15 protein-coding genes (2 of these 15 cut by a window edge) are annotated in these 57,671 nt (G+C 29.8%); all 15 read right to left on the bottom strand.

Translation table 11 applies throughout. The features are described from left to right. Positions 1 to 4,189, bottom strand: partial view of a non-ribosomal peptide synthetase gene (locus tag GBO31_RS09250; protein WP_219008053.1) — the 5' portion only. It extends 260 nt beyond the left edge of the window; only the first 4,189 of its 4,449 coding nucleotides appear in the window; the start codon lies at positions 4,187 to 4,189; its stop codon lies beyond the left edge, outside the window. A 74-nt stretch (positions 4,190 to 4,263) separates the two neighbouring features. Beyond that, a complete protein-coding gene (locus tag GBO31_RS09245; protein WP_219008052.1) occupies positions 4,264 to 5,898 on the bottom strand; it encodes a cyclic peptide export ABC transporter in 1,635 nt (544 codons plus the stop codon). Positions 5,899 to 5,987: 89 nt separating this feature from the next. Continuing rightward, the gene (locus GBO31_RS09240; protein ID WP_219008051.1) at positions 5,988 to 6,731 is read right to left on the bottom strand and encodes a thioesterase II family protein; all 744 of its coding nucleotides are present in this window, start codon (positions 6,729 to 6,731) and stop codon (positions 5,988 to 5,990) included. A gap of 11 nt (positions 6,732 to 6,742) precedes the next feature. After that, positions 6,743 to 7,684 (bottom strand): TauD/TfdA family dioxygenase, encoded by a 942-nt coding sequence (locus GBO31_RS09235; protein WP_219008050.1) that lies wholly within the window; start codon positions 7,682 to 7,684, stop codon positions 6,743 to 6,745. A gap of 171 nt (positions 7,685 to 7,855) precedes the next feature. Then, positions 7,856 to 10,264 (bottom strand): TonB-dependent receptor domain-containing protein, encoded by a 2,409-nt coding sequence (locus GBO31_RS09230; protein WP_219008049.1) that lies wholly within the window; start codon positions 10,262 to 10,264, stop codon positions 7,856 to 7,858. 375 nt (positions 10,265 to 10,639) lie between these two features. Further along, positions 10,640 to 15,292 (bottom strand): non-ribosomal peptide synthetase, encoded by a 4,653-nt coding sequence (locus GBO31_RS09225; protein ID WP_219008048.1) that lies wholly within the window; start codon positions 15,290 to 15,292, stop codon positions 10,640 to 10,642. A gap of 25 nt (positions 15,293 to 15,317) precedes the next feature. After that, the gene (locus GBO31_RS09220; protein ID WP_219008047.1) at positions 15,318 to 16,922 is read right to left on the bottom strand and encodes an MBL fold metallo-hydrolase; all 1,605 of its coding nucleotides are present in this window, start codon (positions 16,920 to 16,922) and stop codon (positions 15,318 to 15,320) included. A 298-nt stretch (positions 16,923 to 17,220) separates the two neighbouring features. Next, complete coding sequence (locus tag GBO31_RS09215) at positions 17,221 to 26,820, bottom strand: non-ribosomal peptide synthetase (protein WP_219008046.1); 9,600 nt, start codon at positions 26,818 to 26,820, stop codon at positions 17,221 to 17,223. 278 nt (positions 26,821 to 27,098) lie between these two features. Continuing rightward, the gene (locus GBO31_RS09210) at positions 27,099 to 35,033 is read right to left on the bottom strand and encodes a non-ribosomal peptide synthetase (protein WP_219008045.1); all 7,935 of its coding nucleotides are present in this window, start codon (positions 35,031 to 35,033) and stop codon (positions 27,099 to 27,101) included. Positions 35,034 to 35,275: 242 nt separating this feature from the next. After that, the gene (locus GBO31_RS09205; protein WP_219008044.1) at positions 35,276 to 41,509 is read right to left on the bottom strand and encodes a non-ribosomal peptide synthetase; all 6,234 of its coding nucleotides are present in this window, start codon (positions 41,507 to 41,509) and stop codon (positions 35,276 to 35,278) included. Between the two features lie 81 nt (positions 41,510 to 41,590). Further along, on the bottom strand, positions 41,591 to 42,583 hold the full coding sequence (locus GBO31_RS09200) for a TauD/TfdA family dioxygenase (RefSeq protein WP_219008043.1): 993 nt from the start codon (positions 42,581 to 42,583) through the stop codon (positions 41,591 to 41,593). 11 nt (positions 42,584 to 42,594) lie between these two features. Next, positions 42,595 to 44,172 carry a condensation domain-containing protein gene (locus GBO31_RS09195; RefSeq protein ID WP_219008042.1) on the bottom strand — a complete coding sequence of 526 codons (1,578 nt, stop codon included), beginning with the start codon at positions 44,170 to 44,172 and terminating at the stop codon, positions 42,595 to 42,597. 283 nt (positions 44,173 to 44,455) lie between these two features. After that, positions 44,456 to 48,901: a beta-ketoacyl synthase N-terminal-like domain-containing protein gene (locus GBO31_RS09190; RefSeq protein WP_219008041.1), complete on the bottom strand. Its 4,446-nt coding sequence runs from the start codon at positions 48,899 to 48,901 to the stop codon at positions 44,456 to 44,458. A gap of 4 nt (positions 48,902 to 48,905) precedes the next feature. Beyond that, positions 48,906 to 56,492 (bottom strand): non-ribosomal peptide synthetase, encoded by a 7,587-nt coding sequence (locus GBO31_RS09185; RefSeq protein ID WP_219008040.1) that lies wholly within the window; start codon positions 56,490 to 56,492, stop codon positions 48,906 to 48,908. A gap of 1 nt (position 56,493) precedes the next feature. Further along, a protein-coding gene (locus GBO31_RS09180) for an amino acid adenylation domain-containing protein (protein ID WP_343211297.1) crosses the window boundary here: on the bottom strand, positions 56,494 to 57,671 show its end. The gene runs 5,242 nt beyond the window's last position; the window shows 1,178 of its 6,420 coding nt (coding positions 5,243-6,420); its start codon lies beyond the right edge, outside the window; its stop codon occupies positions 56,494 to 56,496.

Genomic DNA, 57,671 nt, shown 5'->3' with positions numbered 1-57,671 from the left:
AGAAATCTTGATTTATTTCAATTTTCTCATAGTTAAACGTAGGATTTTGTAATACCAAAATTGCTTCTAATCTTAAAGAGCTGAGTATCTCTTCGGGAATATCTTGATGCTTATCAATTGCCAGCATATCCTCTTGTACATTTTGTAACATATCTGTAAACAATTGTTCAGGATCTATTTTTAAACGTAATGGCAATGTTTTTACAAACATTCCAATCTGAGAATGTAGATCTGAAAAAGGTCTCCCAGAATTTATAGTTCCTATACAAATATCACTAAGCCCTTCCATTTTATAAATTAGTATATTAAATGCTGTAGCTAATAGTGTATGCAGTGTAGTCTTTTGACTTAATGCTGTTTGATTTAACCTTTCAAGAAATGTCTTGTCCCAGTCGAAATGATAAAAACTTCCAGAATACTTTTCACTCAATTTTTCATCCTGATCATAAGAAACAAGACTTCTCCATTGATAATTATTTAGATACTGTTTCCAAAATTGATAGTTATCATTTTTGTTATTAAGCTCCATATTATGTTGCCAAACAGCATAATCTTTAAACTGAAGGCTTAGCTCTTCTTGTTGAAAGTTTATTTCTGAGGTTAAAGAAATATAATGCCCAATAACTTCTTTAATCAAAACTTCTAGCGACCATCCATCCATCATAATATGATGGGTTACAAATAATAATAGGCGATCTCCTGCTGATGTTTCAAACATTCCTAAACGTACTAGAGTTTCTTCTTTAAGATCAAACTCTTGATTGGCATATTCTTCTAGTTCTCTTTTTATATTGGAATTATCCACAAAAAAACGATCTATTTTAAATAGCGTTTCTTTATTTGATCTAATTATTTGATGAGGAGCTCCTTCAAATTCAACAAAATTTGTTCGTAGCATTTCATATTTATCAATAATTTTTCTGAATGCTTTTTCTAACAATACATGATCAAACTCACCATTTACTCTATAAGATCTAAACATATTATATGCGACTGACTTTTCACTTTGGAATGAAGCCAACCATATTGCATATTGTGGTAATGTAATTGGGTAATGAGATTTTACTGTTGTTCTTGGTATTGATTTTAACTCTTGGATCTCTTTTCTCTCTAAAAACGACGATAATGATGCTATTGTAGGATAATCAAAAATTGTTTTCAAAGAAATCTGGTATCCTAATTCTTTTTCTATTTTACCTATTAATCTAACTGCGTTTAATGAGTGTCCTCCAAGTCTGAAAAAATTATCTGTGATACCTATTTCACTTTTTGTTTCTAAAACCTCTTTATAATATTCGCAAAGCTTAATCTCTAAAAAGGATGTTGGTTTTTTATGTTTAGATGTATTAGATGAAACCTCTATATCTCTCGATGCTAATATTTTCCTGTCTACTTTTTTATTAGGTGTTAATGGAAAACTCTCTAATGGAATAAAAGTATAAGGAATCATATACTCTGGTAATTCTTTTTGTAAATGGGCTATTATATCATCTACATCAAGATTCTCTTGATTTAGAACAACATAAGCAACTAATGAAGATTCCTGGTTTTTTCTCTTTTTAGCAATAACAACTGATGATTTTATTGCTTCCAATTGGTTCAGTTTGGTTTCTATTTCACCCAGCTCAATACGATATCCTCTAATTTTTACTTGATGATCAATACGACCTAAAAACTCAATTTCTCCATCAGTATTCCACTTACCAATATCACCAGTATTATATATTTTTCCACTTTCGTCAAATGGATTATTTATAAATTTTTCTTTTGTTAATGTTTCGTTTTTAAAATATCCTTTTGCTAATCCATCACCTCCTATATAAATAGTCCCAGAAGTACCAATTGGCAACAACTTCTTGTATGCATCTAGTACATAAATGCATGTATTATGTATAGGCTTTCCAATATTGGAAGCATCCTTAGGTGATTCAATCTTCTTTATACTTGACCAAATTGTTGTCTCTGTTGGACCATACATGTTCCAAACCTCTGAGCAAGTATTTAATAAGCTTTCAGCTAAAGATTCACTTAACAAATCTCCTCCACATAATACTTTCACTCTATTATCTCCTTCCCAGTTCGCATTATAAAGCATTTGATAAAAACTAGGAGTCGCTTGTATTATAGTAGGGTTAACTTCTTTTAATTCTTGTTTTATAGCTAACGGATCAATCAACGTATCATTACTAACAACATATAATGTTGCCCCTGAAATCAACGGAGTAAAGAACTCTAATATCGAAATATCAAAAGACTGAGTGGTAACAGAAAACAGTAGGTCTTCATTAGTTATCCCAGGTTTTTGTTGGATACTCAATAAAAAATTCAATAGTGATTGATGTCCTATTTCAACTCCTTTAGGATTTCCAGTAGATCCCGAAGTATATATTATATAAGCCGTATCTGATGAATTCGGTCTGCTTAAAGAATACGTTTTATTAAGGGTACTATCGCTAAGTATCGTTTCAATATTAACAAACCTAACCTTTGTATCAATTACATCTTGCTGTTCAACATTCCCTATAATACATTTTACATCACTATGAGTAATTATGTATTTAAGTCGTTCTTTGGGGAAACTCGGATCTAAAGGAATATAAGCTCTTCCTGATTTAAAAATTCCCATTAAAACCGCCACTAAATCTGCTGAACGATTCATTAAAACCGCAATAGGAGATGTATCCTGGCATTCAATCTCTCTAGAAATATAGTCAGCAATTTGATTTGATACTATATTTAATTCCTCATAGGTATAAGTTTTAAACCTATCTTGAATTGCAATTGTATTTGGGCGTTTTGTTACTTGATTATCAAAATAGGATACTAGTGTTGCATCTCCATCATAGTTTGATACAGTTTGATTAAAAGCTCCTAATAATTGTTGTTCCTCTCTATTCGTTAAGTAATTGTATTCTGATAACTTTTTACTGCTACTCTTAATCACGTCATTCATAAGACACTCAAAATGTGCGACTAACTGACTAGCTGAATCCTCATCAAAATAATTTACATTATAATCAAAGTCTATTTTGACATCTTCCTGATCATCAAACTCTCGGATATAAACTGCTAAAGCAACTCTTTCAGATTGATGAGTTAACGGAATAACTCTAGTTTCTGTATTTTTAAAATGATCTGAATAATTCTGCTTTTCATAAGACAATGTAATATTAAAAAGTCTATCCTTATCTTGGAAAAGATCGAGTTCTTTTATCAACTTTCCTAGTGGATAACGCTGATGACGATAGTCTTGTCTTAATTGTTGTTTTATTTGACCTATTAAGTCTTCAAATGTATCCTCAAAATCAAGAGAAATACGCAAAGCGGAAACTCCCATAAAAAGCCCTACTGTTTTCTTAAAAACAGACTTACCTCTATTTAATACTGGAATTCCAATGGCAAAATCTTTATTTTGATGTTTCTTTCCAAAATAGAGATATAACAAAGCCAGGATAACATGAAAAGTTGAACTTTTATGTTCTTTAGCTATACCCAAAAGTTCATTATATACTGAACGTTTTATCATCAACTCTTTTCGTCTGCTCTTATTTAGATCAATAGTATCATCAAGCTTTTCAAATAGACGTTCAGGAAGATTTTGAAACTTACTTTTCCAAAAAAGTTCATCTTTTAAATATGCCTCCGAAAGACTATATTCTCTATCATCCTGAACAAAATCTTTATAGTTATAAGGATATGTTGTTATTACACGTCCGGATTCTATAAGTTCATTATAATTTTTGACTAGTCTTTGAAACATTAAGGATGTTCCCCAACCATCAGTAATAATATGATGATATACTGAAAACAGATAGTGATTTGTTTCATCTACTTTAACCAAAATGAATTTGTGTAATAATTCTTTAGAATTAAAATCGAAAGGTTCTACAAAAGTTGTTTGCATGAACGTTTCAGCCTTATCATTAGCATCTTCTTGATTAGAAAAATCAATAAAACCAAGAGTAGAATCATGTTCTGGTAAGGTTTTCATTTCAGCATTTCCTCCAGCATTGACGACAATACTCCTATATGCATCATGCTGCTCGATAAGCTTTATGTAAGCTTCATTCAGGGTTTTAAAATCTATATTACCCTTAATTACTATTTTGGCACCTATATTATAAATAGGTTGGTTAGGGTATAACAACTGCTCAAAATAGACATCTTGTTGTGGAAGTGTCAATTTCATGTCGATATTCTATAAATTAAAGAAATGTTTTCTCTTCTATAGAAGAGTTAATTAGAAAAGGAAAAGAATCCCTTCTAGGCCCACAAACTTTCGGTAAGTTCTACTTTATTATCTACCTCTACATCTTTTACAATCTTTCCGTAGTCAAATTTTATAATACGATCTGCAAGATGGAAATAAGCATCATCATGTGTAACAGCAATAATTGTTTTCCCTTCTGCTCTAAGTTTTGGAATCAATTCTTCGTAGAAATATTTTCTAAAATGTGGATCTTGATCAGCTGCCCATTCATCTAATATTAAAACCGGTTTCTTTTCAAGGAGTGCAAAAATCATTGACATTCGTTTACTTTGTCCTTTAGAAAATTTTCTTCTAGCTGATTCTTCTTTATCATCAGTAACTACCTGATCTAAACGCATGGTTTCCAACAATCCTCTATATTCATCATTCTCTTTAAGTTGATAATCATCATAATTATGAGAAAATATATGATTGTTTGTAAAAATTGCGGTCATAGAATCTTGTAAATCGTCCTTGATATTCAAATATTCATTATCATTTAAAATGATTTCCCCTTCAGTAGGTTTGTATAAACCTGTCAAAACATTAATGAATGTACTTTTACCAGATCCATTACCTCCTACAACGAATAAAACTTCTCCTTGATTAATTGTAAGATCTATTGGACCTAATGCGAATGTTTTTTCATCATTTTCATTTTCATAGTTAAACGATATATTTCTAAACTCCAGAGATTCAAACTTTTGATCTTCTTTTTGAACTAAACTCTTAACTTCATCATCGATTTGAAAATCTTTCATAAAGCTCTTGATTCTCCTATTAGCAACCATAAAACGCGTATACATTTGCTGTAAGTTTACCAGATTATTTATAGGTCCAGAAATGAATAAAATTACAACTACATAGGCAATGACATCTTCTCTTTCTAATAATCCTAAAGCTGGAAGTCCGAATAAAATAACTCCAATTACAACATACAATCCATATTGGCTAATCATATTAATGGATAGAAAAACATAATTAACTTTAAAATCTAAACCTTCAGCATCATCTCGGTTAGGTCCTAAGTATTTTCCCATTATGTTACTCCTTCTGGATAGGCTTAATTTCAATTCTTTAAATCCTAAAAGCAAATCATTCACGTACTTATAATAATGCTCATTATATTTTCTCAGTCTTTCTACTTGTCCGGACATAGAATTCATAACGACAAAATAACAAACCGCTACTAAAATAATCAGGCCTAATACAATTGCTGCAGATGTAGCTGATAGTGTGAACATATATATCACTCCTAATATCAACATTAATAGCGAGCTAACTGTATGCGTAACTGTATAAGGTAAATTGGAAAATATTCGTAAATCTTCCATGGCAGTATAAAAACGTTGTGTACCAAATTTTTCAAGAGTTATTAAAGGAGCTCTTAATATTTGATTAAACAAGTTTTTTTCATTTTTGTATAAAATTTTAAAAGCATATTTATTAAGTGCTTTCTGAAATATAACATTTAGCAAATATGTATATCCTACAGCGGATAAAAAGACTATAACCATATAATCTTTTAAAAATGCTTCATTCCCTGCAAGAACTTTATTTATTATATATATGATTCCAAAACTTAGAATCGTATTTGGTATAGCGTATAGCAATAAAAGAATAATATCTTTTGGTTTTAATTTTAACATATGTAAAGTTTTTAAGATTGTAGTAATAATCTTGTTATAATTATTAAACAAATGAGTTTTATGGATTTGTGATGTAAGTCTTGAAAAATTTAATACAGCACTCCTGTGTTTGTCAAACAGTTTTTAAATGTCTCCGTTACTTTTTGTGGATGGTCATATATAAAAAAATGATCTCCATTGAGTATATCATAATCGAAGTGTCCAATAGTGTATTCACTCCAATTGTCAATTTTATCTTGATGTTTCTCTTCAGATCCCATGAGGGCATGAATAGGCGTCTTAATTACTGTGTTTTTCTCATAGTCCAAGTTCGTTTCAACAACTTTAAAATCAGCTCTTAAAATAGGAATGAAAAATTCAAAAAGATCATCATTATTAATTACTTCTTTAGGCATACCTCCTAGTGAAATGACTTCTTGTTTAAATTCTTCATCATTCAAACAATAACGAATTTTTGAATCTTCATCCTCTAAATCATATGAAATACCTGGTCCTGAATTACCTGTTACAATTAGTTGTATAGGGTAATCACCTGTTTTTTCCATTTCAAAAGTTACACTTAACCCCAGAGTAGCCCCCATGCTATGCCCATAAATGATATAGGGTAAGTCTTTATTTCTTAAGCTTTTAATTTGTCGAACATAATCCTGTACACAGCTTTGTTTATTGTCTAAAAAATCTTGATCAAACCTTTTACCTCTTCCGGGTAATTCCAGAGGTAAAAAATCTACTAATTCTGAATTATATTTTTTAAAAAAATCAAAAGAATAAGAGCTTCCTCCAGCAAAATGAAGTAAAAACAACTGTACTTTCTTATTTATTGTAAAAATCATAATATAATAAACTAAGCAAGCATTGATACTAATATCTTTCTTTCTCCAACAAATGGAGTTCTACCATGAGCTGCTAGAATATTGTCTACCAGCATCAAATCACCTTTTTCCCATTGGAAAGTAATCATGTTCTTTTTAGCCACATCTCTTATTTCATCAAAGCATTCTAGTGGAATTTCTTCGCCATTGCCAAAAGTGGCATATTGCGGCATTTTCATAGGATCTCCTTCATATAGATCTAACATTGCTTCGGAAACCTCTTTTGGATGCTGACTAGGATGAAATTGATCTGCTTGATTAAACCAGACTTCATCTCCAGAAATAGGATGAGTTATTATTCCTTCTCTTTTTTGCAATAATCTCACACCTCCTTCTTCATTCCATAAATAATCTATGCCATTATTTTGACAAYAATTTTCAACATCTAGTTTATCTTCTGTTTCAAAAGCTTTTTGCCAAGAAGTTCCAAAACCAAAACCTCCATGCAAGTTTCTAATATACATTACACCATTTTTTCTGAATAGTTCTCTTGTACTTTCTGAAAGATCTGATAAAAGTAATCGGCTATCTGCAATGGCAGTACTTCCACCCGTTTCAGCAGGAGTTTCACAGCAAAAAAATAAAAAACTTGGCCAAGAACTACTGTACGAAAGTTCATTATGTAGAGAGATGAATTCTTCTGGCGGATATTCTGTTGATGTATATACTTTATTCTGTAATTTAGTTCTTGGTGAAGTTCCGTCTAGATAATCTAAAGAACTACCTGGAAATGAATTCACACATTCCTCTAACTTTTCAGAGTTATCTATCTCGAAAGATTTAAAAAGGATGGCTCCATTTTTAGATAATAACGTTTTTAGTTCCTCTGATTTCTTATTCAACAATTCTGGTAAACTTTTAATTTCACCAGCTTCTTTCTCCCAAACATATGGGAAAGGTGATTCAGATTTCATATCGTTTTTGATTTTTATTGAATTAAATAGTAATGTAATTTCGTATTCGAAATATTGATCGACTCAGAATTAATCTGTAGAAAAACCCAGTATATATAGTAGTTTGTGAATTACTAGTAACACAGGTTCGAAGTAAAAAACATCTTTTATATATGAGAATTAAGGAATTCTCTAATTCCCTGATCGCCCAAGTTCTTCCTTATTCCCTGATCGTTTTTTACCGCCTCTTATTTTAGTATTTCCAAAACTATAGGACATTGTAAACCTAACTGATCTTACACTATAATCTGCATTGATAACATTCCTAACACCATTCACAACCGATACCAGATTTTGTGGTCTTGAATCATTAAAGATGTCATTAAAAACAAGTGATAGTTTTAATTTGTTTTTCAAAAATGACTGATTTACTCCGACATTTAATCTGGAGGTTGCGTCTCTATCAATAAGCAATCTTTTGTGTGCAGAATTATAATAATAATTCAGTTGTAGTCTCGTATTTTTTCCTAATGTAAAACTGTTATTAGAGGAAAAGTAAAACTGAAAACCATCTAAAATTTCTGTATCAATATCTGCGATAGTTTCTCCACCAGCTCGAAGTAAATACATCGCTGTATTTGTTTTCCACCAAGAATTTATTTTTGAGTTAAATATTTCTCCAATACCATAATTATGGAATTTGAAAAAGTTTAGTGGTTCCCTTAACACTATATTATCTGTAGTGGTTGGATTATTTACATAATCATATCCATTACTGGCTGTGGTAAGAAAGATATTTGTACTAAACTTACTCTTATAGGAATATGTAAAATCAAAAGTATCTATAAAAGAAGGCCTTAAAAAAGGATTTCCTTGAGAAATTAAATTACCACTTTGATATCTATATGGGTTGAGTTCATTAAACTGTGGTCTATCAATTCTTTTACCATAATTAAAGTTCATAGAATTATCATCATTAATACGGTAATCGATATATAAAGAAGGAAACAATCTTGAATAATCAAATTCATTATTTTGACCACTAATAGATTTTCCATCGTTAAAAGTAGTTTCCAGTCTTAAACCAAATTGTACACTTAATTTATCTCCTATCTTTTTATTTCCATTCAAATAAAGCGCATAGGTTTGTTCTTCAAATGTAAATTGATCCCGTAAATCATCGTTTTCAATTTGATTGTCTACTGTTCCTCCAAAAGAAGTATAATCTGATTTAGAATCAATAATACTATATTTTGCTCCATAAGAAAGATTCATAAACGACATTGGATGTTCAACAGCGAGGTTAATACTTTTATTCTCAATACCTAATAATGAAAAATCCCTAATAAACATTTCTTGACCATCAATTATATTCATATTAGAATCAAGTTCATTGCTGATTGTTCTGTAATCTTTCTTAGAATCGAAGTCAAAATAGTCCAAATCCAAAGATACTTTTCTTCCTAGCGTATCTAACTTATAAATGACATGTGTATTAAGTGAATGGTTCTCATTATCGTTATCAAAATTCTGATCTCCAACAAAAATTGAGTTAATTGAGTTTGTATTATCAAAGTTTGTTGTTCTTATTTCTTTGTCTACAAGATCTGGATCATTAAATCTTCCTGAATACTGTACTCCTGCAGATAGTTTATCATTGAAGTCATAATCTACACTAAGTCGACCTGAAATATCATCATTTGTTTTTCTACCTACTGACTCCAATGATGTCTTAGAATCTGGATAGATAAAATCGAAATTTTCTAGTGCTTTAACAGCTCCTTTTCTTCCGTTAACATTAATTGTAAAGCTTAGTTTATCTTTGTTATACACAAAATTATTCGATAAGTTTCCAAAACTATATCTATTCTGATCATATGATAAAGAAGTTGAATTGTTCCAGGAATTACTCTTTGCCTTTTTTAGGATTATATTAATTAATCCACCATTTCCCTGAGCTTCATATTTTGCTGGAGGATTTTTTATGATTTCGATACTTTTAATTGAAGATCCTGGAATTGAATTAAGGTAGGCTACTAAATCTTCTCCTCCTAAATTGATGATTCGATCATCTACCATAACTCTTGATGATCCTCTACCCAACATACTAATAGCATTATCCTGAACTAAAACACCTGGTGCGGTATTTATTGCATCGATGGCATCTCCACTACTTGCTATTACATTATTTTCTATATTTAATACAATCTTATCTATTTTATATTCGATAAGTTTTTTTTCTGCATTAACAACTACCTCCTCAAGATATTGAGCATCTTCTTCTAGAATGATTGTTCCCAAATCAATATCATTATCTAACTGCTGTGTTGTTAAATCAATTACTTTTTCCTTTAATCCGATAAAATTTATAACTAAAGATTTCCCTTCATCAACATAGGAAATTACAAATTTACCATCATCATCAGTTACTACCCCATTAATGGTTTTGTTTTCTGAGTTTTTTAATTCTACACTGGCAAATATCACAGGTGTCTTTCCATCTATTACAATCCCCTTAATTTCAATTTGAGCCGTTGCTAACATGGGTATTAGCATTATTAAAAAAATTATTGTTTTAATTATTTTATTTGAATTAATCATTTTATTTGGTTTAATATTTTATTCTGAATTAATGATTTAACTTAAATTCGCTATCCGTAAAAGCATGCACTATTATGCCTTTATCCAAGCGAAAACTTATACTTCTGTGCTCAAATTTTTGACTAAGTAATTATTATAACAGACCACTGTGGATCTTATATTTATAAGTCCCTATCGTTTGTTTTCCCGAGCGAGTTTGAAGCTGTTTTTATTTGAAAAATGTGAGTTCTAGACGATGATTTTTAATCATTTGTGTAAGAAAAGTTAGAACGGATTGATATCTATTCTTTGACGATTATTTTATTTCCTATTCTAGACTCTCATGAAAGTAATTTTGAAGAATTTATTATAAACTATATCATGCAAGATGATTACTTAAAACGTATGAGCTTGTTCTAGTTTCTTATTCTTTAAACCTAACATATTCAAAGAATTTCGTAGATCAATTTTATCATTGAACATCTCTTTATCTACTCGTATTTCAATCAATATTTCTTCTTTGAAGACTATACATTTCATATGAAGATGAGCCATTCTATCTGATTTATCGTAAGAAATTTTATGGTCACTAGATTTTTTTAGTATTTGATCCTCTTTCAATTGAAAATTAAGGACGGAAGCATTATACTCATTAATTTTAATTCCAGATTCGTTAAAAAAATCTTCGACGATCATCTCGTATGGGACTATCTGATGTGGATAAAGCTCTATATAGTTCTGATACAACTTATTAATAAACAAATCAAAGTCATCACTACTGTGAGATCTAAATGGCATTGGAAGCATACTATTCATCACTCCAATAAACTTATTAGCTTCGAAATATTCTAAATATGCATCTCTAGAAGTAGTTAAGATGTTTTGGAACTTAACCGAATTATCAGGTAAATACCCTAATAAATAATGATGAAAACCTATAAACAATGAAAATATAGAGTGATTCCTATCAGCTGCGTATTTTTTAAGCTCTTGAACCTCATCTCCTTTTAATACTAGTTGTTGACAAACGGTATCATAGCCATTCAATATTGTATCATCCGATTTAGCAACCTGATCCTTTAAAGAAATTACATTTCTGAGTTTATTTTTCCAAAATTCTCTACTCGCATTTCCATGTTTAGAACTCAAAAAATCCGCTTGCCATCTTGAATAGTTAAAATTGTTAATATGGTTTATTTGTGGTTCTTTATTATGCTGGAAAAAATCTTCCAATTCCTGTCTTAATATTTGATTAGAATACATATCGGTTATTGCGTGACTTATATCAATTACAACACCAATGTTTTCTTTTTGATCATCAAGATCTACAATAAACACTCTTATCAATTCTCCTGTATAAAAATCGAATGGATACAAATAAGATGAAGTATCCAACAATTGTTCTTGACTTATTTGCTTAAACAATATTTTAACAACATCACTATCCACAAACTCTTGATAGATAAGATTGTTAGATGTATAAAATCTTGTACAAAGTGATTGATAATTAGAAATGAAAGATCTAAATGCTTTTTCTAAGTTCTCTTTATTCTCTTTAGGAATTGAATATGGACCAAAAACACCGTGAGAATTATGATTTTTCAAAGCTAGTTTCTGGCTTTCAGAAACTAAAGTTTCACGTATGCTCTCTACTTTTTCAAATTCAAGTTCACTAACATATTTTTGATTTGAAATAGTTGTTGCTTCTGAATTATCTTCAATGAAAATACATATATCCCTAATAGTACGATATTTAAATATATCTTTTACTTTATGTTCCAGACCAGCTTTCGTACTATTCATTACAATTTTCATGGCTTTCAAGGAATTTCCTCCTAGGCTAAAGAAATCATCAGTAATGCCTATTGTATTTATTTCTAAAATCTCTTGCCATATTTTTACCAAATTTTGCTCAACTTCGGTTCGCGGGGCAACAAATAAATTTTCATCAATAATTTGATCATACTTTTCATTCAATAATTTGAATTTATCTACTTTGCCATTCAATGTTAGAGGAAGTTTCTTTAACTCAAAAAACTTATTAGGAATCATATAATTAGGTAAAAAACCTTCTAAATAAGATCTCAAATCTGAGACAATGATAGCTCCATTTGTTACCAAATATGCTTCTAAAACTTTTTCATTTGGTTTTAGATCATTAATGATAACAGCTACAGAGTTAATATCTAAATATTCGTTTATTCTGGTTTCTATCTCTCCTAATTCAATTCTATAACCGTTTAATTTTTGTTGATTATCTTTTCTACCTATAAACTGTATATTATCATCATCCAAAAAATAACCTAAATCCCCAGTTCTATATAGTTTACCATTATGACCAAAAGGATTGTCAATAAACTTTTGCGATGTCAGTTCTTCTCTATTTAGATACCCACGTGCAACTCCATTACCTCCTACACAGATTTCGCCAATTGCTCCTTTTATTTGCTGTTGTAAGTTTTCAGATAAAATAAATATGTTCGTATTATGTATTGGTTTTCCGATATTAATTTCGTCCTTAGAAGTTACCTCAAACACACTACAACCGACTGTGGACTCCGTTGGACCATATTCATTAATTATTTTAATTTTTGGTCTTTTCTCTTGTAGCGCACTGATATGTATAGGTAATAATTCTTCACCTCCAACTATTGCTAGTTCCAGCGAAGAAAAATCCACTTCCAATTCATTTAATACTAAAATGTGTGCAGGTGTTAATTTTATACACGAAATAGAGTTTTCTAAATACCATTTTAGGTTTTCATCGACATCATTAAATGGAGAGATATGTAATGTACCTCCAGAAATTAGAGGTAAGAACAAACTAGTAATAGTTAAATCAAAAGACAATGATGTAAATAACCCAAAGTCATAATTCTTCAATTCATTATTAAGCAGATAATAATCTCTAGCCCAGATAAGGTAATGAGATAGTGATTTATGTTCAATCATTACTCCTTTTGGTTTTCCTGTGCTTCCAGATGTATATATGATATAAGCTAACTCTTCATACAAATTTTCATTTTCGAATTGTATTTCTTTGGTAATATCATAATCAAACTCTACATCAATTGCCATGATAGCATCATCATAAAAATCTAAATCAAACATATACTCAGAAATGGTAATTATTAGATTTAGATTAGAATCTTCTACCATATGTTCTTTTCGTTCTAAAGGATATTTAGCATCGATCGGTATATAGGTTCCTCCAGCTTTTAGTACTCCCAGGATTGAAAAGACTGACCAAATACTATTATCCATCAAAATACCAACTAAACTCCCTTTCTGGATATTATAACTGTCCCTAAGATTAATTGCTAATTGATCAACAATATTTTTTAGTTCTTGGTAATTAAACTCTTTCTGACCATTACTTAAAGCAATTTTTTGTGGATGTTGTAATACCTGTTCTTCAAATAATTCAATTACTGTTAGATTTTCGGAATAAGGTGTCATTTCCACCTTATTTTTAATTATGTCAACTTGATTAGAGTTATCAGTAGAAAAATCTATTTCTTCTATTTTCTTTTCAGGAGAATTTAATAAATTATTTAATAACACTTTATAATTAGAAATCAAATCTATCATTGCCTCCTTCTCATAGATGTCAGTATTAAATTTCAGATTTAAAGAGAGATAATCTCCTTTTTCTTCAAAATGAAATTCAAGATCGTACTTTACGGTTTGCTCTCCAATTTCTTTAATAGTAGATGCTTCTTTTTCACTAAACTGGAAGGTTTTAATTTCTTTATTGGTGTTGTGAAAATCCAATAAAACATTAAATAGTGGATTTCCACTAAGATCATAATCCAATTCTAAATCTTCTAATATTGCATCAAAAGGATACGACTGATGCTCATAGGCTTCCAATACATTATCTTTTACCTTTTGGAGAAAAACATGAAAAGATTCCTTTTCATCTATAATATTTCTGTTTGCTAAAGTATTTAGATAAAACCCTATTTGATCGACTAACTCGTGATTGTCTCTCTCTGCTATTGGCGTTCCAATTATTATATCTCTTTCGAGCGTGTACTTATAGAATAACACATTTAAACTCGCCAAAACTCCCATAAAAATACTACTTCCCTCTTCTCTGGTGACTTCTTTTAAAAGAGATACTACTTTAGCTGGAATTAAAGTTTGTAAACTATAACCATTATATGTTTTTGTTCTGGGACGTATTTTCTTACCAGGTAATTGTAAATATGGAATGTTTACAGATAACCTATCGATCCAATACTTTCTTTCTTTTTCAAATCTATCTAAATTTAGGTTTTCAAATTCCCAGCTAGCATAATCTTTGTATTGAATTTTAAGTTCAGTTAGATTTGGTTCGACCGAACCTATGAAAGATTGGTAATACTCTAAAACATCTCGAACCAATATGTTTTGTGACCATCCATCACTAATGATATGATGAAGATTAGCGTATAAGACATATTTATTTTCTTCTAAGTGAAATAAACAAACTCTTAATAAAGAACCATTTTCTAAATCAAAAGGAACAAATTTATCTTTCCTTACATATTCATCTAACATTAATTGAGCTTGTTCCTCATTTCTAAAGTCAAAATAGTCAATATTAAAATTTAGTTCATTCTTATCTAATACCCATTGTCTGATCTCTCCATTTTCATTTTCTCTAAATACTGTTCTCAGTATTTCGTGTCTTTCTATTGTACTTTCTATAGATTTAAATAAACAATCTAAATCATACTCCCCAACTAAACCATTGATTGATGGCATATTATAAACTTGCGATACTCCTTCGATTTGACAAGTTAGCCATAACCTTTTTTGTGCAGATGAAAGTGGATAGTTTTCTAATTTTTCAGAGACAGGTATCAGCTGTTGATTTTTCGTATTTTCTAATGACTTTAAATACGCAATTATTTCCCTTTTATTAGATTTTAGTTTTAAAAGTAACTCTTGTGGGATTTTCTTCTGAAAAGAAACAATTTCAATATTTTTATCTCCATTTAGCGCTAACTCAATACCCTCTTCTTTCAAGCTAACTATCAAGCTCTTAACCTCAGTATGCATAATACAATCATTTTATTTTTAAGTACTAATATTCAATTGTTTTTTCTCCAAATAATCGTTCAGCTTCAATATCATTTTTATTACATTTATCCACTAGTCTATTTGATTCTACAATTGGTCTAGACTCATCTGTATATTTAATTGAACTTATAAACTCTAGCCAAGGTTCTAATCCCATTGCATAAACAAAAACATTTTTGGGATTAAAAACATCTATTAGCGCATTTCCTTGATCATAATCACAACCAGCTAATCTTCTAGATTGATCCATATCTCTATCCATTTTTTTCGATAACAATGGACCATAGAGCCAAGACAATGGTGCTCCATCGCATTCCATTCCAAGGAATATCACATCCACATCTCCCATTATGTTGTGAACTTTAGTATAGAGTTCTGGCTGTATGTTACAAGAATCTGCAGCAAATAAAATTTTCAATTTGTTATGAAGTTCTACATGAAAACAGAGTTTAGTTCTAACATCTAGATCAGAGTGTTCTCCTAGGAAAGGTAATCCAGTAATCATACATCCTTTCATGTTAATAGACTCCATATCATCTAGTTCTATCACATTATCAAAACCAATGTTATTTAGCATTAATTTTAAATTTGGATCTTGCAGATTACCTTTACCTCCGCTAGGTACTACAATATTTTTAACTATATGTCTCAATTGCAAAAGTGTCTCTAGCAATACATGATCTTGATGATTATGAGTAATTAGAACATAATCTATCTGCTCAGGTAAATCATTTACAGTATATCTATTAACTTCAGTTTCGTATCCATCATAACTAATAACTGGATCCACCAATATTGATATTTCACTCGTTTCTACTAATACACATGCGTGACCAAAATACCTGGTTCTTATACCATTGCCGTTATACTTTATATAGTTTGGAGGAGGTTCATTGGTGAAAAAACTCTCGAATAACTCTTTTTGATCTGATTTTATACCTAATTTGGATGTAATTTCTTCTAAATTACCTGGTTCTCTTTTCATTTTAAATAATTCATCTATAATGTCTTCTTTAAAAGGAATATCCAGATGAATTAAGCTTGGATCATCTAATCTAGGGGTACTTAAAACAAAAGGTCTGTCATTATCTGCATTTATTAACTGTAGTGAAATAGACTGTGAAGATTCATCGTAATATTCACTTTTATATAATAACGCTTCAAAAAACCTATAATTAGGTTGATTATTAAGATCATAATACAATTCAACATAACCTTTTAGTTTTTCAGGAATTTTATTATACAAGGTCTGCATAGAATAGCCTTTTGCTTCCTCTTGTAATAAACTATTTAGTTCATGAATAGAATCATCGAACTCGAGCATATTAGCCCTTTTCTCAACAGTTTCATTATATAGATTTTCTATCTCAGGTACTTTATCACTCCCATAGTTTATAAAAGGTCCTCCTAGCATTTCAGGTTTTTTTACTGCAGCAATATGAATTTTAGAATTCTTAATAAACGATTCCATAATCTTCAAATGCCTATTCTTAATATTCATAGCACTTGTCGCAGGAGATACCAAATGAGGCCAAGCATACCATCTATCAATTAAAGCTTCTAAGGCTACATTTAATTTTAAATAATGTTCCTTTTTATTATTTTTCATTTTTTAAATATTAGTTTGGATTATATTGAAATTCTTTAGTTTCTAAGCGAGTAGCGAGTTATCCATTTTGTGTGCAATTCATTTGATTTATTCTATCCTTAAAGGCTAATGCATTGCATAGGATTATAATATTTTGTTTACTATTAATTCCCTCTTATTTCTTGCTATTCCATCTAAAGAAGTAATTCTTGATATGTTTTTAGAGATATTCTTATCCCAATAGGAATGAACACTTCGTAGCTAAACTTTGAAGTTTTTTATATTTTAAAAGAGTAATCGCTATTAATCTAGGTATTCTTTAAATAATCGTCGAATCAACTATTTCCCGAGATTCAACTTGTTCTTCTGAAGGCAAAATTTGTGAAATTTCAGAAGATAGATTTTTAATAGTAGGTGTTTTAAATAAAGCTCCAAAATTGATTTTTACGTTAAACTCCTTTTGAAGTTTTGACATAATTTTAATCCCTTTGATGCTATTACCTCCAAGTTCGAAAAAGTTATCATTTATACCTATTCTTTCTCTTTGTAGTACTTCTTCCCAAATAGCAACTAATTCATACTCTATCTTATTTCTAGGAGCTACATATTCTACACTTGATGATATTCCATATTCCTCGGGACTTGGTAATTTTTTCTTGTCTATTTTTCCATTTGAAGTAATTGGAAATTCATCTATCTGAACAAAGTAAGAAGGGAACATATAATCAGGTAAAACCTCCTTTAGCTCATTTCGTAAATATTCAGAACTTAATTTATCGCTTCCTATGAAATATGCTATCAATTCCCTGTCACCTTTTTCTTTTTCTCTGACAACAATTACATTAGATTCTATCTTATCTAATTTAGATAGTGCATTCTCAATTTCTCCTAATTCTATTCTATGTCCTCTTATTTTTAYTTGATTATCTTTCCTTCCTATAAACTCGATAAAACCTCCTGGTAACCATTTACCTATATCTCCAGTTCTATACAAACGCTCCTCTTCTTTAAACGGATGTTTTATAAATTTCTCTTTGGTAAGATCTGGTCGATTAAAATATCCTCTTGCTAATCCATCACCTCCTACATAAATTTCTCCTGCAACTCCCACTGGAACCTCTTGTAAATTTTCATCTAGAATATAAGTAGTGCTATTTGCAATAGGACCTCCAATTGGAATGGTAACATCTGAATTTTGTACGGTATCTATATGATAAAACGTTGAAAAAGTTGTATTTTCAGTTGGACCATAAACATGATGAAGATTAACTTCGGGGAAATACTTTTTAAACTCTTTAACATGACTTACGGAAACCAGTTCTCCTCCAAATAACAAATATTTTAGGTGTTTTAGTCCCTCAAGTCTTGATTCGACGATACTGTTAAATAAAACTGTAGTGACGAAAAAAGCTGTGATTTTATATTTATCTAAAAGCGCATCTAATTCTTCTAAATCTAAGAATATGTTTTTTGGAGCTATAACTATACTACCTCCATTTAACAATGGCATATAGATATCAAAAGTCGATCCGTCGAATGCAAAATTTGAAAGCCCTAAAAATTTATCGTTTTCATTGACTTCTATATAATTAGTGTTTTTAACTAATCTAACGATTGATTTTTGCTCTACCTCTACTCCCTTTGGTTTTCCTGTAGAACCTGAAGTATACATTACATATGCCAAATTAGACGAACTTATTGACATATCTAATGATTCTGAAGAATATTCTAAAGCGTTAAACTTTTCTAATTCCACGTTATCAATACATACTTTGCAATTAGTTTCATTCTCTATAAAAACAACACGATCTTCAGGATAATTAGGATCTATTGGTACATAGGCACCTCCTGCTTTTAGAATTCCTAATATTGATATGATCATCCACTCGCTTCGATCTAATTTGACTCCTATTAAATCTTCTTTTTCTATTCCATAAGTAGTTATCAAATAATTAGCCAACTGATTTGATCTTTTATCTAACTCTTGATAAGTAAGCTCTACATCCTCATAAATAACAGCTACTGCTTCTGGATTCTTCGCAACTTGTTCTGAGAATAAATCCAGTACCGTTTTATCTTTTGGATACTCTATATCAGTAGCGTTAAATACTTTCAACAACTCCTGTTTTTCCTCTTGAAGCAAATATTCTATTTCACCTATTGTTAGGTCACAATTCTTCTGTAATGATTTCAACAATTGCTTAAAGTGTCGGATAAACTGACTTATTATATCCTTATCATAGATATCAGAGTTATATACTACCTTAAATGACAAACAATCACCTATCTCTTTAAAACTAAATTCCAAATCAAACTTGGACACAGCTCCTTCGGTATATCTCAAAGTTTCTAATTCCTCTTTACTTAGAACGGCATCAATTGTATTTTCTCCATTATTCTGTAAAACCAACATTACATCGAAGAGTTCATTTCTACTTGTATCTTTATCCAAGTTTACGTCTTCAACCAATCTATCAAATGGGTACATCTGATGATTGAACGCTGCTAATGTGTTGGTTTTTAATCTAGAATATAAAGAAGTGAATTTTTCTTCAGGATTTATCTCATTGCGTAATGCCAAAGTATTCACATAAAACCCAATTTGATCTTTCAAGTCTATATGTTCTCTTCCTGCTACAGCTGTACCAATGATTATATCTTTCTCTGAAGTATATTTATATAACAAAATATTTAAAGCTGTTAATATTCCAGTAAAAAGACTTCCTCCATTTGATTGTGAATATTTTTTGATAAAAGATGTAAGATCTTTGTCTAAATAAGTCGTTAACAAACAACCATTAGATGTTTTTATTACAGGTCTGTTTTTACTTGCAGGTAAATCTAAAACTGGTAATTTTCCAGAGAATTTATCCAACCAAAATTCTTTAGAAACTTTACTAGCATCTGTTTCTAATTGTTTTAATTGCCAAGATGCAAAGTCCTTGTATTGTATTGGTAATTCGTTAAAAGATTGCTCTAAATTATTTTTATAGGATTCATAATATTTCGAAAAATCCTTAGCTAACACCTCCATTGACCATCCATCACTAATTATATGATGCATGTTATAATAGAAAATATAAGAATCATCTTCAACTTGTAGTAGCGCTACTCTAAACAAAGGTCCATTTTCTAAATCGAAAGGTATAAAAGAATCTTCTTTAACATAGAGATGAGCAAGTTCTTTATGATGTCTAAAATCCTTTTTAACAATTTCAAAATTAACCTTAGAAATATCTCGTACGACCTGTTTAACATCTTCTTCGGAATCCTCAATGAAAACAGTTCTTAAAATTTCGTGTCTTTCTAAAACCGAATATATTGCCTTTTCAATACTAATTATATCCACTTCTCCTTCAATCCGTATGGAATGAGGTATATTATATACTCCTAATTCACTATTTGTTTTAGATAGCATCCATAATCGGCGTTGTCCTGCAGATACTGAATAACTTTCCCTTTCTTCTAATTTATCAATATGTAAAAACTTCTCTTTCCTTAAAGATTCAATTAAGTTGCTTTGTTCTTTAATGGTAGGGAATTCAAAAATAGATGTAGTAGGCATTTTTACCTCAAATAACTTATGATATCTATTTAGCAATAAAATCACCTTTAAACTATGTCCTCCTAATTGAAAGAAGTCATCTTCGATACCTATATGTTCCCTTTTTAAAATTTCTCCCCAAATTTCAACCATCTTTTCCTCAATAGGGTTTCTAGGTAAAGTAGATGTATTTTTTGCTATTGAGTTACTGCCATACTTCTCTAACAATAACTTTCTATCTATTTTGCCATTAAGAGTAAGAGGCATTTTTTCAATTGGAATAAGAGCGCTTGGAATCATATAAGATGGTAAATTTTTATTCAAAAAAGTGCTTAACTCATGATCTTCCAAATCTATTTTAGAAGTGTAATAGGCAATTATTCTTTTGTCTCCATCATCACTCTTGTGAACTAACGTTGCAGATTCATTAATTTCGGTATGGTTCAGTATACAGGAATTAATTTCATCTAATTCAATTCTATGTCCTCTTATTTTAACCTGATTATCTCTTCGCCCAACAAATTCAATATTGCCATCATCTAACCAGAAAGCGATATCTCCAGTTTTATATATATATTCTCCTTTAGCAAAAGGATTTTCAATAAACTTTTGATTAGTTTGAACTGTGTTATTAAGATATCCTTGACTTAGTCCCTTTCCAGAAATACATATTTCTCCTTTAACCCCTATCGGATTCAATTTATTAAAAGCATTTAGTATGTAAACTTTGGTGTTGGATATAGGTTTTCCAATGGGTACTAAATTATCTTCTCTTTTGATGTATTTATATTCTAAAGATGAGATGGTAGTTTCTGTAGGACCATATTTATTATAAAAGTCAATATTAGAAGGTACTCCTTCTACTAACTTCGGTGAGCAAATCTCTCCTCCAGAAACTATTCTTTTTAAGTTTTTGCATTCATCAAGATCATTTAACTGTGCTAAATAACTAGGTGTTGTATGCAAATGAGATATGTTTTTCTCTTTTATAAATTGACAAATATTATCGCTAATTATAATATCCTTAGGCACTATAATCAATTTAGCACCATTCAATAAAGCTAGAAAAAATTGTTCTACGGAAGCATCAAAAATATAGTTTGCTAAAAATAATATTCTTTCATCCTTATGAATACAAAATTCTTTAGTTTGGTGTGTAATATAATTAACTAGAGAACTATTCTGAACCATTACCCCTTTTGGGAAACCAGTACTTCCTGAGGTGTAAATAAGATATATCGAATCTTTTGGAGAATATTCGAAATCTAAATTCTCTTTAGAATATTCTTGTTTTTTAAATTTAGTTAGTTCCTGCTCATCTATGCAAAGTTTATAGTTCGTGTCTTTTTGAATGTATGAGATACGCTTTTCTGGGTATTCCAAATCAATTGGAACATAAACACCTCTTACTTTCAATACTGCCAAAATAGCGATGACCATCCATTCATTTCGTTCTAACTTTAATCCTATAAAATCTCCTTCGTTTATACTGTAGTTTTTTACTATATAATTGGCTAATTGGTTAGATCTTTCATTCAATTCTCCATATGTCATTTCCAATCCTTCATACACTAAAGCCAGCTCATTACAATTCTCTACACACTGTTTTTCGAATAATTCTATTGCAGATTGTTCTACATCATAATCATATTTTACAGTATTAAAATCATTCAAAAGCTGTTTTCTCTCATTATCTGATAGGAAATCGATATTAGATATATTTTCCCGACAATTTTCTACTAATGAATTTGACAGGTTCTTAAAATGTATCATTAACTTCCTTATGGTTTCTGAATCGTAAACATCTGTATTAAAAGTTATTTCAAATGCAAAGCAGTTATTTACCTCTTTAAATATGACGCTCATATCGAATCTAGAAAATCTATCTCCTAAATCTTTTACATCCTTGAATAAACTTTGATCTATATTGACTTCTGACGTTCCATGATCGTTATTTATAACATTAAACATAATATCATAAATAGGATTTCTACTTACATCAGGATTTAATCCCAACTCTTTAACAATTCTATCAAAAGAATAATTTTGATGATCATAAGAATTCAGAGTACTTTCTTTTAGTCTTTTATGAAAATCAATAAAATTATCATTCTCTAACACTGCATTTCGCAAGACCATAGAATTTACATAAAACCCTATTTGATTTTCTAAATCAGAATGTAACCTACCAGATACTGGAGTACCTGTAACTATATCATTAATTTCGGTATATCTATATATCAAAATATTCCATATAGATAGTAAAACTATAAAATTAGAGCTCCCTTCATTTTTAGAAAACTTCTTTAATTTAGATGTAGTTTCTTCATCTAAAAATGTTACCAATCCTTGACCGTTATTTGTTTTGATCGCAGGGCGTTTTTTCAAACTTGGCAAATCAATTCTAGGGATACTTCCATTTAACTTTTTATTCCAAAATTCTTTAGATTTTTTAAACTTTTCTGTGCTGAATAAACTTATCTGCCAAGCGGAATAATCTTTATATTGTATGTTTAATTCGTTAAGATTTGGAGTTTTGTTATCTACAAATGATTGATAGTATTGTAAAATATCCTTAGTTAACACTTCTAACGACCAAGCATCACATATTATATGATGAATATTATAATAAAACCTATACTCTTTGTCATGAATTCTTATAAGTGATAATTTTAACAAAGGACCTAATTCAAGATCGAAAAATTTATACGATTCTTCATTTACGTATTTCTGAACACTTTCAATTTTATTATCTAGACTTCTGTAATCCAAATAATCAATTTTAAAATTAAGCTGATCTAATGGTCGAACATACTGTCTTAACTCCCCATTTTTATTTTCTTTAAAAACGGTTCTCAAAATCTCGTGTCTTTCGAGAGTTGCATATATAGCTTTTTCAAATAACTCTATATTTAGATCTTCTAATAGTGGGATTACTCCGAATAGATTATATGAAGAATTGGATGATTTCTCTTTTTCAAATACACTTTCTAACCACAGCCTCATTTGTCCATCTGAAACAGCATAATTTTCGGACTTTTTAACATTAAGAATTTCAATATTATCCTTTTTCTCTGCAGTACTAATTATTCTTAATTGTTCTATTATTCTACTTTTTTCAAAAATGTCAGCTATAGATAATTTTACTTTAAAACTTCTTTCATACTCATTAAGTAGTTTTAAAGCTTTTAGGCTATGTCCTCCCAATTCAAAGAAATCATCTTCTAAACCGATTGTATCTCTCTGTAAAATTTCTTCCCAAATCTTTACTATTTGTATTTCATCTTCTGTTTTTGGTGCTACATAATTTCTACTAGTTGATAGTTCAATTCCACTATTATTCAACAATGCTTTTCTATCTATTTTTCCACTTAGAGTTAATGGTATTTCTTCTACTTGAACAAAATGAGAAGGAATCATGTAATAAGGCATTTTAGCGCTTAAATGCTCTCTCAAATCATTAATATTTTGATCAGAATCGCAAACTAGGTATGCTACTAAATTTGTTTCTCCTTCATTATCATCAACAGTTAGAACAACGGCTTGAGAAATCTCATTTTTCTGTAATAAAAAATATTCTATCTCTCCTAATTCAATTCTATGACCTCTTATTTTTACTTGATTATCTTTTCTACCTATAAATTCGATATTTCCATCTGGAAGCCATCTACCCATATCACCTGTTCGATACAATCTCTCTCCAGATATATATGGATTATCTATAAATTTCTCATTGGTTAACTCTGATCGGTTTAAATATCCTTTTGCTACTCCTGCTCCACCAATACAGATCTCCCCAGCAACTCCTATTGGTAATAATTGTAAATCGCCATTTAGAATAAAAACAGACTCATTTTTAAGGGGTTTACCTATGGTTAACTCTGCATCACGATGTATCAACGAAGAGGTACTCCATATGGTTGTTTCTGTAGGGCCATAAACCTGTATGACAGTTCCATTTACTTCTTTCAAAATATTAAATGACTCTTCATTCAAAGTTTCTCCTCCAATCAAAACGACGTTTACATTTTCTAGAAAATCTTTAGAAACTGAATCAAGCTGAGAAAACCTGGAAGGTGTAAATTGAATACCATCTATATTTTTAGAAACAATGCGATCCACCACTTTTTCAGGATCCATTAAAAGTGAACTTGAAAATAAATCTATAGTAATACCTTGACTAAGTACTCCTAATAATTCAATTACTGAAATATCAAATGTAAAATTAGTAGTTGCTCCAAACGTTGTAACATTTGAAAAATTAAAATCAATTGAGAAATTTTGAATAAAAGATAACAAGTTATAATGTGTAATCATAACCCCTTTAGGAGTTCCTGTAGATCCTGAAGTATAGATCACATATGCTAAATCATCTCCTTGTATTTTTTGATTTAAATTATGAGTAGGATACTTAGAGATGGTATCATTAAAATCTTTTAATAGTTCATCTTCTATAATAATCTCTAAAGTTGTATCCTGAATAATAAAACTCTCTCTCTCTTTCGGATATCTTAAATCTAATGGAACATATGCACATCCTAATTTTAAAACTGCCAACATAGAAACAACTAACCATTCGCTTCTATCCATTTTCAAACCTATTAATTCATTTGATTTAATCGAATAATTAGCTTTAAGATAATGTGCTAATTGATTTGATTTGATATCAAGCTCTTTATAGCTTAATGAATTTTCTTCAAAAACTACAGCTAATGCATCTGGTGATTTTTCTACCTGTTCTTGAAATAAATCCAGATATAAATTATCTTCTGAAAATTCACATTTAGTTTTATTAAAATCTGATAGTAATTGTATGCTACTTTCTTTCCCTACACTATCAATTTTAGATATTTCTACATCTGCTTTATTAATTAATTCTTTTGTTAAATACCTAAAATCAATCATTAGGTTTTTAATCATTTCTTTTTCGTAAACATCTGAATTAAAAATTATTTCAAAAGAAATATATTCACCTACTTTTTGGAAAGTAAGTTGTAAATCAAATTTCGAAGATTTATTTCCATAATCTATAATTTCATCTATTCCTTGAATAGTATTAAAATTAGTTATGGTTGAATCATTTTGATAGACAAAGAAGATATCAAAAATAGGGTTTCTGCTTTTACTTCTTTTTATTTCTAAATCATCAATCAAACGATCAAATGGATAGTTTTGATGATCTAAACAATTTAGAATGTTAGTCTTTGCATGATTATAAAAGGCATCAAAATTTTCCTCTGTATTAATTTTGTTTCTAACAGCAACAGTATTAATATAAAAACCTATTTGATTTTTTAGTTCTAAATGATCTCGACCTGCTACAGGAGTTCCTATGATTACATCTTTGTTTGAAGTATGGAAATACGTCAAAATATTGAATGCTGAAAGCAAAAACATGAATGTACTACCTCCATTTTTTTCAACATAGGCATCTATTAATTTAGAGGTTTCAGCATCTAAAAAAGTACCTAGCGACCCTCCATTATATGTTTTGGTATTTAGTCTATTTTTATATCTAGGGAAATCAATCAAAGGTAAGTCTCCACTTAAGTAATCTAGCCAGTATTGTCTATCTTTATTAAATGTAGTTTTATTCATTTCTTCTAATTGCCAGCCTACATAATCTTTATATTGAAATGATAAATCTTTAATTTCTGGAAGCGTATTGGATTTATACGCTTCGTAATAATTCATTATATCGTTACCTAATATATCAGCAGACCAACCATCACTAATGATATGGTGCATATTGTAATAAAAAACGTATTCACTTTCATCAAGTTTAAATAATACCGTTCTAAATAAAGGCCCTTTTTCTAGATCAAAAGTTTTAATCGCATCTTCTTTTATATACTCTTCAAGCAATTCCTTTTTATTGGTTTTATTGCTTAAATCATTACATTCTAATTTAAAATTTAGATCTTCTACATTCAGAATTTTTTGTCTTATATCTCCTTTCTCATTTTGAATAAATATGGTTCTTAAAATTTCGTGTCTTTCAAGAACAGATAAAATAGCTTTTTCAAGACTGATAAAATCATATTTTCCTTGTAGAGAAACTGTAGTAGGGATATTATATGCTGATGATCCATCTTTAAATTGACTTGTAATCCATAATCTTCTTTGCGCATCAGAAATAGGGTAATCTTCCTGAAAATCAACTTTTTTTATTCTATTTTCATTTGACTTTAAAGATCTACTACTAACTCGAAGAGTACTGATTAATTCTTCTTTGTATAGCTTTAACTCTTTTTTATCCTCTACTGAAAGGTTACTTAGCTTTCCCGTTAGTCTTATTTGAGTCTCATCTTCACTTAATGCAATCTTTACCCCTTTACTTAATAAGTTATTTATTATGTTCTTAATATGTTTCATTCCGTCAAAATATTTTTATAATTATTTAAACCGGGATGATTCAATAGAAAACCTGCTGCAATTTAGAATTCAGGCAAATACTACTACTTTGCTGCGTTTTTTAAACTCATCAGAATATTACTATACTGAAATTTAAAATACAAGTATTTATTGTATTCCCTCCAACTTATTACAAAGTTCTATTGGATACTAACGGTTAAAATGATTTTAGTGTAATCGTAAACTAATTATCTATTTAATATAATATGAGTATTTAGAAAAGTATATTAAACTTGTTGTTATATAAGCAACTCATCACCAGTATCATATACTTCTTCTGAAACATTCTGGATAAGTAAAATGGATTCAATTAAAGAAGCTAATTTAGATATCGTTGGATTTTCAAATAATTGAGTAACATTCATTTGAATAGCAAACTCGTTCTCAATTTTGATCAGAACCTTCATTCCTCTCAAACTATTTCCTCCTATGGCAAAGAAGTTATCTTCAACTCCAATTTTTTCTCTTTCAAGAACAATTTCCCATATATCTACTAATGTTTTTTCTAATTCATTACTAGGAGCTATATAAGCATTAGTAGCATTTACTTCATTAAGTATTTTGGATGAGAGGATTTTCTTCTTATCAACTTTACCATTAACAGTCAAAGGAATAGAATCCAATTGAAAGAAATTGGAAGGAATCATATAATCTGGTAAATAAGAATTCAACTTCTCTTTTATCCCGTTTATATTTAATTCTACGTTCGAATGAACAAAAGCAACCAATTCTTTATTCCCAATTTCATCATCTACAATAACTACGGTATTCGATTTCACGTCAGGAATAGCTCCGATAGCCTTTTCTATTTCCTCTAATTCTATTCTATACCCTCTAATTTTTACCTGATTGTCTTTTCTTCCTATATACTCAAATTCTCCATTCGGCAAACGAATTCCTAAATCACCAGTTCTATATAAGTATTCTCCTTTATAATATGGATCACTGACAAATTTTTGATTAGTCAACTCATCCTTATTCAAATAACCTTCAGCTAAACCATATCCAGCTATACATATTTCTCCGACAATTCCTACAGGTTGAATATTCATTTGCTCATTCATAATGTAGACTCTCGTATTTGCTATTGGAACACCAATATTTATTTCATTTTCTGAATGAATTTCTTTTACCGTACAACCTACTGTAGTTTCAGTCGGACCATACTCATTAAAAATATGAATAGTTTCCTTTATACTTTGTAAACTACTAACATGTTTCTGTAATAATTTATCTCCACCAACAATAGCAAGTTCTAAATTAGACTCATTTATATTCAACTCTTCACATAATGACACATGTGCAGGAGTTAATTTTATATTAGAAATATCTTGTTTTAAATACCATTTTAGATTTGTTAAAAGATCGTTCCCTTTCGGAATAAAAAGAGTACCTCCACTAATAATTGGTAAAAACAAACTGGTAATAGTTAGATCAAAAGACAATGAAGTAAACCATCCAAAATTATAGTTCCTTAGTGATTTAGATTTTAAATAATAATCTTGCCCCCAACTTAAATAATTAAATAAAGAACTGTGTCTCACCTTAACTCCTTTTGGATGTCCTGTACTACCTGAGGTATATAAAACATACGCAAGACTATCATTAGTTAAGTGATCCCTATTTGGTAGGATAGCTATCTCATCAGCTTCATTTAATTCAACATCAATTGCAAAAATATCTCCTTCATAAAAATCTACTTCAAACATATAATCGGTCGTAGTAATTAATAGACCTAATTGCGCATCATCTACTATATAACTTTGTCGTTCTCTCGGATAATTAATATCGATTGGTATATATGAATATCCAGCTTTTAATATCCCAAGAATAGAAATAATCGTTAAATCACTGTTTTCAAGTAACAAACCAATGTGTGCATCATTTTTGAAACTATATTTGCTCCTTAGTATATGCGCCAACTTATTTGACTCTAGATCTAACTCTTTATAAGTATATTTCTTGGTATCAAAATCTATAGCGATCTTATTTGGTGTTTGAGCAACCTGATTTTCAAAAAGATCAATTATAGTCTGGGTTTCAGAGGTTGTAGTTTTTTGATTTTGATCAAACAACACATCATCTTTCTCTATTTTTGATAGGAATTCACATTTCTTCAATTCTTCATTTTCATTCTTGATGAACTCTTTGATTAAATTATAAAGATGTTCGCCTATTTTATTTATCGAAGATATTTCAAATGAGTTTTCATCATATAGAAATTCAATTTTTAGATCGTTCCCTAGAGGTACTATTCTAAGTCCAAAGTCATAGGTAGATTGTTCATCAGATTCAGATCCATTCAACTCCCAATTTTTAGAATTTTCGTTTGCTAAATTTTGATTAGCCATATTTTGGAAGGAAATTACATGATTAACCAATTCACTTCCTAAATCATTAAAATCCTGAATATTAGACAAACTTTCATAATGGTGAGGTATTGAATTAATAGAATACTCGTGAATTTCTTGTAACAGATCGTTAATCGTAGTTTTTTCATTAAATGATACTCTGACTGGAATTGTATTAATAAACAGACCCACAATTTCTTCTACTCCTTCAAGTTCTGGAGGTCTTCCAGATACTATTTGACCAAATACGACATCATTCGTATTATTATACTGCGCAAGTAAATAACCCCATACTCCTAGAATGAAAGTATTTTTGGTTATATCTAATTTCTCACATAAATCCGTAATTTCACTAAACAAGTTAGTTCCTAGTGTTATCTCATTAACAACTGTATTTTGGTTATTTTTATTTTTAAGCTTTCTTTTGAAAGGAACTTTCGCATTGTTAGCATAATCATTTAAATAATTTTTCCAGAAAGACTTAGTAGATGTCTTGTCCAAATTATGCAACCACTGAATGTAATTTGAATAATTATTTGGTTTAGGCAAAATTTGATCAGATACATCATTCTCCTTAATTAAATTCACAAAATCCTTAACCAAAACGCCTACAGACCAGGCGTCCATTATAATATGATGATACGTCCATATAAATTCATAATAATCATTAGATAGTTCTACTACCGTTAGTCTCATTTGTGATGGGTTTGATAAATCAAAACCTCTATCAAAATCAATACTCTTTATATTTTGTACCTCTTCTCTCTTTTCTTCCTCTGAATGAACGTTATTTATTTTTTTGTAAACGAAATCAATATCTACTGATTTCCATACAATTTGTAAAATTTCCTCTTGATATTTTCTGGTAAAACTTGTTCGCAAAATAGCATACTTGTCTACTATTCGCTTATAACTATTTTCTATTGCTTCTTTAGTTATATTTTCAATTTTGATGGTAAATGACCTTTGCCCCAAATAATTTGTTAAGCTACCTTCGGTCAATGAATGATAATAAAATCCTTCTTGTAAAGGAGACAATTTATAAACATCTTCTACCTCTCCATTTGATTTTATTGCATCGAGTTCTTCGACCTCTAATTTTTTATAGGTTAAATCAGATGGTGTTAGAATTTTAGTATTTTGGTTAGATAACTCTTTTATTAATGATTTTAATTCATCCTCATAGGATCTGTTAAACTTATTCATCATACCTTCGCTAAAGACGTCAGATGAATACTCAATTTGTAAAAACAGTTCCTCATTTACTATCATCCCATTGATACTTAAAGGTTCAGAACTCATTTTTTCCTTGTAGTTATCTCCCTTATATTCTGAACTATATTCGTATAAAACTTCTCCTTCATTATCTGAGACATTAGATCCAAAATCCCCTAAGTAGTTAAATACAATTGTTGGTTCTAATTTATGATCCAGTTCATTGGTTAAATACTTTAGTATTCCATAATCGATTCCCTTGTTTGGAATTCTTCTAAAAGATTCTTTAACACCAACTAAAGACTTAATTCTTGAAGATGGCTCTATTTTTAAAACAAAAGGAAAAACACTTGTAAACCAACCTACGGTTCTACTAACATCAACATTATCTATTATTTCTTCTCTACCATGTCCTTCCATTTTAATAACACTACCAGAAACTTCGAATGTGTTATATAAGGCCATACCAAGAGCTGTTATTAAAATGTCATTTATATCTGTACTATACGCACTATGAACATTTTCTTGAAGTGCTTCTGTTACGTTTTTATTTAGACCAAACGATACTATTGAATCTAATTTTCCAACTTTATTATCACTTAAAGTATTTAATTGATTATGATTTGCTTGACTACAAACCGATTTCCAATACTTGTGGATTTCAGAATTTATTAAATTAGAAGAATACTCTTTTAACAATCCAGACCATCTTTGGAAAGAATCTGTTTTTAATGGAAGTTTAACTTTTTCTTGGTTTTCTAAAGCCTTATAAATTGTGGAAAAATCTTCTAGTATTATTCGCCAAGAAACACCATCGATTACAAGATGGTGACAAAATAGTCCTATTCTATCTCCATCTGATAAACTACAATGTAATACCGAAAATAAAGGTCCTTCTTCTAATTCAAAACTTAGCTGCGTATTTTGACAAATCTTCCCTAATTCATCTAACTCATCCTTTTCATCTTTGAGATTATAATAACCAAAGTTATAATCTTGTTCTTTTATATCCTTATTATATTGAATTATTTGATCAGATTCCCTCTTATATATCATGCGAAGCGAATCATGATGTTTTACTAATATGTTGACACTTTTGTTTACTAAATCAGAATCTAATCGATTTATTGACTTTAATAATACAGATTGATTATAATATGAATGATCTGTTATACTACTGTCGAAAAAAAACATCCTTTGAATCGGAGTTAAATCAACTTCACCTATTACAGGAGATTGATCAATATCCCTAAGTTTCTTACTTATTTTTTTTGCTAAATCAACGAATATTGGAGTTCGTAAAATATCTTCTAATTTCAATTCATATCCATTTTCTCTTAAACGTGATACTATCTGAATAGACTTAATTGAATCTCCTCCTAGATTATAAAAATTATCATGTAGACTTATCGTTTTTCGGTTTAAAACTTGTTTACAGATATTAATGAGCAATTTTTCATTCGATGTCCTAGCTTCCAAAAATAACTCTCCACTTGATATCGTATTATTTGAAACTTCAGGGAGCTTCTTATAATCTATTTTACCATTTAACGTCAATGGAAACTGTTCCAATTGAACAAAATGACCGGGCAACATATAACTTGGTAAAAACTCACTCAAATCCGATCGCAAATCCTTTACTACCAGATCCTTTTCACTTATTAGATAAGCTACTATTTCATGATTGGAATTTTCATCTTTCTTAACTGTTACAACGCTAGATTTAATGTATGGCAAGTTAGACAATGCATTTTCAATCTCTCCTAACTCTACTCTATATCCACGAATTTTTATCTGATTATCTTTTCTTCCTATAAATTCATGATTTCCATCTTCTAACCTTCGAACTAAATCACCTGTTTTATATATCCTTCCTTCATTTATTTCTTTCTTAACTATGAATTTTTCATCGGTTAATTCTGGTAGGTTTAAATATTCCTTAGCTATTCCTTTACCTCCAATATGCAGTTCTCCTATAACACCTATGGGTGATAATTGTTCATTCTCATCCAAAACATAAACCATAGATTTTGAAAAAGGTTTACCTATTGGCACATTATGATATTCATTATTTACATCTACTTTATAAATTAACTTACCTATAGTGGTTTCAGTAGGTCCATAATGATTAAAAATTTCAATGTTTGGAGATTCCTTTTTTATTTTGGATATGATGGCCGGTTCTAACGCACTACCTCCAAAAATAATTCCTTTATTCGGTAATAATAAACTACCAGACCCTTCTATTGACAACCAATAGAATGGAACTATCTTTATATAATCAATTTGATTATTACTGAAATAATTAATCAATGACAAAGGGTTTCTTAGTGCATTAAGGTTAAATGTATGTAGCGTTCCCCCAGTTAGTAAAGCTGCATATAAAACAGTATTCCCTAAATCAGCAGACATGGTAGACATTAATCCATATTGATAAGGTGCATCAAGTTTAACCGCATCTTTTATTCCGTAGAAATAATCTAATATGCTTTCATGCTGAATAGCAACTCCTTTGGGTTTCCCTGTAGATCCTGATGTATATATAACATAACACATATCATCTAAATCCACTTTATATTCAAGAGGTGAAATTGGCTGATAATTCGTTACATCTTCAAAAATTTCTAATGTAACTTTCTCCTCTTTAATTATTGTACTCAAAGAGGTTACTGTATTCTGATCTCCTAATATAGTTGCGATCCCTGAATCCTCAATAATATAGCGTATCCTGTTTTCTGGTAATTCAAAATCAATTGGTACATAAGCTCCTCCAGATTTAATAATCGCTAAAATACCGGTTATCATATCTAAAGGGTTTTCTATGCAAACTCCTACCAAAACATTTTTCCCTACTCCTTTATTTCGTAAATAAGATGCTACACGATCCACACGATTACCTAAATCTTTATAAGTAACTGAAAGATCTTCATGAACTATAGCAACATTATTTGGCTTTGATTTTACCTGATCTTCAAACAAATCTATGATTGATTTATCTTTTGGATATGACAATAACTTTTGATTCGTATCTTTCAGAATACTATTTTTTTCATCCTCTAAAAGAAAATCTATTTTACCGATTTCATCTGACGGTTCTGTTAATAAAGTTTGAGTAATTGATTTATAATGAAGCATTAGTCTTCTAACCATATCTTCTTCATAAACATCTGTATTATAAATAATACTAAAGGATATAGTATCTCCAATTTCTTCAAAGGAAATATTCAAATCAAATTTTGACATCATATTACCCAAGTCCTCAATCGATTGTACTAGTTTCTCATCAATTATGGTTTCTCTCTTTTTTTGAGATAAATTTTGTTGAGAAATCATTATATCAAAAACGGGATTTCGACTTATATCTCTTTTTATATTTAAATCCTCTACCAAACGATCAAATGGATAATTTTGATACTCATAACTTTTTAAAACATCTTTCTTTATTCTATAATAAAAATCTAGAAAAGTCTCTTTAGGATCTATTTGATTTCTTAGTGCAAGTGTATTGGTATAAAATCCAATCTGATTTTCTAATTCTTTTTGTGGTCTTTCGGCTACGGGAACTCCAAAAACAATATCTCTATTTCCTGTATAGCGATAGATCAAAGCATTCCAAATTGAAACTATCGTGATAAATAGACTTCCATTTTCTTTTTTTGAAAATGATTTAATCGTATTTGTAGTCTCTTTATCTAAAAATGTTCTTAAGACTTTCCCGTTATTGGTTTTAATACTTGGTCTCTTCTTACTACTAGGTAAATCAATCGGCAAAAGATCACCTTTTAACTTATTCAACCAATACTCTTTTCCTTTGTCATATGCTCCTGATTCGACCTGATTTAGTTGCCAAACTGCATAGTCTTTGTAATGAATTTCAAGTTTATCAATTGTTGGTTTTCTTTTTGTCTCAAAAGCATTATAAAAATTTAAAACATCGTTTGCTAAAACCTCCTTTGACCACCCATCACTAATAATGTGATGCATATTGTAATAAAATACATACTCTTCATCTTTTAACTGAAAGAGTGCCACTCGTAAAAGGGGACCATTTTCTAAATCAAAAGCTACAAATGAATCTTCTTGTATATATTTATTAACAAGTTCTAAAGCATCATTTTCTAATCTAAAATCATGGTAATCAAGATCCAAATCAACATCATCTGAATCAAGAATCCACTGATTTATTTCTCCTTTAGAATTCTTTCTGAAAACAGTTCTTAAGATCTCATGACGATCAATAACTGTAATAATTGATTTTTTTAAATTCTCAATATTGTATTCACCTTCAAGAGTTATACTTGTAGGCATATTATACGTTAATGCTTCCGTTTCATATTGACTCAGCACCCATAATCTCTTTTGCGAAAAAGAAAGCGGATAGCTATCTAAAACTTCGGCTTTTTCTATTGTGAATTCTTGTTTATCGATGTTTTGCAAAGACTGTAAATACTCAATTAACTCCTTTTTGTTTTCTTTAATAGTTTGTAATAATTCTTTATTAACACTATTAACGTTTTTATCTAAAAATAAAACATTAAGGTTTCCCTCTGTAATGGTTATTTTTACATTGTTTTCCCTAATTTCAGATAATAGCTTTTGTAAATTCATTCTATTTTTTTATTATTAAGAAACCATCACTTTCTCTACTTTTTCAAATAGAAAAACTAACAATGTCTTTTTTAAATTAAGTATCGTGTGTGTAAACCAGCGTTGTATTGCCGGATAAATAAAGAGTTTAAGAATTTTGGGATACTACTAGAAGTATCTTATAAATTATAATGTGACTTTAGAAATAGGCTATTGAATTGATTCTAAAATTTTTATCTCATTATTATTGGAAATAGGTATTCTTAAATTGTAAAACTAACACCTTCTACATCTTCCTTCTCTTGCTCTGTAATATTCCATTGTAAATTCAGGATATAGTCAGCAATTTCTTTTATATTTTTTAAAGTAAATAAATCTTCTATTCCTATTTTTATTTCGAAAGTACTAAGTATCTCATTACGTAAACGAATCAATTTAATACTATCTCCTCCTAAAAGGAAAAAATCATCTTCAGTACCAACACCTTTATGTCCAAGAATATTCTCTACAATAACAACCAATTTTTCTTCTACTTCATTTGTAGGAGCTACATAACTAATACTATCATCTTTATAAGTATCCAATAATTTCAATAGYTGTTTGTTATCAACCTTACCATTTAGATTCAATGGTATTTCATCTACTTGGATTAAATATGATGGCACCATATAGTAAGGAAGCAAGGTCTTTAGATAATTTACCAATTCTCTAGTATCTAACTTCTCTTTCGAAACGAAAAATGCAACTAATTCTTTACTGTCATTTTGCTTGCCCTTAACCGTAACAACAATCTGATCAATCAAATCGAAATCCGAAATTACTTTTTCAATCTCCCCTAATTCTACTCTATTACCTCTAATCTTTATTTGATTATCTCTTCTACCGATGTACTGAATACTACCGTCTGGAAGGAATCTTCCAATATCACCTGATTTATATAATCGTTTATTTTTATCAAATGGGCTTATGATAAACTTCTCACGAGTTAGGTCTTCTTTATTTAGGTATTCTCTAGCCAATTGAACTCCCCCTATAAGTATCTCTCCTGGAACACCTAAAGGCTGTAAAGCAAGTTGTTCATTCACAATAAATATTTCTGTGTTATTTACGGGTTTTCCAATTGACACCAATGTTTCTTTAGAAGGGTTTTGTGTCAAATTAACTTCTGTAACATCTATAGACGCTTCAGTAGGGCCATAATAATTATGTAAATCTGCTTTTGAATATACTTCCTTAAATTCATTTTCTAACTGAACGGACATTGCTTCACCACTACAAACAACTTGGCGTAACTCATTAATTTCATTCCATGTAATCATTTCTACCGCTATTTTAAGCATCGATGGAACAAAATGAATAATTGTAATTCCTTTATTTATAATAATTGATTCTAAATAGTCTGGAGATTTATGGCCTTCGGGTTTAGCTATCACTAATTTACTACCAGACATAAAAGGTAATAATAGTTCCCATACTGAAACATCAAAAGTATAAGGTGTTTTCTGAAGAAATACATCATCTGAATTAATATCTAAATCTTTAATCATCCATAAAAATCTATTTATCATTCCCCGATGTTCTATAAGTACTCCTTTGGGAGTACCAGTACTTCCTGATGTATAAATTACATACGCTAAATCATTTTGATTAATCGTTACTTCTGGCCTTGTTTTTGGGTAATTCCCCTTATCAAACTTATTCAATTCATCTATATCAATACAAACCTTACAATTAGTATCTTCAAGGATATAGGAAATTCTATTTTCAGGATAATCCGGAGCTATTGGTACGTAAGCAGCTCCTGATTTTAATATTCCTAAAATGGACAATGCCATCCATTCACTTCTTTGGAGTTTAACTGCAATAATGTCCTCTGTAACAACACTATATTCATTTATTAAATAGTTTGCCAATTGATTTGATATTTCATCTACCTGCGCATAAGTAAACTCTTTACCTTCAAAGTCAATTGCTATTTCATTTGGTCTTAATTGGACCTGTTCTTCAAAATAATCTAGAATTGTTTTATTTTCAGGATACTCTATAACAGTATCATTAAAATCTTTTAATAATAGGTATTCTTCTTTTTCTGATAGGAAGTTAATACTTCCTATAATATTTTCGGTATTCTCAAATAATGATCGAATTAATGTCTTAAAATGAAACATTAGTTCTCTTATTGTTTCAGAAGTGTATATATCTGCATTATAGTTTATTGAAAAAGATAGGCAATCTGCTACTTCTTCAAAAATGATTTCTAAATCAAATTTTGACACTACATTAGAAGATTCTTTTATCAAGTTAATATCTTCTTGATGTAAAGAATTCATTGAATAATTATTCTCTCCATTATTCTGAAGTATCAGCATGATATCAAAAATAGGATTCCTACTTGCATCCTTGATCAAACTCATCTCTTCAATTAATCCATCAAAAGGATACATTTGGTGATCATAACTTTCTAAGGTACTATTTCTTATTTGTTCATAAAATTCACGAAAAGTTAGATCTGCATCTATTTTATTTCTAAGAGCAATGGTATTAACATAAAAACCTATTTGATCTTTTAATTCAAAATGTTCTCTAGCAGCCATTGGGCTTCCGATTATAATATCCTTATCCGAAGTATATCGATGCAAAAGAACCAATAAAGCCGATAATAGACCTATATATACACTTCCATCATTATGTAAAGCATGTTGCTTTATTAAAGATGTAATATCCTTGTCTATGAATGTAGATGAACTGTTTCCATTATATGTTCTTACATTAGGTCTTAACTTCGAATTTGGCAAGCTTATTTTGGGTAATTCTCCTGATAGCTTTTCTAACCAGTATTGTTTAGATATACTGTATTCTTCAGATGCTACTTGTGTTAATTGCCATGAGGCATAGTCTTTATACTGAATATTTAAATTATCAAGTGAAGGATTTTGTTTTGATATATAAGATTTATAGAAATGGAGTATGTCCTTAGATAAAATTTCCATAGACCAACCATCACTAATAATGTGATGCATATTGAAATAAAAGTAATATTCGTCTTCTGATATTTGAAGTAAAGCAGCTCTCAAAAGCATTCCGTTTTCAAAATCAAATGCTTTAAATAAGTCCTCTTTTATATAAGAAAGTGCTTGTTCAGAAGCATTGGTAAAGTCTTTATATCCCAACTTAAAATCTACATCCTCTATATTTCTTATGTATTGTCTTACTTCTCCCTCTTCATTGATTTTAAATTGAGTTCTTAATATTTCGTGACGCTCAATTGTTTTTAAAATAGCTTGTTCTAAAGCCTTTATATCATATTTTTCTTTTACTTTAAACCAGTAAGGAATATTATAAGCAGCGGAACCGTCTTTAAATTGACTTAATATCCATAACCTTCTCTGTCCATAAGAAATAGGATAGCTAGTCTGTAATGGTACTTTTTCTATTTGAGTAAAATTAGTTTTAGTACTGTCTGAAATTAATTTTGCATGCTCAGATAATATTGGTTTTTCGAAAACATCTTTCAATAATAACTTTACCTGGAAAATTTCCCGGTATTCATTAATAAGTCTTATGGCTTTGATACTTTGCCCTCCTAATTTAAAAAAGTCATCGTTAATCCCTATTTTCTTTATTTTCAATATCTCTTCCCAAATTCTTACTAGAGTTTTTTCTATTTCACTTTTAGGTTCTTCATAAACAGCCCTGTTATTATCAGAAACCGATGCTGTTTTTAATAAAGCTTTCGTATCAACTTTTCCATTTATTGTCAAAGGAAAATCTTCTAATTGATAAAATAAAGCCGGAATCATATATCCTGGTAATCTCTCTGAAAGTGATCTTTTCAACTGATTTATGTCAACTACTACATCTGATTTTATAAAAGCAACCAAATCATTGTTACCATCTTGATTAGTTTTTGTTAAAACAATGGCAGCCGATATATCATTTATAGCTTGAATAGAATTTTCTATCTCACCTAATTCTACTCTATAACCTCTAATTTTAATTTGATTATCTAATCTTCCAATGTATTCAATATTTCCATCTGAAAACCATCTCCCAAGATCACCTGTTTGATAAGAAAGCTCTTCGCTATTCGACACACTAGGCTTGAACTTTTGTTTTGTCAAATCAGGATTGTTCAAATAACCTTGTGATACTTGCTTACCACTAATACATATTTCTCCTATTACTCCTATTGGACAAATAGTTCCATTTTCTGATACAATATCAATTTTAGTGTTAGCTACCGGTTTTCCTACAGTTATTATATCATCATTTTTTGTTATTTCTTTGACAATGCAGCCTACAGTAGTTTCAGTAGGTCCATATTCATTATATATTGAGATATTTTTATTAATATTCCATATTCCATCTATTTGATTTTTGGTTAATTGCTCTCCTCCACAGATAAGAGTATGTATATCAATTTCTTTTATATCTAGTTCTTTGATTAAAGACAAATGGGAAGGAGTTAATTTCAAAGTGTCAATATCTTCATTATTTAAAGCATTAATAAGCAGATCTTTAATTTCCATTTGCTGATTTCCAATCCATAACTTTTTACCCATTGTTAAACTGGAGTAAATGGAAGTTATCGTCAAATCAAAAGATATAGAAGTAATTAATCCCCAGTTTCCAAAATTATTATTCCCGAAATAGAATGAGTTAGCCCATTGGATGTAATTCGTTAAATTAGCATGACTTATAACACAACCTTTTGGATTCCCTGTAGAACCTGATGTGTAAATACAATATGCTGGGTCATTTGGTTTTATACTAACTGTAACATCTTCTAATTCATGATTATATACACTTGCATCAGAAGAAGATAATATTTCAACATCTAAAAATGAGTACTCCTCAACTAAGTCTTCATCACAAATTAATAGCTTACACTGTGACTCTTTTATTATAAATTCAATTCTATTTTTAGGATAATCTAAATCTATTGGAATGTAATAAGCTGATGCTTTTAGAACACCAAGCATACTCATAATAAACGAATCAGATCTACTTCCCAAAATACATACAGCATCTCCTTGCTTAATATTACATTGATGAATTAAGTAATTCTTGAATTGATTGGATTTATAATGAAGATCTTTATAAGTAATTCTATGGTTATCAACTACTAAAGCTACATTATTGTTAGAATCGTTTAATTGTTTATCTAATAGTTCAACTATAGAGTTAGTATCTATTGTAAGAATTGAATTATTATTTGAGCTCTTAATAATTTCTTTTTCTAGACTACTCACTGCAAAATCACGAGGCGATACTTTATTAACCTCAGTGAATAAAGTTCGTAGCTGTTCAGTTATAACAACTATGTCATTTTTAAGAAAGTGATGTTCATTATAAAATAATTGAATTTCTATATAACCTCCATAGTCTATGCAACTAATCTTAATATCGAATATGTCCTGAATACTTGAAACATCAGTGATTTTTATATTGTCAAATTCTAGATCATTTATAAATTCAAAACAGTAATTAAACTTCACATCATTTCTGTTTTCATTCCTATCTAGGGAAAAATAATCTGCCCAATCATTAACATCTCCAATCTGATTTCTTAGTGTCAAAATATCAGAAACCTTAGAATCTTCTTTTGTTAAATTAACCTTTAACGGAATACTTTTAGACACATATCCAAAAGTTTCATTTAACTCATCATAACTTCTCTTGTGAGGGTTATACCCTAACACAACTTCATTATGAGAGAATCGTGACACATAGCAATCCAGTTTCTGCAATAAAAAATCGGCAATTTCAACATTATTCAAAAAGCAATATTCCTTTAAATCTGAATAATCTTGTCCTTCAATAACCTTAAGTTTTACTTTACTTGGAGAAAAATCAGTACTTACATTTTTGGAGAACGGTATTTCGGTTTTTCCTATCTGATTTCTGTAAGCTTTCCAAAAGCGATCAGCTTCTTTTTCCGGTTCTTCAAATAACTCATTTTGCCAAGTAGCAAAACCTATATAAGAAATTCGATCCTCATCTTCATCCAATAAATTTTCAGAGTCAATTAATTGGGATAATTCACTACAAAACAATGAAAGACTATAACTATCTGACCAAAAAGAATACATTCTAAGTGCTATCGAAATAATCTTATCTCCCTTATTAACGAAACAAAATCTTAATGGCTGATCCTCAAATGGATTATAACTATAATTTAGTATTTCATCTATTGAAACATTGGTATCCACACTATCTTGATTAATTTCCTTGTAATCAACTACAGTTTCTTGTGATGCGTATTGAAATGGATATAAATAATCAACATCTTTATTTAGTTTAAATGTTAATATCTCATGTCTTTCAATAATAGTATGAATAATAGAAATCAATTTATTTAACGCTATCCCAGAGTGAAGGTTAAATACTATTTGATTATAGAATCTTTCAGGAGATTTATTGGCTACTAACCATAAATTCTTCTGATTATCAGAAAGTTCGTATTGATCTATATTTTGCATGTTATTGAGACTCATAATTGGTTTCAGTTATAATTAAAATTGGATAATCAAGATTGATAGATTAAAAACGTAGTATGAATTAAAGTTTATGAATATTTAAGATATTGATACAATAATTTTTCTATCTCCTGAGTAAGAATTTCTCCCATGTGAAAAAAGCAAATTATCTAAAAATAACACGTCTCCTTTTTCCCAAGAGAATTTTGTAGTTGCTTTGTTATAAGCATCTTTTAATACTTCAATGTCTTCTATTGAGATTTCTGATCCATCTCCATAAAATGTATTAAAAGGAAGTTCATTGTCAGAAACAATTGAATTTAGAATATCTTCATTTTGTAAATGTTTATTAAAAAAGAGTGCGTGATTAAACCAAATTTTTTCATCTGTTACAGGATGACTCCATACCGCCTTTTTCGTCCAATTTATCTCCAGCTCATCTTCATTAATCCAATTAAAATTAATTCCAGTATCAATACATTCTTTTTCAACTTCTTTCTTATCATCTGTTTGGAAAGCCTCTTGCCATGGTAATCCTAACCTTTTATTTAAATTTCTTCGATATTGAACTTCTTTAGCTAAAAATTTATCTCTAAGCTCATCATTTAGAAAATTAAAAATCATTCTATTATCTGCTATAGGTGTTTCTCCTCCTTCCATTGGTTCTTGTATACAACAAAAAGTAATTCTTTCAGGATGATTTGGAGCATATGAACTTTCACTATGCATATGAATTACCTGATCTTTTGGATGGGTAGTTGATACATAAACATTATTAGTTAACTCAAATCTAGGAGAGGACCTCATTTTATATTCTAAAAGATCTTTAGAAAAATGCTGCATTAAACTCTGAAATTTCTCAACTGTATTTATTTCAAAACCTCTACATAAAATAGCGCCATATTTATACAGGTTATCGTTAAACAATTCTTTATTAGAAACAATCCACTTTTCGAGGTTAATTCCTCTTGTTTCTGGCTTTAATACTAGTGGAAATTTAAGATCATTATCTAAGAAACTAGTAGATACTCCAACTTTAGAAGGCACTTTTTTAGCGCTAATATTTTTTAATTTATTTAATCTATTTTTCATTTGATAATCTTTTATAAATTTCTCAATCTTTGAATATTTCTCTTCTTTAAACTTTTGGCAAACTCCTGTTGATATCTATATTGTTTAATGATTCCATTAGGTTCATTAAGTATTTTTAACAACAATACTTTATAGTTAGTCATTAGTTGTTTAATGAAAGATGCATCGAAAATATCCGTGTTATAAATAAGTTTGAATGATAAAACTTCACCTAATTCTTCAAAAACTAGCTCTAAATCGAGTTTTGAACCGGTATTTTTCACATGAACAAATGAGTTTACATCCTCTTGATTTAATTTTATGTCAATTTTATGATCTCGATTGTTCTGAAGAATTAACATTGTATCAAAAAGGATGTTCCTACTTAGATCTTTCTTAATGTTTAAATCCTCTACTAATTTGTCAAATGGATACATCTGATGATTGTAAGCCCCAAATGTATTTTCTCTTAATCTTGAATAAAATGAATCAAATGTTTCTTCGGGATCAATTTTATTTCTCAATGCCAGTGCATTCACATAAAATCCTATTTGATCTTTTAAATCCGCATGATCCCTACCTGTAACCGAAGTACCTATTATTATATCTCTTCCTGAAGTATATTTGTGTAATAAAACATTTAATACTGCTAACAGCACGGTAAAATCACTACCTCCATTAGTCTGTGAATATCTTTTTATCTTGGTTAATAAATCCTTATCTATATATGTTCCCAGCCAATCTCCATTATGAGTCATGACTTTAGGTCTAGTTTTATTTTCAGATAAATTCAATATTGGTATATCTCCAGAAAGAATATCTCTCCAATAGTTTATAGAGTTATTGTTATTTTGGTTTTCTATTTGATTTAATTGCCATAACGTATAATCTTTATACTGAATTGGTAATTCCTTTAGCGATAGTTTCTTATTAAATCTATAGGCTTCATAATACCCTAATACATCTTTTGAAAGCACTTCCATAGACCAACCATCACTTATGATATGATGCATGTTGAAATAAAATATATTTAATTCACTATTTAATTTAAGGATAGCAGCCCTGATTAAAGGTCCTTTGGTTAAATTAAATGCTTTAAGAGAATCATTTTTAATATATAATTCTAAACTTTCTTGATCATTATAAAAATCGCGATAAATTAACTCGAAGTTACTCTCTTCAGTACTTTTAACCTCTTGTCTTATTTCTCCATTATCATTTTCAACAAAAACAGTTCTTAGAATCTCATGCCTATCGATAACTGAATGAATAGCTCTTTCAAAACAATCTAAATCATATTCACCTTCTAGCTCTATTTTTCCATACAGATTAGATACAACATCTCCGCCATCAAATTGATTTAATATCCATAATCTTCGTTGAGCATAAGATATAGGATAATCCCTATCTACTGCTACTACATCTATTGAATCATATTCTTGCTTTTCATCTATCTTATTTAAAAAGTTTACCAATAAAGGTTTATTCTTTTTTATTTTATCTATGATAGAAAAGTCTATTTCATTTTCACTTTCAAGAACGATTTCATTATTTTCTAGATAAATCGAAACCTCTTTTGACTCTAACTCGTTTATAATTTCTTTTATCACTGTATATTATGTTTACATGAGTACATATTTATATATCAGGTATGATTGACAGTAAGCATAAATACTCTGAAGCCTTTTTATCTATGATCCTGAATAAAAATTTATTGAAGCCTATTACTTGAGAAAAAGCAGCTTAATACTCTGGGAATGGTTTAAAAAATATTAATTGATGAGGGATATTGTATTAGCCTTTTAATTATTAGTTACTAAAGTTTAAAAGGTATTCATTATCCTTAATCTCTATAAGAATGATATAAATTAACAACCATACTTTTGATTATAGTTAGATGGTAACCTTATGCCTTTTTTCACTCTTACTAGATTTCTTAGATAGGTTTTGAATTAATTCAATTTTCTCGGCTAAGTCTTTTACATTAGGGTTACTATAAAAATCTTCTATAGAAAATTTAACTTTAAATATTTTATTTATTTCCAATGAAGCAGTCATAACTTTTAAAGAATCTCCACCTAATTCAAAAAAATTATCCTCTATCCCTATATTATTTACGTGGAAAAGATTTTGAAATAATTCAATCAGTTTGATTTCAATTGGGGATGTAGGCTTTATATAATCCGAAGATAAAAGTGAGCGATCCACTTCAATTTCTTCTATATTAATTTCCCCTTCAGTATCAGTTAGATCATTTTCCCAGTTATAATCATCATTATTTGTGATCYACTTGGACAACCTATACTCTAGATCTTCTGTGGAAACTATTATTTGATTTGTATCATTTAAAGACAAAACTCTATTCAAAATATCTGTTATATTATCTGAATCAATACCATGATCAACTGACTGATTATTAAAATTAAACCCGTCGTAATTAATAGTTATACAGTTTTTAATGATCGTTGAGTTACAAAATGAATCTAAAAAAGAATTCGCCGCAGAATAAGCTGCCAACTCTTTCCCTCCTATTATAGTTGACAATGAAGAAGATAATACAAAAAAGTCAAGTTCCTTGTTATGAAAAACCTTTCCTAAGGTATTTGTACCCAAAACTTTAGCATCAAACTGCTCATTAAAATCTCTTTTATCTAAGAAATCCATAACTCTTATAGAATTACCCGAAATAGTACCTGCAAAATGGAAAACACCATTTATTGTCCCAACAGTATTCTCAATATTACCTACAATTGCTAGTAAAGAAGCTAAATCTTTTAAGTCAACATTGTAGTATTTAGCATTACCTATTTTATTTAGTTCTTTATATCTTAATACTTTGTCAGTATCATCATGATTATTTTCAATTTCACTTCTACCTAAAATGATTACGGAAGCATTATAATTTTCTAGCAAATATTTTGCATGCAAATAGCCTAGATTACCTAAACCTCCCGTTATAATATAAGTCCCATTTTTTCTAATTTTAGTGGACTTTTCATTTTTTTGAATTTTTACCTGATTAAAACTTTTAACCCATCTATATTTATTTCTATAGGATATATATTTATCAGAAATATTAGTATTAATTTCATTAAAAACATTTGATATTGCCTCACTTTTATCATCCTCCAAAGTAATATCTATACAACAACATCCAATATTATTATTCTCCTGAGATATTATAACAGGTATTCCTAAATTAATTGAATTAGCAACATTAATCTCTTCATTACCAATAACTTTATTTGTGTTATTGGTTAAAACATATAGATTAATTTTATTTTTGTGACAATGAGTTTTAATACTTTTAATAGTACTTATTGTTGTATAAAATTCTGATAAACTTTCGTTGAGTTCTTCCTTTCCAAGTGAGTTCATCTGAATTATATTCAAAGTTTTTGAATCTGTAATTGACAATTCATTGAAGAATAATTTTAAATGATTTTCATTTTCAGGATCTAATTCAAAATTATTGTTACCATTGTTTAAAAATTCTTTCGATTTTTTAAGAACGAAAACATTATTCTTATTTTTAAATTTCTCAACTAGCGACTTACTGTATCCAATAGAATCCTCAAAAATTAAAAATACTTTATCTTCATTAGCACTAACATTGTTCAGTTGATTTCTTCTATTCCATGATGGCTCATAAAACCAATCAGATATCGATTTCAACGAACTCTTTACATGTAAGTTGGCAATATTTTCAAATGGATCAACTTTAACATCCAATGAATACTTATCAAAACAATACTTGGGAATTGAGACTTTATTTCGAACCTCATTTTCWTAATAATTCACCCAATTAAGTTCTACTCCGTTGGTATATAACTCTCCAAGAAAGACTGTAAGCTTTTGATTATCATCTATCACTTCTTTAGGATGACGAATAGTCTGAAAAACATCATTTGACTTTATATTTTTCTTACAAAAGTTTAATAAAGTATTTCCTGGACCTATTTCAACAAATAACAGATTTTCTATTGCAGGTATAGAGTTAATCCCATCTGAAAATTTTACAGTATTTCTCAAATGATCTACCCAATATTCTGCTGAAATGTTATTAGAAATTTCTTTACCATATAAATTGGATATGAAACTCATTTTAGGTTCGTTAAAGTTAATTTCCTCTAACATTTCTTTAAAATCTTCTGTAATTTCATCCATTAGAACAGAATGAAATGCATGAGAAGTTTTAAGTTTAACTGTAGCTATTTCATGTTTTTCTAACTCCAAAGTTAAATTTTCAATAGCTTTCTGTTTGCCCGATATAACCACTGTATCTGGAGTATTAATAGCTGCTATCGAAAGATCTTCATTCAAAAACTCTTTTATTTTATCTCTCGATAAATCAACATACAACATAGCTCCTTCGGCTGTTCTACTCATTAACTCACTCCTTTTAACTACGAGCTTCAATCCATCCTCAAAAGAAAAAACTTCACTAATACATGCTACTACATATTCACCAAGACTATGTCCTATCATATGTTTAGGAGAAATCCCCCAATGCAAAAGTAGTTTTGCTAGGCTATATTCAATTAAAAATAATAGCGGTTGTGTATATTGTGTTTGATTTATTAATGTCTCATCTACCTCATCCGTTTCCGTATATCCAATTATTTTTCTAAAATCTAGATCTGTGATTTCTTTTAAGATCTCGAAACCATTATCCATCAAATTTTTAAAATACACCTCTTGCTCATACAAATCTTTTCCCATTTTAAAATATTGACTACCTTGACCTGAGAAGAGAAAAACGATATTCTTTTTTAAGACACTAGATTCATTTCCTTTACTTGTATTAGAAAACTTTGAGCTCTGTAATGACTTAATATCGTTTTCGGCAACAATATAATTTCTGTGTTTAAACGATTTTCTTCCCGTATTTAAAGAATAAGCTACATCAGCTAAATTTATTTCTTTTTCACTTTCAAGGAACTCACTTAGCCTTTTAGAATAATTAGTTAAAGAATTAAAGGTATTTGCTGAGTAAGTAAGTAATTGGTAAGGTCTAGAATTACTAGTGGTCTTTCTCTGCGGTGCTTCTTCTAAAATTACATGTGCATTGGTTCCTCCTATTCCAAAACTACTTACTCCTGCTCTAATTGGATTTTCTGTAGAAGTTTGCCATTCTTTTAATTCTGTAACAACTTGAAAAGGACCTCCTTTAAAATTAATTTCAGGATTTGGTCTTGTAAAATTCAAGGAAGGCGGAATTAACCTATTCTGAATAGCTAAGGCAGTTTTTATTAAACCGGTAATACCAGCAGCCGTATCTAAATGACCAAGATTTGTTTTTACTGACCCGATATAACATTTATGATCCTTATCATAATTAAAAGCTTTGTTCAATGCTTCTACTTCTATAGGGTCGCCTAATTTTGTACCTGTTCCATGGGCTTCTATATAAGTAATGGTGTTCGGATCTATTTTTGCTATTTTATGTGCTAGTTTTATGCAGCTTGATTGGCCATCTATACTGGGAGCAGTATATCCTACTTTATTTGCTCCATCATTATTTACAGCAGAACTTTTAATAACCGCATATATATGATCTCCATCATTAATCGCATCTTCTAGCCTTTTTAAAACTACTGCTCCAGAACCTTCACCTGAAATGGTTCCTGACGAATTTTCATCAAACGCTTTACAATACCCATCTTTTGATAATATCATTCCCTCTTGGAAAACGTATCCTCGATTTACATTTGAAACAATCTTTGCTCCTCCAGCAACTGCTACTGAACACTCTTTCAAGAGTAAGTTTCGACATGCCAAATGAACTGCAGTAAGTGAACTTGAGCAAGCCGTATTAACATAATAACTAGGACCCTTAAGATTTAATTTATATGATATTAATGTATTCGAAAATTTATTATCCGCCAACTGAGATATATAAAAAGGGTTGACCTTATCGTTGGGGTTTATTTTAGAATGAGCTACCCATGATTCATTATTAGAAGCTGTTAAAAATAAACCTATCTTTTTATTATAATTTGAAGTATTACATGAAGCATCTTCTAGTGCCAACCAAACTTGCTCATGCAATATTCTAGATTGCGGATCCATCATTTCCGCTTCATCCTTGGTATAATTAAAAAAACGGTAATCAAAACTTTCTACATCAGGTACTTCAATCTTGCTTTTTATAAAATTTGATTTCGAAATTTCATCTTCTGAATATCCATACTCTAATAACTCCTCATTTGTATAGAACTCAAATAGTTCATTACCTTCACTTACATTAGTCCAAAATTCCTTAACATCCCTAGACTTCGGAAATTTACATGACATTCCTATAATTGCAATATCTCTTTTATTTTGATTTTTATTCATTTCTTTAGTCTATTAAATTTGCAAAATCATTTAGTTCCTCATCAAAATCAAAATCTTCTTCTGACTCCTCATTTGTAGCTTCTTCAAGAATTTTATTATCATTAAAAAACGCATTAGCAAGACTGCGCACTRTTGGATATTGAAACAAATGAACAATCTTTATTTCCTCATCAAACTCGGAATTCAAAACTGATAAAACCTTAACCATATTGATAGAATTGCCTCCTAGATCGAAAAAGTTATCATTTACTCCGATTCCTCCTGCTGGAATATCAAATTCATCCGATATTATTTGCACTATTTTATCTTCAATATCATTTTCTGCAGCAACATATTTTTGTTTAACGAGACTATGCTCATCTATTTCAGGTAGTTTGGATTTATCTATTTTTCCATTAGAAGTTACCGCTACTTCATCAATTTCAATAAAAAAACTTGGGATCATATAGTCTGGTAAATTTCTTTTAAGAATAGACTTTAGCTTTTCTTTATCATAGGTATCACTAGGAACTATATATGATACTAGAATTGGAATTCCGTTCTTTTCTTTTATTACAACAATTGCCTGCTTCACCAAGTCTTTTTGCTCTAATAAAACATGTTCCACTTCACCTAACTCTATTCTATATCCTCTAATTTTCACTTGAGAATCCTTCCTCCCTAAAAAGTCAATATTTCCATTAGGTAACCATCTGGCTAAATCTCCGGTACGGTATAGCTTTTCTCCAGCCACAAAAGGATTATCTATAAACTTCTCTTTAGTCAATTCTGGTTTATTCAAATACCCAATAGATAATCCATTACCCGCTATACATAACTCGCCAATGACTCCTTTAGGTTGTAATTCCAGAGCATCCGATAAAATATACACTTTGGTATTTGCTATTGGTTTTCCTACAGGAATTTTGTCTTCAAATTTTCCCTGATACGTCAATGCACATATACTGGTTTCTGTTGGTCCATAAGCATTAGTATAGCTTCCTACTTCAGAAAACTCTTTGGCTTTTTGTATTGGTGCTTCCTCTCCTGCTGTAATAAGTTGCTTTATCATTTGTAGTTTATTTATATCTAAAAGTGTTACAAATGAAGGAGGCAATGTTGCCCAAGTTACCTGATGCTCTTTTATATAGTTTATAAAAGCTGGTATGTCCAATTTCATGGACTCTTCTAAAATCACCAATGTAGCTCCTCCTAATAGACTGATCAATATTTCCCAAATAGAAGCATCAAAACATTGATTTGAAAATTGTAAGCAATTTTCAGAGGAATTAATTTTAAATGAATCAATTTGAGACAGAATAGTGTTTAAAATTGCCTGATGTGTAATCATTACTCCTTTAGGCTTACCTGTAGTACCAGAAGTATATATGATATAAGCTAAATTATCAGATTCAATTTTTACATCTAATCTTTTTTCTTCAAAATCTTGTTTACAGCTAGCAAATTCATCTATAAAAGTTGATGTAATTATCCTTTTGCAATTACTATCTTTAATGATATATTCTTTTCTAACCTCAGGGAAACTTGGATCTATTGGTAGATAAGTACACCCTAATTTAAATACTGCCAGCATTGTTACAATAAGCCAATCTGATCTTTCTAGCTCTACACCTACAATATCTCCTCTATCGATAGAATATGTAGCTTGTAGATATCTGGCTAATTGATTGGAAACCTGATCTAACTCTAAATAACTTAATGACTTCTCCTTATATTTAATCGCTACGTTATCTGGTGATTGAATTACTTTTTGATTAAATAATGAATTAATCACTAATTCATTTTGATAGGTAACCGAGGTATCGTTATAATGTTCTAATAGTTCTTGTTTTTCATCTGTATCCAAAAATTCCAGATTATTAATATTCTGACTTGGATTATTGAGTACGGATTGTATCAGGTTTTTATAATGTTTTGCTAATTGGATTATTGTTTCTTCTTTAAACAAGTCGCTACAATACTTGACACCTACGCTTAGCCCTTTTGATGTTTCGGAAACACTAAAAATCAGTTCAAATTGTGATCTTTCATAAGTATATGGAGCTGATTTAAGAGTGACTTCTCCTAATTTATATTCAGGATTTTCTTCTTTATTTTGAAGAACAAACATTACTTGAAAAAGAGGACTTCTACTCAAGTCTCTTGTCTTTACTGTTTGGTTTACTACTTGTTCAAATGGTGCATATTTATGGGCGTAAGCATCTAATGTATTTTCTTTTATCGTTTTTAATAAATCATTAAACTTAGGATTTCCATCAAGGTTGCTTCGCAATGCTAAAGTGTTTATAAAAAAGCCAACTAGCTTATCTACTTCTTCTTGTTCTCTATTGGCAATTGGTGTTCCAATACAAATATCTGTTTGATTACTATATCTACTCAACAGTACTTTAAATGAAGTCAATAATGTCATAAAAAGCGTAGTACCTTCTCTCTCAGAAAAATCATATATTCTCTTTGAAGTATCTGTATCTATAGTAAAGTGATAATGATCTCCTTGAAAACTTTGTTGAGCTTTTCTAGGGAAATCGATAGGTAGATTTAAAGGTTCTAAATCTTTTAAATGCTCCTTCCAATACGACAATTGTTTATTTATAAATTCACCTTGAACATGTTCTCTCTGCCAAATGCTGTAGTCAATATATTGTATCCCTAAAGGTTGTAATTTAAACGTAGTATCGGCTATTAATCCATTGTAAAGAAGTTCAAGTTCTTTTAACAATAATGAAACTGACCACCCATCTGAAGCAATATGATGCATTATAATCAATAATTTTGATGTCTCATCACCTTCAGAAAAAACACTTGCTCTTAGCATATAGTCCTTTTCAAGATCAAAAGGTTTATGAATTTCATCAATAATTAATTCTTCTATACTTGTATCATCTATGCTCTCTAGGTCATGAACCAAATTCATTTTCCATTGATCAAATGGAATAACTTTTTGATACGCTTCTCCTTTGTTTTGAAGATATATGGTACGTAAAACTTTATGTCTTTCGATTATTGTTTTAAAGGCTTTTTCTAAGATTTCAAAATTCACCTGACCATCTAAATCAAAAATTAGAGGCATATGATAATGGGTGCTCCCACTTAATTTGTCAAGGAACCAAAGTCGTTCTTGCGAAAACGATAATTGAGGATATTGTGGTTTATCTTCTACAAATTTAATTTCGGTAATACTATCTGTATTTTCCTTTTCTGAAATTAAAATAGAAAGGTCTTGAATATTTTTTGTGGTAAAAAATTCTACAATTGATATCTCTACTTTAAATTCATTTCGAATATGTGTTAGCATACGCATCACCAAAAGTGAATTTCCTCCTAGTTCAAAAAAGTTTTCTTCAGTTCCGATATTTTCAGATTTTAAAACTTTTTCCCAAATCTCAACCAATACTCTTTCTGAATCATTTTTTGGAGCAACATACTTCCTTTTACTTATATTCGAAACATTTGGTTTTGGAAGAGATTTTCTATCTATTTTACCATTTAGCGTCATTGGAAATTCATCCAACTCCATCAAAAATGAAGGAATCATATACTTAGGTAATTTTAGATTTAGGTATTCTAATAGATCATTAGCATCGTAAGCTTCATCTGTGGTTAAATATGCTGCTAGACTTTTAGTACCGTTATTATCAACAGAATTCACTACACTTTTTATAACTCCAGGAAATTCTTCAATACTATTTTCGATTTCGCCTAACTCGATTCTATGCCCATTAATTTTTACCTGATTATCTATTCTTCCAAGACATTCTAATTCTCCATTAGGCAACCAACGTGCTAAATCACCAGTTTTATAGATTTTACCTTCTCCAGAAAAATGGTTAGTTATAAATCTCTCATCGGTCAAATCTTGTCTACCCAAATATCCTTTAGAAACTCCATCTCCTCCTATACATAACTCACCTATTACTCCAATAGGACACAATTGATTCGAACTATTTAATATATATATTTGAGTATTAGCTATTGGTTTTCCAATACTTATATTGCGATCTTCATATATTTCTTTAATAGTTGACCAAATAGTAGTTTCAGTAGGGCCATACATATTAAAAAGTGGTTTTTTTCTAAGCTCTCCTAATTGTTTGGATAAGGACAAAGGAAGTGCCTCACCTCCGATTAGCAAAGTTTCAATCTGTTCTAAAGCATCTTTACCTTCTTTATCTACTAACAACTCTTGAATAAAAGATGGTGTAGATTGCAGATGTGTTATCTTATTTTCCTTTATCAAACTGGAGGTAGACCATTCTAAATCCATTCGCTTTTTCAGGAATTGGTTTTGAGTTTTTGATCGTGATATCAAATCTTGTAGCCCTTTCAAGTGCTCTAAATTTGATAAAACAATGTCTGTATCAATTCCATAATCGATTAAACAAGCGATTTCATTTACTCCAACTTTATATAATTCCTGAATGCGCTTCATACAGGTTTCCGGAGTTCCAAATAAACCACTTGTTTTATAAAAACGTTGGAATCCCATTTCAATCAACACATCAAGATCTTTCTCTAAATCAAGCCCTTTATCATCTGCGATAGATTTCATAAGGTTTGCAGAATGACGTAAGTAATTTTTAAATGGTTCTTCTACAGTTTCTTTTACAAAAGAAAGATCATCACTAACAAAAGTGTGCAACATCAATGAAACTTTCCCTTTTTCAGGATCAAACCCATTTTCTTTTAAGGCTTTTCTATAGCTATCGATTTTAAATTCAAGATCTTCTATACTTTGTCCAAGTAAATGCGTTAGCACATTCGCTCCTATAGATCCTGCATATTCAAATGTTTTCACATTTCCTCCAGAAGTAATCCAAATTGGTAATTTACTCTGAATTGGTTTTGGATGTATTCTAAAGGTAGTATCCTTACCAACTCCATTTTTTCGTGTTAGCGTTCCTCCTTCCCATAACTCAACTACTGTATTTAATTTATCCTGCATCTTTTGATGACGTGTATGGTAGTCTTCTGGTGCCAAAACAAAATCATTTGGATGCCAACCAGATGCTATGGACATTTCTACTCTTCCATTTGATAAATTATCAACCATAGACCATTCTTCGGCCACTCTAACAGGGTCGTGTAATGGTAACACAACACTTCCTGATCGTAGAGTGACATTATTGGTAATGGTAGATACTGCTGCTGCTGCTACTGAAGGGTTAGGAAATTGATCTCCAAAACTGTGGAAATGTCTTTCAGGAATCCAAATCGCTTCGAATCCATTCTCATCAGCGAATTTGGCACCTTCTAATAATAGTTTGTACTTATTTTCAAATGCAATTTCTTCTTGAGCTGCAAAATACAATAAGCTAAAATCCATAGCCGATGTATTGTCTGTTAGTAAAATTGGCCTATCTGGTTGCAATACAATTTTACTACCTCTTGTTAGCGTCCAAATAATTTCTAAAATTGAGATATCAAAATTTATACTTGTGACAGCTAACCAGTTCTCATCTTTTTCTAGTTTACCAAATCTATTATTTAACCCGACAAAGAAATTGGATAAATTTTTATGTGTTACTAGTACTCCTTTTGGTTTTCCTGTAGTACCAGAAGTATAAATAACATATGCTTCATTTGAAAACGTTGGTAAGAATTCTAAGTTTTCTTTTGAGCATTTCCAAATAGATTCCTCTTCAAAAGAGATCACATTAGCATTTTTTGGTAAGAGCCCTACAATTTCCTCTTTTGTAATTAAAAACTGAGCCTTACTATCTTCAACCATATAGTCAATACGATCTATAGGATATGATGGATCTAACGGTAGATAAGAAGCACCACTCTTTAAGATTCCAAGTATTCCAATCACCATTTCGATAGAACGATCTATACACAACGCAATTACCGAACTTTCCTGGATTCCTGATGAAACTAAATAGTGAGCTAATTGATTTGATCTCTCATTTAACTCTGCATATGTTATTTCTTCATTTTGATAGGCAAGTGCTATTTTATCAGGAGTGCTAGAGGCCTGATCTAAAAAGTCTTCAACTACTGTTTTTTCAAGGTTATATGGTACCTTAGTGTCATTGAATAAATTTAATAGTCTGCTTTTCTCTTCGTTATTAACCAGTGATATTTTTTGAACTTCTACATTAGGTTTATCAATAGATATCTTTAAAAATTCTTCAAAATTTAACGCTAAATTTTGTATAAACTCTTCTTCAAAAATATCAGTATTGTATTCTATAAAAAGACTTAAATCGTTCTCACCTTCTAAAAAATTAAAAGTAATATCATATTTACTAACTGTATTTTCAAAATCATTATAGAAAGAACATTTTAAATCTGTAAAACCATCTTCCGTTTCTAAGGAGCTATCGTTCTTTTGTTGATGGGTTACTAGAATGTCAAATAAAGGTGTGCGACTTACATCTCTTTTTAGATTCAGTTTGTCTACTAAATCTCCAAATGAATAATTAGAATTAGCATATGCCGATTCCAGATTTTCTTTTAGTAGTTGAAACAAATCGAAAAAAGAAGTGGTCGCTTCAAATTGCGTTCTAATAGGTAATGTATTAATATATAAACCTATTTGATTTTGTAATTGAGAATTATTCCTTCCGGAAACAGGTGTCCCTAAAATAATATCCGTTTGTGAGGAATATCTATAAAGCAGTCCATTGAGAGCTGCCATTAATGTCATAAAGAGAGTTCCTTTGTTTTTCCTAGAAAATGATTTAAGTTCTTTTAATAGTTCTTGGTCAATGGTATTCACAAAACTTGATCCTACATATGTTTTGGTTGCAGGTCGTAACTGATAAGTAGGTAAATTAATTACTGGAAGTTGTCCTTTAAACTTTTCTAACCAATATTTTTCTTCCTTCTCAAAGTTGTTTGTGTTATTACTCCATTCACTATAATCTTTAAATTGTATACTAAGTTCTGGTAATACAGTCTCTTTACCTAAAATCAATGAATTGTATATCTCACTTAATTCTTTAATAATGATCTCAATAGATCTTGCATCACTAATAATATGGTGAATATTAAAACACAAATAATAAATATTACTTCCACTATGGATAAGATCAACCCTAAATAATGAGTTACTTTTCAAATCAAACGGACTGCTTGTAAGTTTGGTTATCTCCTTCCCGATAGACTGACTATCTGAAATTTCATGCTCATTTACTTCAAAACCAACCTCCTCGCTATTAATTATTTTTTGTCTTACCTCACCATTTTCCGACTCCACAAATTTGCTTCTCAAAATTTCATGGCGTTCCATTAACTTTTTGAAAGTTGCATTCAGGATATCGATGTCTAGATCTCCTTCCATCTTCAAAACAAAAGGTATGTTATATGCTGCATTAATCTCTTGCATTTGACACAAGATCCAAAACCTAAACTGTGAAGAAGTTATAGCGTATGTTTCCATATCGAGTGACGTAGGGATCTCCATTTGATTCTTTTCAACAGAAATAGAATTCAAATATTCTATAATATCCTCTTTGTTATCTTTAACAAGTGTGATTAGAGAATCATCTACGTCATCCTTATAAAAAACAAGTTCCAGATTCCCTTCTAATAAATTTATTGCCAAGCCATTATCCCTGACTTTTTTTATTAAAGCTGCTACTTCCATTTTATATAATAATTTTTTTCTTCTCGATTTGTTTTACTTCTTCATTTTGCCATTGCGCATTCTCAATATGTAATGACAAAAACTCTATGGTAGGTGAACCAAAGAATTGCTCTATTTTGATTACTGTTTTGTAATGGACGTTTATACGATTTAGAAGTGTATTAACTGTTAAACTATGTCCTCCTAACTCAAAAAAGTTATCTCTAATACCTACTTGGTTTATTCCTAATAGATCTTTCCATTCTTCTACTAATTCTATTTCCAGCTTATTTCTAGGTGCTATATATTCCTGACTACTAGATTCTAAATCTTCTATTTCTAATAAAGCTTTTTTATCAATTTTACCATTGGGGGTTAATGGAATCTCTTCCAAAAATTTATAATAAGATGGAAGCATATAAATCGGTAGCTGTTCCAAAAGAGATTCTCGTAATTTATGTTGATCCAAATTGTTTCCTACTAAATAAGCTACAATGGTTTTTTCTCCCTTGTAATCTTTTGTCAGTACAACAGAATTCATTACCGATTCTTCTTGAGTCAACGCATGTTCAATTTCACCCAGTTCTATTCGATGTCCACGAATCTTAACCTGATCATCTTGTCTTCCTATAAAACCTATTGTACCATCAGTTAACCATTTTCCCAAATCACCAGTTCTATACATTAATTCTCCAGGTTGATATGGATTTGGCACAAATTTCTCACTAGTGAGTTCAACTTTGTTTAAATATCCTGATGATAAGCCTTCACCTGAAATACAGATCTCTCCAACTATTCCAATAGGTTGTAGTAAAAGTTCGTCTGACAGGATGTAAAACTGAGTGTTTGATATAGGTTTTCCTATTGGTAATGATTGTTCATGAAATTTATCGATATGATAACAGCTACTATACGTTGTATCTTCAGAAGGACCGTATAAATTTCTTAACTCTACATCATATTTCAATAATTCATTACTTAAAGAGATGGGAATGGGTTCTCCTGCCATGTTAATCCCCACAATGTTATCAAAAGGTATATTATATTCTAATAAGCTATCTACTACAKAAGGAACAGTGTTTATTAGTATCTTCTTATCTTTTGAAAGGTATTTAGTAATTGATAAGCCATTATCTATTACTCTAATTTTCTTACCAATAGTCAAAGGATAAAAAATTTCGAAAACCGATAAGTCAAAAC

The sequence above is a fragment of the Aquimarina litoralis genome (genome assembly GCF_019295435.1).
Classification (GTDB): Bacteria; Bacteroidota; Bacteroidia; order Flavobacteriales; family Flavobacteriaceae; genus Aquimarina; species Aquimarina litoralis_A.
The sequence above is the reverse complement of the archived record's forward strand: the minus strand, read 5'-3'. Positions and strand labels throughout refer to the sequence as shown.

Bases quoted from the DNA above. Each gene is read 5' to 3' on its own strand.
- GBO31_RS09225 (WP_219008048.1), bottom strand. From the start codon at position 15,292: ATGCATACTGAGGTTAAGAGCTTGATAGTTAGCTTGAAAGAAGAGGGT.
- GBO31_RS09245 (WP_219008052.1), bottom strand. From the start codon at position 5,898: ATGTTAAAATTAAAACCAAAAGATATTATTCTTTTATTGCTATACGCT.
- GBO31_RS09220 (WP_219008047.1), bottom strand. From the start codon at position 16,922: ATGAAAAATAATAAAAAGGAACATTATTTAAAATTAAATGTAGCCTTA.
- GBO31_RS09210 (WP_219008045.1), bottom strand. From the start codon at position 35,033: ATGAATTTACAAAAGCTATTATCTGAAATTAGGGAAAACAATGTAAAA.
- GBO31_RS09200 (WP_219008043.1), bottom strand. From the start codon at position 42,583: ATGAAAAATAGATTAAATAAATTAAAAAATATTAGCGCTAAAAAAGTG.
- GBO31_RS09230 (WP_219008049.1), bottom strand. From the start codon at position 10,264: ATGATTAATTCAAATAAAATAATTAAAACAATAATTTTTTTAATAATG.
- GBO31_RS09240 (WP_219008051.1), bottom strand. From the start codon at position 6,731: ATGATTTTTACAATAAATAAGAAAGTACAGTTGTTTTTACTTCATTTT.